Annotated in this window: 62 protein-coding genes (1 of these 62 only partly in view); 43 read left to right on the top strand and 19 right to left on the bottom strand. The window is 44.8% G+C overall.

Going from position 1 to position 56,286, the window contains the following annotated elements; translation table 11 throughout:
- The 8 genes from Q0852_RS20120 to Q0852_RS20085 all read left to right on the top strand — a co-directional run.
- Positions 1–393 carry the 3' end of an ATP-dependent helicase gene (locus tag Q0852_RS20120; RefSeq protein ID WP_299021304.1) on the top strand. Its footprint begins 1,455 nt before the window's first position, so only the last 393 of its 1,848 coding nucleotides appear in the window; its start codon lies off the left edge, out of view; its stop codon occupies positions 391–393.
- A 320-nt stretch (positions 394–713) separates the two neighbouring features.
- A complete protein-coding gene (locus tag Q0852_RS20115; RefSeq protein WP_299021302.1) occupies positions 714–1,679 on the top strand; it encodes a single-stranded DNA-binding protein in 966 nt (321 codons plus the stop codon).
- Between the two features lie 17 nt (positions 1,680–1,696).
- On the top strand, positions 1,697–1,837 hold the full coding sequence (locus Q0852_RS20110; RefSeq protein WP_299021300.1) for a hypothetical protein: 141 nt from the start codon (positions 1,697–1,699) through the stop codon (positions 1,835–1,837).
- Between the two features lie 48 nt (positions 1,838–1,885).
- The gene (locus Q0852_RS20105; RefSeq protein WP_299021298.1) at positions 1,886–2,962 is read left to right on the top strand and encodes an AAA family ATPase; all 1,077 of its coding nucleotides are present in this window, start codon (positions 1,886–1,888) and stop codon (positions 2,960–2,962) included.
- 5 nt (positions 2,963–2,967) lie between these two features.
- Positions 2,968–3,270, top strand: a complete 303-nt coding sequence (locus Q0852_RS20100) for a WGR domain-containing protein (protein WP_299021294.1) — start codon at positions 2,968–2,970, stop codon at positions 3,268–3,270.
- An 86-nt stretch (positions 3,271–3,356) separates the two neighbouring features.
- Positions 3,357–4,358, top strand: coding sequence for a DUF3150 domain-containing protein (locus tag Q0852_RS20095; RefSeq protein WP_299021292.1), 1,002 nt, complete (start codon positions 3,357–3,359; stop codon positions 4,356–4,358).
- Positions 4,359–4,410: 52 nt separating this feature from the next.
- On the top strand, positions 4,411–6,330 hold the full coding sequence (locus Q0852_RS20090; RefSeq protein WP_299021290.1) for a VWA domain-containing protein: 1,920 nt from the start codon (positions 4,411–4,413) through the stop codon (positions 6,328–6,330).
- A 48-nt stretch (positions 6,331–6,378) separates the two neighbouring features.
- The gene (locus tag Q0852_RS20085) at positions 6,379–7,548 is read left to right on the top strand and encodes a toprim domain-containing protein (RefSeq protein WP_299021288.1); all 1,170 of its coding nucleotides are present in this window, start codon (positions 6,379–6,381) and stop codon (positions 7,546–7,548) included.
- Between the two features lie 49 nt (positions 7,549–7,597).
- Here Q0852_RS20085 and Q0852_RS20080 read toward each other — a convergent pair whose 3' ends face one another.
- Entirely contained in the window at positions 7,598–8,029 is a 432-nt protein-coding gene (locus Q0852_RS20080; RefSeq protein ID WP_299021286.1) for a hypothetical protein, read from the bottom strand.
- 355 nt (positions 8,030–8,384) lie between these two features.
- Between Q0852_RS20080 and Q0852_RS20075 the strand changes: the two genes are divergently transcribed.
- The 11 genes from Q0852_RS20075 (at position 8,385) to Q0852_RS20025 (ending at position 13,038) form a co-directional block, all read left to right on the top strand.
- On the top strand, positions 8,385–8,873 hold the full coding sequence (locus Q0852_RS20075; RefSeq protein WP_299021283.1) for a DUF4314 domain-containing protein: 489 nt from the start codon (positions 8,385–8,387) through the stop codon (positions 8,871–8,873).
- Complete coding sequence (locus Q0852_RS20070; RefSeq protein ID WP_299021281.1) at positions 8,863–9,093, top strand: 2Fe-2S iron-sulfur cluster-binding protein; 231 nt, start codon at positions 8,863–8,865, stop codon at positions 9,091–9,093. The genes Q0852_RS20075 and Q0852_RS20070 overlap by 11 nt, the downstream gene beginning before the upstream one ends.
- Positions 9,094–9,104: 11 nt before the next feature.
- A complete protein-coding gene (locus tag Q0852_RS20065) occupies positions 9,105–9,287 on the top strand; it encodes a hypothetical protein (RefSeq protein ID WP_299021279.1) in 183 nt (60 codons plus the stop codon).
- 73 nt (positions 9,288–9,360) lie between these two features.
- The gene (locus Q0852_RS20060) at positions 9,361–9,789 is read left to right on the top strand and encodes a hypothetical protein (RefSeq protein ID WP_299021277.1); all 429 of its coding nucleotides are present in this window, start codon (positions 9,361–9,363) and stop codon (positions 9,787–9,789) included.
- Positions 9,790–10,062: 273 nt separating this feature from the next.
- Positions 10,063–10,296 (top strand): hypothetical protein, encoded by a 234-nt coding sequence (locus tag Q0852_RS20055; RefSeq protein WP_299021275.1) that lies wholly within the window; start codon positions 10,063–10,065, stop codon positions 10,294–10,296.
- A gap of 15 nt (positions 10,297–10,311) precedes the next feature.
- A complete protein-coding gene (locus Q0852_RS20050) occupies positions 10,312–10,959 on the top strand; it encodes a hypothetical protein (RefSeq protein ID WP_299021272.1) in 648 nt (215 codons plus the stop codon).
- 2 nt (positions 10,960–10,961) lie between these two features.
- A complete protein-coding gene (locus tag Q0852_RS20045; protein ID WP_299021270.1) occupies positions 10,962–11,147 on the top strand; it encodes a hypothetical protein in 186 nt (61 codons plus the stop codon).
- Positions 11,104–11,331 carry a hypothetical protein gene (locus Q0852_RS20040; protein ID WP_299021267.1) on the top strand — a complete coding sequence of 76 codons (228 nt, stop codon included), beginning with the start codon at positions 11,104–11,106 and terminating at the stop codon, positions 11,329–11,331. Before Q0852_RS20045 ends, Q0852_RS20040 begins: the two co-directional genes overlap by 44 nt.
- On the top strand, positions 11,328–11,945 hold the full coding sequence (locus Q0852_RS20035; RefSeq protein WP_299021263.1) for a hypothetical protein: 618 nt from the start codon (positions 11,328–11,330) through the stop codon (positions 11,943–11,945). The genes Q0852_RS20040 and Q0852_RS20035 overlap by 4 nt, the downstream gene beginning before the upstream one ends.
- A gap of 152 nt (positions 11,946–12,097) precedes the next feature.
- Positions 12,098–12,616 carry a hypothetical protein gene (locus Q0852_RS20030; RefSeq protein ID WP_299021261.1) on the top strand — a complete coding sequence of 173 codons (519 nt, stop codon included), beginning with the start codon at positions 12,098–12,100 and terminating at the stop codon, positions 12,614–12,616.
- A complete protein-coding gene (locus Q0852_RS20025) occupies positions 12,616–13,038 on the top strand; it encodes a hypothetical protein (RefSeq protein ID WP_299021258.1) in 423 nt (140 codons plus the stop codon). The genes Q0852_RS20030 and Q0852_RS20025 overlap by 1 nt, the downstream gene beginning before the upstream one ends.
- Before the next feature lie 46 nt (positions 13,039–13,084).
- On the opposite strand, the gene Q0852_RS20020 is transcribed toward Q0852_RS20025, so the two are convergent.
- Positions 13,085–13,861 carry a hypothetical protein gene (locus Q0852_RS20020; RefSeq protein ID WP_299021256.1) on the bottom strand — a complete coding sequence of 259 codons (777 nt, stop codon included), beginning with the start codon at positions 13,859–13,861 and terminating at the stop codon, positions 13,085–13,087.
- A 329-nt stretch (positions 13,862–14,190) separates the two neighbouring features.
- The gene (locus Q0852_RS20015) at positions 14,191–14,466 is read right to left on the bottom strand and encodes a hypothetical protein (protein WP_299021254.1); all 276 of its coding nucleotides are present in this window, start codon (positions 14,464–14,466) and stop codon (positions 14,191–14,193) included.
- 206 nt (positions 14,467–14,672) lie between these two features.
- On the opposite strand from Q0852_RS20015, the gene Q0852_RS20010 reads away from it, so the two are divergent.
- From Q0852_RS20010 to Q0852_RS19980, 7 genes are all read left to right on the top strand, one after another.
- Positions 14,673–15,320, top strand: coding sequence for a hypothetical protein (locus Q0852_RS20010; protein WP_299021252.1), 648 nt, complete (start codon positions 14,673–14,675; stop codon positions 15,318–15,320).
- Positions 15,321–15,533: 213 nt separating this feature from the next.
- A complete protein-coding gene (locus tag Q0852_RS20005) occupies positions 15,534–16,481 on the top strand; it encodes a DUF1281 domain-containing protein (protein WP_299021251.1) in 948 nt (315 codons plus the stop codon).
- A gap of 2 nt (positions 16,482–16,483) precedes the next feature.
- On the top strand, positions 16,484–16,882 hold the full coding sequence (locus tag Q0852_RS20000; protein ID WP_299021249.1) for a hypothetical protein: 399 nt from the start codon (positions 16,484–16,486) through the stop codon (positions 16,880–16,882).
- Positions 16,883–16,968: 86 nt separating this feature from the next.
- Positions 16,969–17,250 (top strand): hypothetical protein, encoded by a 282-nt coding sequence (locus Q0852_RS19995; protein ID WP_299021247.1) that lies wholly within the window; start codon positions 16,969–16,971, stop codon positions 17,248–17,250.
- Positions 17,251–17,310: 60 nt separating this feature from the next.
- The gene (locus Q0852_RS19990) at positions 17,311–17,658 is read left to right on the top strand and encodes a hypothetical protein (protein ID WP_299021245.1); all 348 of its coding nucleotides are present in this window, start codon (positions 17,311–17,313) and stop codon (positions 17,656–17,658) included.
- Between the two features lie 132 nt (positions 17,659–17,790).
- The gene (locus Q0852_RS19985; protein WP_299021242.1) at positions 17,791–19,359 is read left to right on the top strand and encodes a hypothetical protein; all 1,569 of its coding nucleotides are present in this window, start codon (positions 17,791–17,793) and stop codon (positions 19,357–19,359) included.
- 53 nt (positions 19,360–19,412) lie between these two features.
- Complete coding sequence (locus Q0852_RS19980; protein WP_299021239.1) at positions 19,413–19,643, top strand: hypothetical protein; 231 nt, start codon at positions 19,413–19,415, stop codon at positions 19,641–19,643.
- Positions 19,644–19,685: 42 nt separating this feature from the next.
- On the opposite strand, the gene Q0852_RS19975 is transcribed toward Q0852_RS19980, so the two are convergent.
- The 3 genes from Q0852_RS19975 to Q0852_RS19965 form a co-directional block, all read right to left on the bottom strand.
- The gene (locus Q0852_RS19975) at positions 19,686–21,065 is read right to left on the bottom strand and encodes an IS4 family transposase (RefSeq protein WP_299021237.1); all 1,380 of its coding nucleotides are present in this window, start codon (positions 21,063–21,065) and stop codon (positions 19,686–19,688) included.
- A 254-nt stretch (positions 21,066–21,319) separates the two neighbouring features.
- A complete protein-coding gene (locus tag Q0852_RS19970) occupies positions 21,320–21,589 on the bottom strand; it encodes a hypothetical protein (protein ID WP_299021235.1) in 270 nt (89 codons plus the stop codon).
- Positions 21,590–21,734: 145 nt separating this feature from the next.
- Positions 21,735–22,082 (bottom strand): hypothetical protein, encoded by a 348-nt coding sequence (locus Q0852_RS19965; protein WP_299021233.1) that lies wholly within the window; start codon positions 22,080–22,082, stop codon positions 21,735–21,737.
- Between the two features lie 282 nt (positions 22,083–22,364).
- Between Q0852_RS19965 and Q0852_RS19960 the strand changes: the two genes are divergently transcribed.
- From Q0852_RS19960 to Q0852_RS19910, 11 genes are all read left to right on the top strand, one after another.
- Entirely contained in the window at positions 22,365–22,784 is a 420-nt protein-coding gene (locus Q0852_RS19960) for a hypothetical protein (protein ID WP_299021231.1), read from the top strand.
- Between the two features lie 31 nt (positions 22,785–22,815).
- Complete coding sequence (locus Q0852_RS19955) at positions 22,816–23,181, top strand: hypothetical protein (RefSeq protein ID WP_299021229.1); 366 nt, start codon at positions 22,816–22,818, stop codon at positions 23,179–23,181.
- Between the two features lie 229 nt (positions 23,182–23,410).
- The gene (locus Q0852_RS19950; RefSeq protein WP_299021226.1) at positions 23,411–23,647 is read left to right on the top strand and encodes a hypothetical protein; all 237 of its coding nucleotides are present in this window, start codon (positions 23,411–23,413) and stop codon (positions 23,645–23,647) included.
- 23 nt (positions 23,648–23,670) lie between these two features.
- On the top strand, positions 23,671–23,817 hold the full coding sequence (locus Q0852_RS19945) for a hypothetical protein (protein WP_299021224.1): 147 nt from the start codon (positions 23,671–23,673) through the stop codon (positions 23,815–23,817).
- A 157-nt stretch (positions 23,818–23,974) separates the two neighbouring features.
- Positions 23,975–24,646 (top strand): hypothetical protein, encoded by a 672-nt coding sequence (locus Q0852_RS19940; RefSeq protein WP_299021223.1) that lies wholly within the window; start codon positions 23,975–23,977, stop codon positions 24,644–24,646.
- A gap of 513 nt (positions 24,647–25,159) precedes the next feature.
- Positions 25,160–26,338, top strand: coding sequence for a DNA-binding protein (locus Q0852_RS19935; RefSeq protein WP_299021221.1), 1,179 nt, complete (start codon positions 25,160–25,162; stop codon positions 26,336–26,338).
- Between the two features lie 134 nt (positions 26,339–26,472).
- Positions 26,473–27,090, top strand: coding sequence for a GNAT family N-acetyltransferase (locus Q0852_RS19930; RefSeq protein ID WP_299021218.1), 618 nt, complete (start codon positions 26,473–26,475; stop codon positions 27,088–27,090).
- Positions 27,091–27,499: 409 nt separating this feature from the next.
- Positions 27,500–28,192, top strand: a complete 693-nt coding sequence (locus Q0852_RS19925; protein ID WP_299021215.1) for a hypothetical protein — start codon at positions 27,500–27,502, stop codon at positions 28,190–28,192.
- A 1,255-nt stretch (positions 28,193–29,447) separates the two neighbouring features.
- Positions 29,448–29,837 (top strand): hypothetical protein, encoded by a 390-nt coding sequence (locus Q0852_RS19920; protein ID WP_299021212.1) that lies wholly within the window; start codon positions 29,448–29,450, stop codon positions 29,835–29,837.
- A 10-nt stretch (positions 29,838–29,847) separates the two neighbouring features.
- Positions 29,848–30,105 (top strand): hypothetical protein, encoded by a 258-nt coding sequence (locus tag Q0852_RS19915; protein WP_299021210.1) that lies wholly within the window; start codon positions 29,848–29,850, stop codon positions 30,103–30,105.
- Between the two features lie 79 nt (positions 30,106–30,184).
- Positions 30,185–31,813 carry a DNA cytosine methyltransferase gene (locus Q0852_RS19910; RefSeq protein ID WP_299021208.1) on the top strand — a complete coding sequence of 543 codons (1,629 nt, stop codon included), beginning with the start codon at positions 30,185–30,187 and terminating at the stop codon, positions 31,811–31,813.
- 340 nt (positions 31,814–32,153) lie between these two features.
- On the opposite strand, the gene Q0852_RS19905 is transcribed toward Q0852_RS19910, so the two are convergent.
- Entirely contained in the window at positions 32,154–33,599 is a 1,446-nt protein-coding gene (locus tag Q0852_RS19905; RefSeq protein WP_299021205.1) for a tyrosine-type recombinase/integrase, read from the bottom strand.
- A gap of 172 nt (positions 33,600–33,771) precedes the next feature.
- The gene (locus Q0852_RS19900) at positions 33,772–34,140 is read right to left on the bottom strand and encodes a hypothetical protein (RefSeq protein WP_299021203.1); all 369 of its coding nucleotides are present in this window, start codon (positions 34,138–34,140) and stop codon (positions 33,772–33,774) included.
- A gap of 473 nt (positions 34,141–34,613) precedes the next feature.
- Between Q0852_RS19900 and Q0852_RS19895 the strand changes: the two genes are divergently transcribed.
- The gene (locus tag Q0852_RS19895; protein ID WP_299021200.1) at positions 34,614–35,627 is read left to right on the top strand and encodes a hypothetical protein; all 1,014 of its coding nucleotides are present in this window, start codon (positions 34,614–34,616) and stop codon (positions 35,625–35,627) included.
- Between the two features lie 142 nt (positions 35,628–35,769).
- Here the strand turns inward: Q0852_RS19895 and Q0852_RS19890 are convergent, their stop codons facing one another.
- On the bottom strand, positions 35,770–36,714 hold the full coding sequence (locus Q0852_RS19890; protein WP_299021198.1) for an IS1595 family transposase: 945 nt from the start codon (positions 36,712–36,714) through the stop codon (positions 35,770–35,772).
- An 88-nt stretch (positions 36,715–36,802) separates the two neighbouring features.
- Between Q0852_RS19890 and Q0852_RS19885 the strand changes: the two genes are divergently transcribed.
- Positions 36,803–37,933 (top strand): GIY-YIG nuclease family protein, encoded by a 1,131-nt coding sequence (locus tag Q0852_RS19885; RefSeq protein ID WP_299021196.1) that lies wholly within the window; start codon positions 36,803–36,805, stop codon positions 37,931–37,933.
- Positions 37,934–37,978: 45 nt separating this feature from the next.
- On the opposite strand, the gene Q0852_RS19880 is transcribed toward Q0852_RS19885, so the two are convergent.
- From Q0852_RS19880 to Q0852_RS19865, 4 genes are all read right to left on the bottom strand, one after another.
- A complete protein-coding gene (locus tag Q0852_RS19880) occupies positions 37,979–41,032 on the bottom strand; it encodes a Tn3 family transposase (RefSeq protein WP_299021193.1) in 3,054 nt (1,017 codons plus the stop codon).
- A gap of 220 nt (positions 41,033–41,252) precedes the next feature.
- Positions 41,253–42,755: an IS66 family transposase gene (locus Q0852_RS19875; RefSeq protein ID WP_299021190.1), complete on the bottom strand. Its 1,503-nt coding sequence runs from the start codon at positions 42,753–42,755 to the stop codon at positions 41,253–41,255.
- A gap of 84 nt (positions 42,756–42,839) precedes the next feature.
- The gene (tnpB, locus tag Q0852_RS19870) at positions 42,840–43,187 is read right to left on the bottom strand and encodes an IS66 family insertion sequence element accessory protein TnpB (protein ID WP_299021188.1); all 348 of its coding nucleotides are present in this window, start codon (positions 43,185–43,187) and stop codon (positions 42,840–42,842) included.
- Entirely contained in the window at positions 43,184–43,480 is a 297-nt protein-coding gene (locus Q0852_RS19865; protein WP_299021186.1) for an IS66 family insertion sequence element accessory protein TnpB, read from the bottom strand. The genes tnpB and Q0852_RS19865 overlap by 4 nt, the downstream gene beginning before the upstream one ends.
- Positions 43,481–43,601: 121 nt before the next feature.
- Between Q0852_RS19865 and Q0852_RS19860 the strand changes: the two genes are divergently transcribed.
- Positions 43,602–44,279, top strand: a complete 678-nt coding sequence (locus Q0852_RS19860; RefSeq protein WP_367278173.1) for a recombinase family protein — start codon at positions 43,602–43,604, stop codon at positions 44,277–44,279.
- 191 nt (positions 44,280–44,470) lie between these two features.
- On the opposite strand, the gene avs2 is transcribed toward Q0852_RS19860, so the two are convergent.
- Complete coding sequence (avs2, locus tag Q0852_RS19855) at positions 44,471–48,952, bottom strand: AVAST type 2 anti-phage system protein Avs2 (protein WP_299021183.1); 4,482 nt, start codon at positions 48,950–48,952, stop codon at positions 44,471–44,473.
- Between the two features lie 572 nt (positions 48,953–49,524).
- Between avs2 and Q0852_RS19850 the strand changes: the two genes are divergently transcribed.
- Positions 49,525–49,830 (top strand): hypothetical protein, encoded by a 306-nt coding sequence (locus Q0852_RS19850; protein ID WP_299021179.1) that lies wholly within the window; start codon positions 49,525–49,527, stop codon positions 49,828–49,830.
- A gap of 41 nt (positions 49,831–49,871) precedes the next feature.
- Here the strand turns inward: Q0852_RS19850 and Q0852_RS19845 are convergent, their stop codons facing one another.
- Entirely contained in the window at positions 49,872–50,648 is a 777-nt protein-coding gene (locus tag Q0852_RS19845) for a hypothetical protein (protein ID WP_299021176.1), read from the bottom strand.
- A 305-nt stretch (positions 50,649–50,953) separates the two neighbouring features.
- Here Q0852_RS19845 and Q0852_RS19840 point away from each other — a divergent pair, with 305 nt between their 5' ends.
- Together Q0852_RS19840 and Q0852_RS19835 are read left to right on the top strand one after the other, a co-directional pair.
- The gene (locus Q0852_RS19840; RefSeq protein WP_299021173.1) at positions 50,954–51,598 is read left to right on the top strand and encodes a S24 family peptidase; all 645 of its coding nucleotides are present in this window, start codon (positions 50,954–50,956) and stop codon (positions 51,596–51,598) included.
- Complete coding sequence (locus Q0852_RS19835; protein ID WP_299021170.1) at positions 51,595–52,848, top strand: Y-family DNA polymerase; 1,254 nt, start codon at positions 51,595–51,597, stop codon at positions 52,846–52,848. The genes Q0852_RS19840 and Q0852_RS19835 overlap by 4 nt, the downstream gene beginning before the upstream one ends.
- Here Q0852_RS19835 and Q0852_RS19830 read toward each other — a convergent pair.
- The 4 genes from Q0852_RS19830 to Q0852_RS19815 form a co-directional block, all read right to left on the bottom strand.
- Complete coding sequence (locus Q0852_RS19830; RefSeq protein ID WP_299021167.1) at positions 52,845–53,285, bottom strand: hypothetical protein; 441 nt, start codon at positions 53,283–53,285, stop codon at positions 52,845–52,847. The genes Q0852_RS19835 and Q0852_RS19830 overlap by 4 nt on opposite strands.
- Positions 53,282–54,184: a hypothetical protein gene (locus tag Q0852_RS19825; protein WP_299021164.1), complete on the bottom strand. Its 903-nt coding sequence runs from the start codon at positions 54,182–54,184 to the stop codon at positions 53,282–53,284. Before Q0852_RS19825 ends, Q0852_RS19830 begins: the two co-directional genes overlap by 4 nt.
- 60 nt (positions 54,185–54,244) lie before the next feature.
- Positions 54,245–55,657: a hypothetical protein gene (locus tag Q0852_RS19820; protein WP_299021161.1), complete on the bottom strand. Its 1,413-nt coding sequence runs from the start codon at positions 55,655–55,657 to the stop codon at positions 54,245–54,247.
- A 108-nt stretch (positions 55,658–55,765) separates the two neighbouring features.
- On the bottom strand, positions 55,766–56,286 hold a 521-nt coding region (locus tag Q0852_RS19815), incomplete at its 5' end, for a hypothetical protein (RefSeq protein WP_299021158.1).

Here is a 56,286-nt window from a genome sequence, read left to right as displayed (position 1 = left end):
GCCGTTAACGATATGGCCAACAATGTGCTGTTTTACCCCACAAAGAAAAATACCGTGATCAGCCCCGATGATATTGTGATTTCAACCCTACATGGCTCGAAGGGGCTGGAGTTTGGCCGGGTTTACATCATCAATATCCACGAAAACAAAATACCTGCCGAAGACAAGGATGGCTTAGGCCTTGAGCATATCGAGGAGGAGCGTCGGCTGTTCTTTGTTGGTATCACCCGCGCCGAAAAAGAGCTCAACATGTCGTTTGTCAAAGAGCCGTCCTTTTTCCTGAAAGAGTGTGAATTGGAACTGACCAAGCAAGCCATTCGTGAGCTGAACCTTAAAAGCCAGCGCCCTGACATGCATCTGAGTCATGCTCGGGAAATGCTCGTCAATGGTTAGAGAACAACATGCCGGTTGTTGACGCTAACTTCTTAACTGGCTGCGAAAAAGTACTTAATCATCGAATTTGCTTTCACTAATTGGGTTAATTGGCAAGCAGCCCCTCCATACTCAACATGCTTATCGTTAAAACTACTCAATCATCGATTGTGTGACCTTAGGGTCTTGGTTTTAACCCCCCTGCCGTGACACAGCCTTTGTCACCATCTCCTGGAGATGTCATGCCTGACCGCATACCTCGGTCAACATATACCCGTCAGGGAGCAATCCCTCACCGGGATTCCTCTGGCGTTTTTTTATTGAAACTGGAGGAAACACCCATGAAAGCATTTCGATCTAATACTGGCTTCGTTGCTGGCACCGTTACACAGTCAAATAAGGCCAACGGTCAAACCACTTTTTGGGTTGATCAGGTAACGTCTTGGAACGATTCACAAGGTGCACCGAAATCACGTACTGCTCAGATACAGTGCACGGTTGCTAACGAGCTTGATCTCCAGCCTGGGAACCAGCTCTTGATGAAGGTGTGTGTACAGACTTTTGAAGCTCAAGGTAACAACGGCTCAAAGGTCACATCTACCTATTACAAGGTGCTCGACTTCTTTGGCTTTGCTCCAACACCTGATAATGCCCTCAATCTTAACCAGTTTACCCTGGGCGGAAATGTCGGCATGGTGGAGCATAAGAGTGGCAACAACGGCTCTTGGTACAACGTCTCGGTTGCTTTGACCCGTTCGTATCAGGTCAATAACAACTGGCAGGACGAAACCCACTGGGTGCGCGTAGTCATCAGCGATAAGCTTTTTAATCAGAACTTTAAAAATGGTCTGAATAAAGGTGATTCGCTGATAGTCGATGCTGAACTGACTACCAATGCCTATACCGATAAACATGGTAACCAGGTATTGGGCAATGAGTTCCGCGTCAACCGTGTACTTGGACAGGTGACCAAAGCTGAGTTGAATTTGTTAAAAACTCAGCAACCGTCCCAGCACATGCCGCAAGGTAATGCTCCGCAACAGAATTTTGCACCGCAGGGCCAGCCGCAAGGTAACGCTCCGCAGCAGAATTTTGCACCGCAGGGCCAGCCGCAAGGTAACGCTCCGCAGCAGAATTTTGTACCGCAGGGCCAGCCGCAAGGTAACGCTCCGCAACAAAATTATGCGCCGCAGAACAATGCCTCGCAGCAACCGCAGAACAATACCCCTCAAGGTAATGTTCCGCAGCAACCACAACAGCACTTTGCTCCCCAAGGTGGGCAGCAGGGTTTTGTTCCACAGTCCTAACTTCAAAGGTGATCACTATGTCTAAAGACGTAGCGGCCGCTAAAAAAAGGCGCGCCCAGCGCCTTTTGAAGAAGGCCGTTTTATCCCAAAACGCAGAGCTAGAAATAGTTGCCCAGCGACTGCTAGCCGATGCCAATAAGACTTACCACGCCCGGTAAGTCTTCTACCCACTTTTTCATTAAAAATCCTTAACTGGAGGAATTTCTATGTCTATGTCTAACGTACAACCACTGGATACGCACGAAGCAAACGATGTTGTAATCGACTATAGCGAGATGGAGCAGGTATATCTTCGTGATGTATTTAAGCCCTTCATTCCGCCTCAGGTCGATCTCATCATCGAAAGGCCAAAGCATGTCCATCCCGATGTACCCAAAGAAGTAAAAGGGTATATCCCGGATACTGCGGTGTTGAAACAGGTCTTGGCCTGGTTCCTTTCACCGTCGCGGCCGAACTTCCTGCACATGTGCGGGCCGACAGGTTCAGGTAAAACCGACTTCATCTTTTGGTTCGCCCACAGGATGAACTGGCCATGCAAACTGGTCACGGTTAACCCGTCTTTGCGACCTGAGAAAATGCAGGGACGCTGGATGCTATCTGGTGGTGAGACTAGTTACGTGCTGGGAGCTGTTGCTGATTCCATGAAGTACGGGAAAATTGCACTGTTGGATGAAGCCGATAAAGGGTCGCTTGATTTTATCGCCAAGATGCACCTTCCGGCCGAAATGTCGAAACCGTGGACTATAGATGATACAGGAGAGACTATCTATCCTGCTGAAAACTATAGATTTATTACGACAGGGAACACAAATGGACAGGGTGATTTTAATGGCCTGTACCCTTCGAGTCGCCGCTGGGATACCGCATTCCGTAACCGTTCGTATGTGATTCACTTGAACTATGTTGAACCCAATCTGGAGTTCGACATCATCATGGGAAAACACCCTGAACTCAAGGCGTACAAGAAGACGGTACGTATGATGATCAAGTTTTCCAACGCGATGCGTGATGCAATGCTGGGACCTAAGCGTGATGGAGATATCCAGGACGGGATCACCACAGCGTTTTCAACGCGGGTGCTGTTGTCGTGGTGCCACTACATCATTGCTAACGGGTTTAAAGTGCCGCTGCGCAATGCGTTTGACAGTGTTTTCATGAATGGTGTGGACAATGACGATCGCGAGGATATTACTCGTATTGTCGATCAGGTTTTTCACACCAAGGCAGGCCATGTACTCGATGAGGGCATGGGTTGGCTGGAGGAAAGCACAAAAAAGGCTTAATCCCCGTGGATCCGGTTGACTTTCCGAAGTCGTCAGCCGATGGCATCGACTTAGATAGCTTAAGTTTTGATGTTTATCACTGTCCAACGGGGGCCGGTGGCAAGGAGTGGGGATGCGTACTTGACGGTAACGCTGTACATATTGTGTATGGCGCGGTCGGTGCAAAACCCAACTACTACCGCAAAGACTTTAGTAATAGCCACGAAGCGCTGGCTTACAGCGCTAAGAAGCTCAAGGAAAAAGCCCGTAAGGGTTATACCTTCAACCGTAAACAAGCGTTTAAGCGCAGTGAGTTAGTCACCGCGTAACACCTACCCAAACCGTACCAGAGGGGTCACATCAATCCCCTTCTGGGGCGTGATCCCTCCGTTAGCTCTTAACTGGAGGAACACCTATGAAAGATCTACATGATAACCAAACCATCGATATCGAAGATGTGGTTCAGTCGCAAACCGAACAGGTGGGTGACAAAGCTAATTCGCTGGAAGATGGATTGGTCATTGTTGACTTCATCTCTCGCGGACGGGACGGCGAGCGAACCTTACAGGAAGTCAAAATGCTGGTCGATGATATTGAGGTTACTGGCTCGGTTGTCCGTAAAGGGCGGATCGAGTGGTTTCCGAAAGATGCATTGAAATTCAAGGGGACACTGGAACGCCGTGCCCAGCGCCTTATTGGCTCTAGCGGAATTCCTTATGGTCGCCTAACCGCAATTCCGGTCTGCGACCTGGATAAGTTGTTGGATGGTCTAAGTAAGATCAAAGCGGAGTTCGCGGAAAAGGTGAATGACCTCGACCTGAACTTTGACACTCTTATAGAAGATCACAAAAAGGCCAACCCTGAGAACGCCAGCCTAATTGATAAGCTGAAATCGTCGAAAGATGAGTTTATCAGCCGGTTTTCGTTTGAAGTCTGTCCCCCAATGGCATTTAAGCCTTACCTGGCAGATGACAGCGAGAAAACATCGGAGTCGCTCTCTGACAGCTTGTATGACGAAATCGTCAAGGATGCCGAATACATCCATAACAAACTGTTAAGCGGACACACCGAAAAAGGTCAAAAGGCGATTAACGTCGTACGTCGCCTGCGTGACAAGGTTAATAAGCTGTCGTTTATCGACGAACGCTTTGCCGACCTCGTGGATGAAATGGATGACATTCTTAAAGATGTCCCCAAATCAGGCAATGTAGGCGGTTTACCGCTAAAAGCTTGTGTTGGCATGGTTTCGGCCATGACCTCTCGCGAACGGCTTGAATCGTGTATTTCACCGAGTCTGGATATAGAAGATCCGGATGAGTTGAACACCACGTCTGTTACCGACGAAGTAACGTCCTCGTCAGTGACCGACACCCCTGCCAATCAGCCAATATCCAAAACCGGATTTGGCGAATGGTAATGACCAAAGTGGCCCCTCCCAGGGCCACTTTTTTTATAACTGGAGGAACACCATGCAACTGAGCAAATTGAAAAAAACAGTAGCAACAATATCCCGGATCCACACCTCGCTGTCTAATGTAAAGGTTACCTTTTACCCTGGGCCGACGTGTACTAACGGGACGATGATTAATATCAACCCGGGTGACCCTGATGATGCGGTATGGCTGGGGCTGGTTGAGGCAAAGGCAACACACGAGAGTGGGCACATTGCTCATACCGACTTTAAAGTGCTTAGCGTCAACGAAGACAAGTTGAAGGCTTCTGAGATGCTCCGGTCGATCAACAACATCATCGAGGACGTGCGGATGGAGATGTGCTGTATACGGCACCTTTCCGGCGCTTACTGGGTATTGCGCAGAATGAGCCATCTTCTTTTTGATGAAGGTTACTGGGCATATCCGGCACAAAGCGACAGTCTTGGTAAACATCTGTTCGATTTTCTGCTCTTTACTGGGCGGGGGATCGGCGTCGATGGGCAGGAGCATTTGGAAGGTATTGGTTTGAATGCCAAGCAAATGCTCATTGACAAAGGTGTGCCTTGCCAAGAACTGAATCAGATTGAGGGGCGCATGTCTGGATGGGCGAGCCTTTCAAGCAGCTTTGAATCGTTTGCTGAAGCCGAAGTCATTTATGGCTTGGTTAAGCAACTGTTCAACTCGATGCCGCAAATGCCGCAGTCTGGTCAAGGTGCTAGTGGTGAGTCCGGTGATAGCCAGGATGGGCAATCAGGCCAAGGTGCTGGTGGCGAGTCCGGTGATAACCAGGATGGGCAGTCAGGCCAAGGTGCTGATAGCGAGTCCGGTGATAGCCAGGATGGGCAGCCAGGCCAAGGTGCTGGTGGTGAGTCCGGTGATAGCCAGGATGGGCAATCAAGCCAAGGTGCTGGTGGTGAGTCCGGTGATAGCCAGGATGGACAATCAAGCCAAGGTGCTGGTGGTGAGTCCGGTGATAGCCAGGATGGACAATCAAGCCAAGGCGCTGGTAGTGAGTCCGATGAAAACCCGGGGGAACAATCCGGTAGTCCTTCATCGCAACAGTCTGGCGGTCAAGGTGCAGGTCAGTCAAATCCGTTGTTGTTTGAGGATGAGGCTAGCGTCGCGGATGGTTACCAGGATGTCCATGATGCACTGGACAAAGCCATCGACACGCGAGCCGAGGCGAACCCTGCCAGCTGCGATGTGCAACGAGCCTATGCAAAAATCAATGAGTCACCCCGTGATGATAGGTGGATGCAGGAGCCTGTGATCACACGCTCTTCTCGAGGCCTGTCTCGGTCGCTTCAGTCGGCCATGTGGTCAAAGTCTGAAGCACCTGTGTCTTATGACGATAGCGGTGCTGATTTTGACGAGACGCTCCTGGCGGGTGTACCGGCTGGCAACAACAAGATCTTTTATGTCGAAGATCAAGTTGAATCGGTGAAATCAGCAATGGTGATCTGTGTTGACCGCTCTGGCTCCATGAATGTCCATGACCGTCAGATGGTAGCTAACAATGCTGCAGCGGCATGCGCCAAAGCATTGGAGGATATCGGAGTCGCTGTGGCCGTTCTGCACTTTGATAATGATGTAATCCTGACCAAGAGCTTTGAGGATACTCAGCGAGCTTCGTTAGGAAAATTTGGCCAGTGTCCGATGGGGGGAACAGCAACCAACTGGGCATTACTGGCTGCGCAGAAACTGCTAGTCACACGGGATGAACCACGCAAGCAAGTACTGGTGATTACCGATGGCGAACCCAACAATGTCGCGCAAGTCGAGGAAATGGTTGATGACCTGAACAAAGACCGAATTGATGTTGCATCAATACAGGTTGAGTTCGATAAGTACGGTGGCATTAAGCATTACCAGACTATCAGTGATATTGGTGAGTTACCCAAAACAATGAGCAAACTTGTACGTGAAAAGGCGCTGGCGTCTATCACGGTTTACTGATCAATCGCCCTCGGACTCCGAGGGCATGACTTTATCGGAGGCATTATTATGTTGAGAAGTAAAATCGATGACACCCACGCGCTTGTTCGCCGCTGTGGTGGATGGGAAACGGTACTGCGTGCCTATCCCCAACTGCAGGAAGCAATGCAGGCTTCACCGGCTGGTATGTCGCGTGCAGTACGCTGTCCGCTTCGCCAAGAAGGTAAAACGGTATTCCGTTTATACAAAGATTGGCGTGAAAAAGGCGGCGGTTACCATAACGACTTCGGTCGCTTTGGTGATGGTATTGACTTAATTGCATGGCTTGAAGGGTGTTCAAAAACACAAGCAATGGATCGAATCATTGAAATCTGTGGTGGTGATCTTTCTTCGGTATCGGTGCAGGAAGCGCAGGCGGTGAAAACCGACCGTGATAATTCGGCCCAGCTCGATGAAGATACCAAGGCAAAGAACCAATGGGTACTACAAAAGGTCGAGCGTGAAGCAATCCATGCGTCACAGGCACAACTTGCACTTAATTACCTCCATAGTAGAGGTTTGGGGGCATTTCAGCTGCCAAGTAACGTCGGGTTTAGCTATCGCTTGAAGACTTTCGGTATCAATGGTGAAACCTTGTTTTTGCCAGGTCTGCTGTTCTACATCCAGAAATTAGACGGTACTCCCGTGTCGTTTCATCGTATTTTTTTGAGCGAGGATGGGTATAGCAAATCACCGCTGGTCGAGAATGCGAAGATGCAGCTGTCCGGCCTCGACGATGTCCGAGGTAGCAGCATTCAGCTTGGTAATCCATTGATGTGCCAGGATCAGCAAGGCCGAACTCGCTGCGTACTGGCGGTATGCGAAGGACCAGAAACCGGTATGGCTATCATGCTGGCGGAGGGGATACCAGTTTGGTGCGGTATTGCCTCGACGCTGATGGAGCTGATGGATATTCCTGAGTGTGTGACCGACCTGCTGATATTTGAAGATCGTGACCGCATCCTGGATGGCAAAACCATCGGTGAAGGTGAACGGGCAGGGGAGTCTCTGATGTGCAGTATTCATCAGGAACTACCGCATATAACCGTACATCGCTTTTTGCCACCTAACCCAATTCGCCAAGGCGAAAAATCACAAGACTGGCTGGATGAGTGGAATGCAACATGCACCCGCAGCTTCCCGTCATTTCTTGAGCGCGAAGGTCTTACTGTGATTGGACAGTATGCCCGTACAGCGTGAAGTAATCATTATCCAAAAAACCGCCTTCGGGCGGTTTTTTTATGGGATATTACTTAAAGATGTTAATGGGCAGAGTCAGCGAAGCCGGATCGTTTTTTGATCCATGTTCTGGTTTTACTGTAGATTCAATATCATCAAACAGTATAAATAGATCGACAGTTGGACCCAGATTACTGAATACGAATCTATCTATCTGCTTGTAAACGACCCCCCTTTCAGATAGCAAGCCCAGTTTTTGTAGGTCTTCGATATCCTTCTTCTCGAACTGTGGCAGTTGTTGAAGAAATAACCGCTCGGCGACACCTCCCCCCCACTGCTTTATATATCGCACATTGTCGTGATGATAATCAGGCACTAAGAAATACACGTTGAACATTTCCACAAAGCCGGCATTGTGGTGATCAGCAAGGTGTAGTTTTGCGAGGCTGTATAACGCGAGCTTTTGGCTCTCGTTAAGTCGATTAATAACATCTTTATCCATAGGGCGAAGAAATCCGACGATAAATATGAAATTTTACAGGAAGGTACTTATCGACTCTATACGCCCTAATGAATATATTTTGTTCATATTAACTTTAATAAGAAATCGAACGAATCACGAAAAATTCCCCCACTAATCCGATATAGCACCATCGATCCTCCGCCATAGTTTCATACGTTACTTCTCAATCTTTGATTGAAACCCTGGTGCAACCCAGACCTGTTGCCGTCTATTGATGTCCGTGCCTGACCACACACACTTGGTCAACATCCCAACCTGCCCACGCAGAGAGAGCCAATCCCTGCCTGGGTGCCGTTCCTCTGCGTTTTTTGTACTAAAAACTGGAGGAAGCACTATGTTGTTACTTAACGAAAACCTTGCGCACAGCGCTATGGCCACATACCAAAGCGCCATCACCCGCTTTACATTCGCTCGCCGTAAACGAGACCTGCTTGTTGCCAAATCCGCAGCAAAGTGGTTCAACTCTGCCCGAGAACTGGATGGACTGAATGGCTTTCTTCTGTCGAAGCAAGGCCTGTTCGTACAGCCGGTTGAAGCGGACAGAAAAGTCCTTCGGCGTTATGGCTACCAGAACCTCTGGATAAAAGGGACGTCGATTTGCCCACAGTTGTCGAGCCACGACATCAAGCGCATGTACCAAAAGGGCACCGTCATCAAATTGCTAAAAATGGATGATGAATACCCGGTCCCGCTTGGCGAAATCGGCAAGGTGACTTACGTCGATGACCTGGGAACTATCCATACCAATTGGGCCGATGGGCGCCAGCTGGGTGTTTGTCTCAATGATGGTGACAAAGTAGAGGTAGTCCATTATGCGCATTAACGGTCAGCTAGTTATCTCGCCGTACGAGTCTGCATTGCAGTTACTGGAGAGTCGTGGAATTGCAGTCAATGCCAATTGCAGAGAGGGGTATTGTGGTAGCTGTCGTGTCAAAGCCAACGGCGAAGCAAAATACTTCCGAGAACCGATTGGCTTTCTGGCCCGAGATGAAGTCCTGCCATGCTGCCTTTCAACATCCAGTGACATTAATCTGCTCGTTTAGAGGAATTTGCTATGGATACACCATTGAGTCCTTTTGAGAGTGAAATGAAGGTAGAGCACACCGCATTAGCACCTGTCATCGACTCGGTTATCGAGTGCCCGACATGCTTCAATGACCATTGTATTGATGATGGTTGTGGTGAATTCCACTGCGATTGCTGCAACACCCTAATCACTATCGTCGAAGACGAATAATTTACCCCCTGACGGGAGAGCCTTTCTCCCGTCAGGGGAGAGGGCTGCCCAAAATGACTGGAGAATAATCCCCATGAGTAAGTTAGCCTTAGCCTGTGCGATGTTCCGCCTGGATCCGAAAACGGTCTATAGAACAGCCATAACCCCAATGCCTGGCAGTATCCGTCGTTATGCAGAGCAGATTGTCGAGCCGAAACAATGTTATGACAATTGCCGGCGGTTAATGGAGCAGCTGGTACATAAAAATATGAAGTATGTGGTCGGTGTTGGTTTTCACCACATTCCATTTGAGCATGCGATCTTGCAGTTGGAAGACGGAACATTTGTCGATCCGACGCTAGAAATTATTAACCCCAGTGCCGCAACAGACTTTGTGGTCGGCTACTCGCTTGATTTTGGCCAGCTGGTGGATGTGATGATAAAGCTCGGCCGTGCCCCGTCGCTGGTGGACATGGTAAACCTTAAAAATGATGTCATATTACCTGATGTTGTTTTTGACTAATGCATTATGCCCTGGCTTCAGCCGGGGCATTTTCATTTTTAGTTAATCACGCAAAATACCTCGCTTAATTGCCTAAGCCTCCAACCAGGTATCTGATAATTAAGTTTCCAATCGTCAAATTATTTTGACCCCCTGCCGTGACACAGTCCTTGTCACCGTCGGTTACCGACGTTCATGCCTGGTCGCATCCATTCGACCAATTACTTATCCACCCTGCCGGGAGCTAATCTACCCGAAAGGGAATTGGCTCTTATTCTTATCGGAGAGAGAGCCATGGAAAACCTATCAACATTGCACGCTGTTGCGCACTGCAGTAACCCGGAAAAGGTCATCATGTCGTGGCCCGACAATACCCAGCTAGAGATCAGTAGTACAGATGCCCGTCTGTTACTCAACCTCATTCCTGTGCTGGAACCTGATAACCAACAAATCGCGATCAAGTGGATCAACCACAGTGCTCGCCGTTTTCAATCCGTGCTGGCAATAGCCAAGCGCTACTCAAATTAAAGAGGAACTCAATCTATGTCTTACGAAATTGTCTATCGTACCCGTTCGGGCGTCGTTGAAGGACACCGGATCATGGACCAAGCCACCACTTTTATGGGCGTTGAGAAGCACAACGTGCAATCGGCGTTTTACCAGAAATATGGTTTTTGCCTGCCCAATTGTGACCTTCACCTTCTGTATGCCGAAATCGGGAGCTCCAATGTCTATGACAGCGATAACAAGCGCGCCAGAGACTGGGTGTTTCTTGGTGTAGGTACATTTGATGAGCTGGTCAGGCGAGTTGGTATTGACTGGGCGGTTGATATCGAAGGAGGAAATATCCAACCCCGAGGTCGTTACTCGACGGCTGAAGGATGGATTAAGAAGATTAAATCATTGCTTAGGGATAGCGATAAGGCACCGTTCCCGCCGATCGTCAGCCGAAAAGAAAATCAACCGGCTAGCTGGCTTGATAAGTATCATCTCGAGAAAGGGTTATCCCTTCTGGCTGCGTTAGACATCCAGACTAGCCCTGCAAAGGATTGGTATCGCGATCGACCGCTGCTTGATATCGAGTGCCGGCCAAAGAACGCCTTTGAACTGTGGCTGTTTCATGCCGTATTTAACCGGGCTTTTGGTTTTAAAAACCTTCAAGCATCAATAATTCCGTATCTAGGAGAGTGAAGATGGAAATTTCACAGGCCGCTCTGAAAGCATTTATTGAAGAGCTTAAAGAAGAAGAGCGTTATTCAAATCGAGAAGGCGATAAGTCTATCGGTAGTGGAATAACATTTGCTCGTGTTCGCCTAGAGGTGTTTTTGGAAAGTCATGGATTTCAGCGTAGCTGTACCATCGATGTTGACGCTTATTAGCAAATATGTGACTGCACCATTTATTTACCCCACTGGTATTAACGCGACGTTATATCACCAGAAACACAAAGTAAAAGAAGGCATTTCATCACTGCTATGGACTGCTGCGCCGGTACTTCCCAATACCGGGCATTCTTTAACTTTCCTCCCCAATGCCTATGTAAAAACTGGAGAACCATTATGAATAATCTAAGCAATATTGCCGAGCTAGCAGCCTTTTGTGTCGATAGCGGCCAGTTTGTAATCACTGGATCTCAAGGTCTGGCGAAACTGGTTAGTGATACTGGCGAGTTCAAGGATAAGCGAAAGCCCATGCATGTGGACGGTCGCGAGATTGATAAGAAGTACCTGCGTAATTGGCAAGCGCCAGCGATAGATGAGTTGTCGCTTAACGAGCTGGAGGACCAAGGCTTATTGGACATGCAGCTTCTTCCACTGTGCGAAGAACTGTCACTTCAAGGAGCCTGTGATACCACGCTTTATAAACCTAATGGGGCAGGCATTATCGAGAACTCGGTGGCCAGCTGTACCCATTATGGTGATGGACGATTCACGGTGCTTGGCAATGAGAACTCGCTCATGGTCTACACCGGCTTTGTTCAGGATTTCAATCTGAACGGTAAGTTGGAGCAGATCGGTGTGATGGATGTAGATGGTCCCGTCTACGTAATAGATCCTTGCTACAGGAACGCTCAGTTTGGTGCTGAGATTAAGTCCCTGGAACATGGTGTTTATGGCGTTTACCTCTACACCTGTGGTGATGTGCAAACACACAATGGCATCGTATTAACCAAGTAATTAACGTCTTACGTTATTAAGTAATTGGCTGGCCGGGACATCTTGCAGTAGCAATAACCTGGCGCAGCTTTATTTCTTGGGAGTTTTCGACTCCCAAGTTACCCCTACCTTTGATGCACCCACATCAAAGAGAATCAACTGGAGGAATCCCCATGAATCTACAAGATTTGAAAAACATCTCGACCCTTGTTGGCCTGCCAAAGGTATTCAAGGATGACCTGGACCTTGATCACCTGCTTATGAACAAATACCCGAAGCGCACCTGGCTGTGGGTATTGAAAGAAGCTGGTAGTCAGTTGTTCCCGATTAAGTCTGGTGTTGATCCTCGACTGGTAACCCATTGGTTAAGTCAGAGCAATATTGCCATTTTTCTTGTCACTGACACTTCGATTACCAGCATTGGCCGAAGTGAGTGCGAGAAGTTGGCAAATGAAATGCCATTTGACGTGAAGCGCTTTGCTTCTGCTAGGGCACTGATTGACGCAGTATCAGCACTGCTCGGTGACAGTAATGTAACGACACTTGGCTTGGTGCCTGCACCACACTGCCCGACCACCACAAGCTGGACGGTATGGTACAAGTGGTTTAAAGGCAAGCAGCCGGTGATGGAAATCATTATGAAGCAGGCTATCGAGCAGCTTATTGCCATCAATAACAAGGAGGTCGCGTGATGATGGAAATGACTAATCTCATCCGGCTCCCCGATCATGATGCCGGGGCAATGATTGTCAGGGTAGAGAACAGCAATATCGACAGTCAGCGCAAGGATGAAACCAAGTTCTTTCGCCGCGAGCCTGTGGTGATTGAAAATCTGGAAAATGGCCGTTGGGTGGTCCGTTATGTAATGGGGAACCCTGGGACTGTTAAAGGATTACAGAGGCACACGTTGGCTCTCGACTATGACGCTATCGATGGGCTCTTTGCCAAGTACGGTGAAGGTCGCTTTGTCGTAAGGCGAGCAAATATGGTCGAGATCGGACGCTGGTTGTGGTTTGAGTCGGAGCTGAACAACAAGCTGGCATTTCGTCTAGCGACGATTGGCGGCGTGTTGGGAGTTATCGGCTTTATTATCAGCATTGTGACACTGTTTTAAATCTAATTTCATGCTGCCCGATTGGGCAGCATGACTAACCATTAACTTAAATCTGGTGATCCTCGGTCAGTCGAAGAAGATCACTAAGCACTACATTGACCTCAATACCTTCAATTGGCTTACGAAATTCGACGACCTTCTTCTTTTCATGGTTATTGGTGTTCACTATAAAGGAATCAGAGAACTGTTTTCCGTTAATTATTACATGGTGGCCATAAACACCGCAGTGCTCCTCGTTAACGTGAGGAAAGGGCACGAATGCGATATTCCCCTCCGTTAGCTGTAAGCAGGCCGCTTTTCTCTTAATTTCGGGAGTAACAGTCAGGCCTAATCCCGTATAGTATTCAAACAGTTCATCGGTACTCTTTATACCGTAGGGTTTGCTAGACTCGTAAGACCTTAGTTCGGCCATTACATCGCTGCTTTCCTTATCTTCTGGCTTTGTGTTTAACCACCATAAGACCTCACCAAGAATTGAAGCATCCTCACGCGATAGGCTGTGATAATTCATGCCTCCGAGAAAATCATTTTCACCGTATATGTGAATATCAACAACGACGTTTGCAATATTACGTTCGGTTGTAAAGCCAGAAGCACACATCAATGTGATAAGGCGGTCTTTGTATTTAAGAAGAGGGTTGGCTGTCTTGTCTGATAACATCCCGACAGCAGTGTTCCAGTCCTTATAGCCAAGAAAATGTGCGCATTTTTCATTTAGCTTACGCTCACCCAGATCGAGGCTTAACTCTTTGGACAGGAATTCTTTGAAATATTGACGGAAGGCGAAAAGCTCTGCTTTATTGGTAACTTGAATTTGCTGCATTTTTAATTACTCGTGTGCCGTCGTGTTCCGCTCGTTACACCTGCACATAACAAAAATGCGAATGTCGAATGCAGTGATTGCGTACTGACCGAAAGTGAGCGGGGCAGTATCTCGCCAGATACCCTTTGTCCATAGTTTTCGTATGTCCTCAGGCGTCACGAATAATAATCAGTATTCGATAACTTGCAATACCTAATTCACTGATTGATCAGAAATTGTACGTTGGTGGTATCGTATAGGGCGTGGATTAAGCCGATACAATACTCAGGTGCCACAGCATATGCCCGGGTTCAGTTATCTTCAGTGAGAGCAGAAGTGTCTATGGTGTTTTAGCCACCCCATTCAATCCCGCCTTCATCAATTTCCTCTTCCGGATCCCCGCCCCGTGACTCGATTAGCGTCGCTGTACTCCAATCAAGCCGACTAAGCCACTTTTTATTGCTACAGTCTTCAGGTTTGGCTGGCCGAGCCTGGTATTCAACCGAATCATCAACAATCACATAGACGGTATTACCGTTTGAGCTGATCGTAATTAAATCACTATCTCTTATTTGCTTGCCGTCACTGTCCGTATCGGGTCTTTTATTTCCAATAGCAACCATCATTCATTCTCTCCAAAATCGAGCTTACCGATTATTTATTCGTTATCACCGCCACCTATTTTATTAATGCGCTCAACGTAACTCTAGCGAATAAGAGCCTTTTTAGATTACGTATTCTGCTAGTGAATGTCCTGTGATTATAAGCGCCGGTATATCTATTTCGTTTGTCTGGTGTATCTCCAGACCAGGACAGACAGGGAGATATACACATGACATTACCGATCACCCAGACCAAGCCATCTTTATCGTCAGCCCTTAATATTATCGAGAAGTGGCGTTACAGATTTTCAATGGATAGTGCTTTTTCGCACTTCATCCTTGAGTGGGCGTTCAGACACAGCGAGTTATATCCAGTATCAAGGCCTGAGTTTGAAAATGACGCCTTTAACAGCGTAGCTATTGAACTCAGCCATGAGCTCTCACGCCTGATGGCCACCGGGTATCACGATCCTATTGGCGACCTGCTTGGCGAGATGGGGATATATAAGCACCAGCAGTTTTTCCCCACACCGGCAGAGGTCAGCCGCTTACTATCATCGCTCGCTGGTGGCCGGGTATATGATTTTTACGAGCCATGCCTGGGCACGGGCAGCATTACAATGGCCAGGATCGAGGATACTTACCTGTCGCGCATTGACGATGACAACCCTTTAAAAGGGTGCCGGTATATCTGCGAGGAACTTAACCCTGTGAATTGTGCGGCAGCCTATATTCAAATTCTTCACAAGCTTGATTATCTGGAAAGAATATACGGTAAGCCGGCAGTACCGGATGAAATTATGATTGCCAACATTGACGTACTGAGTCGCAAGCCCGGGCGTCAGCACTACCTCCTCCAGTCTCCCGAGATTGCCTAAGATACCCCTTAATCACGAAATATCCCCTGACTAATGAGTACCGGTATCTTGCCGGTGCTCAATAATTACTACTCCAACCGTCAATATCACTTTGACACCCTGCCGTGACCCAGCTCTGGTCACCGTCGCCCAGCGACGTTCATGCCTGACCGCATACCTCGGTCAATAACCCCTGTATATCCCTATACAACTCTTTAACTGGAGGATTCCCTTATGCCTAATTGGTGTAATAACAAACTCATCATTACTGGTGACGAAAAGCATCTTGATTACATTGAAAATGTTATCAATGGAACTATTCAGTCCTATCAGAAAGCTGCCCGTGACATGTCTATCAAGATATTCATAGCTGGCGTGATAGGTATTTTAAAGCCAACCAAGGTCTGTAAGTTCGATCCCTACCCAGCGTTAGTCAGCAACGGTGGCGGTGAGGACAATACAGCCAATCAGGCTTTCCAGCAGTGGATTGACATGCTCAATGCCAACGCTGAACTGAATACAGATAACGTGTTTACGATCTACCAACTCTACCTGCAGACCGGCATATCGTCTTTGAAATACGACGACCTGACGGATAATCAAAAGCAACGTTGCGAAGCAATTTTTGCCGAGAAGAAGTTTGATTGGACGGGATCGTTCGGCAGTGCTGATTGTAGCAACTGGTTCGACACGGAAATTGAATGGAAAGGTGAGGGATGTGATGGCCACTTGGACATCGATCTCATTGTGCCACCGTCTGTTTTGGTCGAACTCAACGGATTTAACGGCAAATTTCTCAAGGGCGTTAGCTCCGGGTATGACGATGCTGTTAACCGTTGCGGTACAAAGTGGTCGATTGTGGAAGTTCACAATGTAGAACGTGAGGGCCGTGAGCTGTCTTTCTATTTCGAGTCAGCCTGGTCACCGGCTTTACCGCTAGGACAAAGGCTATCTGAGGAGTTCAGTCTTACCGTCAATCATTACTTCGTTGAGCAGGGCTGTGATTTCACGGGATTCTATATCTATGAAGACGGCAACGCTATCAGCGGAGCATCTGATTCTCTTGAGTGGGCGCCTGTGGCGTCTGAAGAGGATGACGATGATGATGACTGTGAGGACCATGAAGTTGTTGGCCCTGACTATACCGTTCAGCATTTTGAAGGTTGCGGTTACGGAGGCTGATTATGGATATGGTCAAGATTCGCCACCTACAGTGTGAAGGCAGGACAGTGGAAGAGATTGCCGAAAGGTTAGGACTCAACCCTTTTGAGCTTGCCATTACATTGACCCCGATGCCATTCACTTTAACCGAAAGGTTATTCGAAATGCGCCGGAAGAAGAACCTGATGCGATTTGGAGAAGATTGCCTGGAGCGTTATTGCCAGCGCTGCGATGACTTTCTTCCTTACACGCGTGAGTTTTTCAACTGCAACAAAGCCGCCTGCGATGGATGTTATAGCCATTGCCGGGCGTGTGAACGTGAGCGAGCTCGCGGTAAACGTGAAGAGAGAAAAACGGCAGTGTCACCCAAGCTGTTCGATTTCGATTCACTCTGCCGTTCGCGTAACGTCTTAACCCACTAAACCTGTTTTGGTTTTCTACCCTACCGGGAAACATTATTCCCGAGAGGGGTGATGTGTTTCCCGGTAACTTTCTGGAGGAACACAACATGAAATCACTTAACCATATGGCTTTAAATTCAGTCCGGCTTGCCCCTGGTATGTTGCTTGAAGCAATTGATCTGGGCGCAGTTACTGCCCGACGGTATGTGGTAGATGGTCAAACCCTGTTCAGCTGGCATTTTTTCAACGCTGAGGGCTTGGAAATCGCTTACTACATCGTAGATATGTTGCCACTGGTGGGTCTCACCAAAGTGGAGCGGAAATGGTCAGAGAGCTTTCTCTGCCACCCTGACTATCAGGAATACCGGCTCGAATCCTTTAGCTGCTGATTAATGGCTGAGGATGATTCCGTTCGTTCCAATTCCCTTTACTAACCTGGAGATACCACTATGTGCTTATATCAATCCTGGCTTGTTGAACCACAAGAAGAACCCAGAAGAAATCTGAAGGTGATAGCTAGTCATATTGAAATACCTGTATTACAGGGCTTTATGGCAAGGCAGTGGCAGAGAAGTGGCAAGAAGTACCCTTTGAACCAAAGGTGTCTGCAAATCACATCAGAGCTACTCGATGAGCTTGAATCGACTATTAAGAATGGAGCGATTAACAAGGAAGCATGCAATCCCCGCTGGGGAACTCACCATGATGCAGATATACCCAAAGTTCTGCATGCGGTTCGGTTGGTACGTAACGTACTAAGTAATGACCGCAAGGTTTATTACTCATGCTTTTATTAACTCAAATTTAGTAAAACTCGTTTTAAGGGGTTAATCCTTAGCAAACGAATTTATCAGAACCCAGAGGGCCACCGATTGATCCCTCTGGGAATGGTGTGTCCTCGATATTTTAATCAATGAGAGGTAACACTAATGAAAACTGTATCACTTTCAGTTAATACCAATAATTTCCTCGCCAAGCTGGAAAATATCTTTACTGATCGCCGCAAGGTTTTTGGGGAGCTGATCCAGAATGCCAGGCGTGCGGGTTCGAACAAGATTGAGTTTAGCGTGATGTTAAATGATCTCGTGGTTCGTGACTATGGCTGCGGGATCAATGATTTGTCATCGGTGTTGACTGTAGCGCAGAGCGGCTGGGATAAAGAGACCATTGACGCAGAAGACGCGTTTGGTTTCGGCTTTATTATCACGCTGTATTGCTGTGAAGCGATTGAAATCCGTAGCAAGGGGAAGTCTATCAAAGCTTCCACAGCATCAATACTAGCCGGCGAACCGATTGAGATTGTCGAGGCTGAACAATGTGAAGGTACTGAGATCATCTTGATGGGCCTGAAAGGGCTTGAGCAGATTAAGTATGACCTCAATTGCATTGCAACCGCGCAGGAGATTGAAGTCTGGTTCAACGGTGAAGAGTTGGAGAGACCACTGAGCAATACCTCTCTTCTGGAAAAAGGCTACCGTGAGTGCCAGTTTGAGTTGGGTGCGGTTTATATCAATCCCAAACTGACGTTGTCTACTGCGGCCTATCTACAGGCGCACGAAATGACTTGTGTGTCCAATATGGGCTTTATTCGCCACTATGACCGCGTCAATATCGTTAAGCTGGACTCGACAAAAGTGAAGGCGAGAATGCCTGACCGTGACGCCATTCTTGATAGGGAAGTAGTTCGTAATAAGGTCAATACAGCAGTCAAGAAGCTGGTGGAAAATGAAGTCATGGTACAGCGAGCCGAGATGGCGGATGACAAGGCTTTTGTACATAAGTACGAAGAACTATTGTCTGTTTATCTACCCGACATGTTGGTAAATTTCGATTATTTGCCACCGCGGTTTTTCTTCGACACTGAAGAGTATCCGTCCCCAGTGACACAGCATACTGGCCGTAGCTGGGTCGGTGAAGTCCTTCACCGTGACGAGATTTTGTCGAAAAAAGTGTTTGAGGACCAGTGTTGGGATGTTGAAGAACCATTCACGGTGCCAATGTATATCCGCGAGGTTGGCGCGCTGGAACTATGCCGTAATTTGCCAGAAAACCATTGGCTGAATGAGCATGTGCAGTCCCTGAGCGACCATGATATTGAAGTGGTGCTCAACAGCCCGCAGCCAGTGCAGACAATCAACTATACACGTCTGCAGCTGTGTGAGAGCTATACACTATCGGGGCCTTTCGGCGAGTTTGTTATCGACGGTGATGCGTTCTTCGATGGGGACCGGCATATCGTTCCTGCAAATGAGCGTACTGGGCTAGTTATACAGCATTCCGAGTATTTCGTTGATGATGATACGTTAAATGATCATCTTCTCGAAACACGAGAGGAGTGGCTGGAGAATGTTTTGGTACAGCTTCGCTGCAAGACAAAAGCCGATCTTCTTTGCGAGGTGCTGAAGTGTGCAATGAATGACGATATTCGCATTAAACTTGAAGGCCACCAGATAACGGTGTCTATTATCGATGGTGAAATTGTCTGTAAGGATAGTTGATACCAGGTACACGTAATCGGCCTTCGGGCCGGTTTTTCTTTGAGGGGGGAATCATGGATAACAAGCGTCAGGAGATCACTCGCAATGAGAAATACTTAACAAAGGACAAATTGGTAGTTGGTAAAACTTATATTTGTGAAGCAAGAAATTTCGATGAGGCCGTTTGGAACGGAGAGGCCTTTGTCGGAAGACGTGTTAAGTTCGGGAGTGTTTGCGAGGATACCGAATATCATTGGGATGACGGCGAGCCTTATGGCACAGTCAAACCGCTCTATGAAAAATAGAGAAACCTAGTATACAAAAGGGAGCCTTAGGCTGTCTCTTGATCACATCTCACCAGAGATAAAAGATTGGGCCATAAGGTATCCTTCTTGAATGGCTGCTAATTTATACCAGCCTCGCCACAGGGCGGTCCAACCAGGCCGTCCTGTTCGTTTGCTGTCATACCACCCGCCGAGCTTAGCTAGTGTTATTCGAGCCCACTTTAGGTCTGGGGCTGTCGATGGTAAGGGCTTATTTTCTTGTTTGACCCACAATAATTTCCAGCATATTCCGGGCAAGACAGACTCACAGCTACTGTTTTCTTGCTTTCGACTATCAGCTCTAAGTTGTAATAAGCGGATAGCGATAAACGCTTGAATGACTGCGACCCTTTCCAGATTATCCTTTGACTGAAGTTGTAGTGCTTCAACGTCGGTTCCATCGCTTTTCCACGCCTTGTGGAACTCTTCAACCAACCAGCGCTGTTCGTAGTAACTGATTATCTCTTGGGCTTGCGCTGTCGTTGTCACAGGCTCTGAGGTCAGTAAGTGCCACTCCAATTTCTCGTTGCTATCACCTTGCTCTTTACAACCAACATAATACAGAGAAAGTGACTTACCACATTTATTAGCCGGAACCTTAATCGTAATCGGGGCAAAGCGTACATCTAATGTTGCTTTACGCGCTTTACGGCCACCTCGTTGAGCAATTTGGATAATTCGCTGCCCTGCTGAGGATAGTTCCTTTGCATAGTCATGGAGCTTATAGCCACTCTCTTCAATACAGCGACTATAGGTCGAGCGCACAACAAAACGCTGCTGACTGGTAAGCTTGTACTGCAAGTATTCGTAGATGTCTGACTCCCTATCGCACACAGAGATGACCCGGACTTGGAGCTTACCTAAACGTTCAGACATTGTGGTTGATGCCTGTTGCCACTTGAAGGTCTCTTTCTCTTCATACGGTCGCTTAACGAACTTATGCCCCCGGCCTCGAGTCGCAATATCCCTCGTCCACCGCTGTTGTTCGATTAGTCCCACAACCTTTTGCTCTCGTGGTGCGAACAGCAAAACAGAGTGAGCTAGCATCCCTCGAGTTCGATTTCCCGAGTTCACGTGACCAAGTTCATTAGAGAGGCTTTTATGCGTGTAGGTTAGAGCGGTGGAGTCTTCAAGGGCAAGTAATAAGTCATGCGCTTCAGCCTCGTTAGTTGTTGCCGCAAAACCGGCTTCAGCTATCGCATTGGCTTCAACATCAGGGTTACGAATGAGGCGATAAGCCCCTTCAACAGAAGCAGGATTAGGGCAGGATTGCACAATAGACGCTCCAACATTAGATGCCATATCACTGGCTAATTGGACTAGTCGTTGTGTACGTCTAGAATCGCCAAGCTTGGCATGCGAAAAGGTTTGTTGAGCCCATTCTAAAGTAGAATTCTCTATCATGATGATGACCTTTACTCATATTGTGTAAGATCGGATCGCAATAAAGAAAAAGAGTTCAAAAAAAAAGTCCCCCGCCATGAGGCGGGGGACTTGTGTATAAGAGACAGGCCTTAGGCTCCCTTTTATCTTTAATAGTTATTTCAGTTACTCACAGCCTGTGTCAGATATCGACACACATGTGCCACGGGTAATTTCCTATCAATGTCTCAATAGTGCAATCTGACAGACTACAGTACTGTGCCTTCCTGCTTGAGCTAACCATCAAGTGGGTAGTTCACCGCCTCCATTGAATTGAGTGCTGCTTTTAATGCTGTACTTGTTTCTTTTATCTCTTTTGTGTCGTTACGACTTTCAACAGCCAAGCTAACCTCAGCTGCAATCGCAGTTAGAATTTTGATTGCTTCAGGCCCTGTTAGTGAAGCTGTAGCCATCTGAATTTCCTTTATCGCTTTCTGAAGCTTTGGGTTTTGAGAATTTAGAATGTTTAGTTGATCGATGTCAGGATGAGGGTTTTCCCAGTTCATATGCATAAATCACCTTCCAAAAGAGACACTTTGATTAAATTCCCAGCTCTAACACAACCGAAGTTATAGTTAGCGCCATGTTAAAGAGCCCGACTGTCACCACGTAACGATGACAGCCGGATCGGTATACAACATCACTTGATGTTTAACTATTAGAATGGATCAGTTTTAGGTTTCGCTCGTAAGGATACCCCTTAGTAATTGGGATACTCTTATCAGCTTCGATCATTAAGCGAATTCTGCTTTTCTTGGAAATGTCAGTGAACGTAATGAATACGTTTTTAAAAATTTCGACCCTATCGCCGGAACGCGCTAAGTGCGGTTTTAACCACACGGGGCCTTTAGGGTTGTTAGTGCGGGGCGTGACAATCAATACTTCACGTTGACCATCATCTACATAGTTATCTTCGTAGCGGAACCAGGAATCACCTACTGAAATGACATCTCTGCATTTCAGTGTCTGACGCATTGTAGAATGGTTATGATTACTCATAATATCCATCTCCTATAAAAATAAAGTTTAGAGATGGTGCTTAACGGCCCATTCATAGGCCAAGCGTCTAAAACTATAGCTACGAGATTTGTACAGTGCAAGTGCTATGACAAACTTCCTGTAAGCCAAATGCCACCTGCTTAGGCGGTTACCTGGGTGATGACATCTGAAAGGTCTCTATATTCTATGCAGTGGCACAGCAAGACAATAGCAACCAAAAGAAGGGCTTAACTCGGTCTGAATCTGATGAATAACCCCACAAAGAAAGTGAGGGTGCACGTTATGATCGGGACTTCTGTGGATGTATATTTGAACCTGCACAAAAGCCAGAATGGTAAGCGAGTCTATTCAATCCGTAGTAGGGAAAAAGGCGACAACTATGGTCGGGTAGTGGGGCATTCTTCCGAACTCACCTTAGCAAACTGTGTCTTCGTCGTTGGGAAAAAGGGGCGGGAGAGAGTCAGGGAGCGACATTGCAAAAATGTTCATGCTGTTATCCGTGGCACCCTTGTCAGCCTGTCTGCAGCTTCACCTGGAACTGATGATGATTATATTGGCTATTGTCCCTATCAGAGTCTGGCCCCTACATTTTATCAAATAAACCAACCAACGTTTTCCGCGGCTACAGAGTTCAGCCAGGCTACGTCAGCCCACACCGTGGTATTGAGCGAGAATGCGGTCTATGCCAAAGGTGTGGCCTGAGGCTTTAACCGTAACAATACAAGAGTGGGATATGAACAAGGCATTCAAAGGGCTGGAAGTCATTAGCGGAGATCAAAAAGTGCTGGTGGACATTAAGCTCGAACAATTAGGCGACTTTAGGGTTTTGCAGATCCGGGATCGTTCAGACCCGACAGTGACTGAGCACTGCAGTGTCAGCGATGCCATTGATTGGTTCTTGCCGGCACTAAGCCGACTCATTCACGGCCTCCCGAGGCTGGTGGTTTATAAAGATCAGAATAATATCTGGGAGCGCGTGCTATGCCAGGCGAATGGCGAGTTCCTTGGTTTTGCATGTCTGGAGTCGTATGAAGAAATCCTGGATAGTAACGTTTCAAATATTGCCGTTTTGTCCCTCACAAGCCCACGCCTGCATTAGGAAAATACCTTCCCATTTACGTTAATTTGGGCAAACAAGCAATTTGTTCTGACTAATAGCCCTTCTACCATCCAATAAAGCCCAAACTAATATCACACCAATCAAAACCAACCATTCTTGGCTAACTCAACCATTGAGGGTTTTGGACCTGTCGTTGCTCAGGCACTAGCAACCGCTATAAGCGCCCGCCCTGAAACGCGTCAGTTTCAACAACCCTCAAGGAGGCTATATGCATCCTTTCCAATCTCAAATAGAGCAATTCATTTCAACTCTCAGCGACGAACAGAAGATGTCATTCAACGACATTCTGAAATTTTTCAATGAAGAGCTTAAAAAAACCAATGAGTTCAATGCTGAACTAGCCGGTTACTACAAGGAAACATCGAAGAAGTACATCGATATGGCTAACCGGTACAGCGAACTAAAACTGATGACTAGCCGGCCGTATTCAAGCGCTATTCATTAACCCCAAAAAACTGGAGAAATCTCATGGCTATGAAAAATCGTAAATTTGGCGATTTCCGCCTAAGTTATGGAAAATATTCAAAGGATTATCGCGACACCACTTTTGAGCAAGTAAAGCGAGTCGCATTGTCAGCACCGCGTTTCACATCATGGATAATCACACCACTTTAACCCCAACCACGGCCTGTTCTGCAGGTCGTGGTTGTTTTTTTATTGTTTCCTTCACCGGTTTGTTTACCTAGTCATTACCTAAGCATTCTGCCTATTTGATGTATCCCTTCTTTACAGAGGAGCCAAACTACCCAACACCCAAAAGGAGAGGTGAGTCATGTGGAAATCTCATAATGTGTGTGACCACGAGCAACCCCTTGATCCATTCACGGCTCGTACAAAGTCGCAACGGGGTAAGCCGTCATTAGGTTATCCCAGCAAACTGGAACTGCTCCAACAAGCTGCGGAAAATGCAAAATCAAGGCTCCGGCATATTGATGGCTTGATAAAGTACGACAACGAAGGCTTTGAGGCTCCGTTTTTATCGAGAGCACAAGCAATGCGCAGCAAACTATACAGAGATGCCAAACAGACAGGTCTTTTCGCTTACCCGGCCAAAATCATGAGCCAGTCTTTACCGTTTCTTGAAGAAGACATGCTGGAGCGCCAGCCAAATGATTTCGGTAATTATGACAACCTGAACCCTGATGATCATCCTCAACTCTGGTCCGTTGGCATATCCGAAGCCCCGTTGAGCAAATTACAGAAGAAAGGCTACGGTCCGGTTGTCGCCAATTACCTAGAAAAACAACTGCTTTCCGTTTTCAATGAGTTATTGCGCTTAAATAGCCCTGAATCCGTGCTCATGAAAAATATGACAACTGACTTTCAGATACATATAGTCACGGCGCACAACCTGGCTAAAGTTCTACACATGGTCGATCATGACTGCTCATTAACAGAATTTCCATACCGGATGAAAGCACTGATAGAAGCACAAAAAATATAATAATCCATCTGTAGGGGAATAAACGGTCCAGTTAACCATCACGAACGCTTTACTGGGCCGTTTAAGAAACATTCCGTTTCAGAGCCCTATGAAAGCCTATCCAAGATCTATCCATCCTACTTTCTATTGCCCCCTGTATTGCTTCGCTATTCGCTGTTTGAAATCCGGAGTTGAGGATTTGTTAACTTTGCATCGAAAAAATGACCATGTGCGTTACCGTGTCACGGTGGCTGGGGAAGGTAGATATGATAGTAAAATAGTCTTCGATCAACCACTCAAGATGCTGTTTGTCTGTTTTACATCTGTCTCATTTTCTCTTTTAATATCAGTAGATTATTATAGCTGGCTGCAATATTCCTGTTTATGGTTTTGGATGAGTAAATGTGTCGGTATTGTAATTATCTGGTGTAATTACAGTAATTACAGTAATTACTGTAAATTCTTCCAATTTCCTGACTATCAATATATACTTATTGCCTACTAACCCTTTATGTAAAATAGGATTTTAGGAAAATGGTCGCGCCCAAAGTCAGTGAAGAGATAATATTCGAACTCTGTAATAACATCGTGTCACAAGGTGAGAAACCGACCACGATCCGTTTGCATAAATTGTTAGGGGCAGGTTCATTCTCGACGATTCAGAAACACCTTCGAGCATGGGAAGAATCTGAAGCCGGACAAGAAGCAAAACAAGCTCAATTACCCGATGAAGTTACACTTCCTCAAGCGGGTAAAGATGCCCTAGAAGGCGCCATGAAAATCCTGTGGGCTGCTGCAAAGGAGTCTACTGAAGCCACGATGAAAGTGCACCAGCAGACGGTAGAGCTAAAATGGGCAGAGCTTGAACAGCTGGCAGAAGAAGTATTGACGGCTAATGAGCAGCAAGCCGAGAAACTGCTGGATCTTGGCAACACGATTAATAACCTGAATAAAGAACTGGAAAGTCGTGCCGTAACAATCTCCAAACTAGAAGCAAAGAATGAAGGCTTGGAAGAAAAGCTCAAGGGAATTAATGAAGCGCACCAAGGCGATCTGGATACTAAAGACGAAGAAATAGAAGGCCTTAACAAGCAATTGGAATCAGCTGGAAATACTGAATCTCAGTTGCGTGATGAAATTGATCAGCTACGAGATGATTTGAAACAGGCCAATAAAAATCATAACGATGAAATTACCGAGCATGGTAAGACTGCTAAGTCGCTTAGCCAGAGCCAGATAGACCTGACTGCAGAGAAAGAGAAACTCGAGTCAGCCAAGAAAGAAAATGGCAATCTTCAGCAACTGCTTGATGCTGAAAAAGATCAAAACAGCCAGCTGCAGAAGAAACTTGTCAAGCTACAAAGTGTTGAGCGCGACTTGGCTGAAGCGCAAGGTAAACTGGCTGTACAGGATGTCATGGCAAACAACCTTGAAGATACTAAGCAGACAGTCAGCGACTTACGTTATGAGTTAAATATGACTCGTGAACGTGAGACAAACCTGTCTTCGACCCTAAAAATGTATACTGATGATCTGGCCAAAAGCCGTGATGATCTAGCAAAAAGCCATGATGATCTGGCTAAAAGCCGTGATGATCTGGCCAAAAGCCATGATGAACTCGGGAAAGCAGGCTCGACAATTGAGCAGCTAACATCTCAAGTTGAAGAACTTAATACGGAACTCACTACGTTGAGAAATACTGACGATAAGTAAACACGGTTATCCCCAAAAACAGTGGATATGTGTTATTTATTCTGTGATTTAAAGTGGTTATAAAAAATCAGCCTGACTATAAACGCTCAGTATTTTAATCGCAGACGTCTCTGGAAGATCAAAGGATGACAGCCGTGAAAAGGAATATGACTGCAGCAGAAGCTTTGACTAAGGTATTTGGTCAAAGGGCACAGAGGGACTGTACTGAATGTGGTTATGTTTATGTTAAAGGTAATCTAGAAGACGAACAGGTACATGACAAGCATCATAAAAAGCGGTTAGCTATTGTTGATGCCCAACCGAGCCCCCTGTTAGCCACGATGGCTTCAAAAGAAGGGGTTATCGAGGTTCCCGGGTGTGACTCTGCGACTCCTGAGTGGCTGAATGACAGGGTGTATGGTTGTGCCTGGGCCCTTGCAAAAGAGAGGCGGTACGACTCAGCGCCATGGTCTTCAGTTCCTGGGACAATGCCTCGTGGAAGTGAAGCTTTAGCTTTTCTGATTGTTGATTCTGACGGCAGGCAATTGGGGGCAGTCGCTTTTGCAAGGGCTGAATACAAAGATGCTGAATTTGATTGGCAGTTAGCTTGGATTTGGCTATCACCGCTATACCGTAGGCAGGGTATAACTTCGCAATTATGGCCATATCTGACAAATCGATTTGGTGAGTTTTATGTTCAACCACCGGCATCAGAAGAATTTGACTCCTTTTTGCGAGCACACAAAGCCTGGCCATACAATGGATCTATTTAGTTGTTCAGGGAGCCTAGCCAAGAAGCAACCATCTTATGAAGCTGTCCTCTCCAGGCTCTCTGTATACTGGACCGACAATATGAACAAGCTGATCTTCATTTAACTCAACAATAATAGGTAATCCACTTTCATTGTCTATCGCCTGCCGGCCGTCGAAGTGAAACTTTTGGAATGTCGTCATTGGTCAGCCTCCTTATGGATACTGAAGTAATACATCTTTTATGGATGTACGATAGGGTTTAAGCACGCGAAAGTTTATGATTGTATGTGTTTTTTTGATTTTTATGACCATAAAAACCCTAATACATATATTGACTAAGGTAGTTAAATTTTGAAATGGTATTTTTTTATCAATCTAATGTGGCTATAGTATGGTGTTCTATCTATATGATTAGTCAAGGAAAAGACAATGCGTGACAATCTACCGGTTATTGAAGCTAGCTGCCCTATGCCGGATGATGGCCTAATCCCGCGGGAGTTCCTTGATGAGTACAACTCGCGTGTCTGCGACGCTTACAACCGGTTACTTCAAGATCTGATTGATCAAATTCAGAGCGAAAGTGTGGAATTTGATTACAAGCTCGATGAGGGCAAGATCAAGCTGGATATCTCTAATGAAGATGAGATTGATGAAGATGAGCAAAAGCGGGTAAAAAACCAGTTTAAAGTGATCACCGGTCGCTGTGGGGCACGCTGCTCAGCGGCATCAAAAACATTGCAGGCCAAAGTTCATGTTTGGCACCTACAGTCCCGTGTAGATAGGTATGGTGACGACATTACACCTGCAGTGGCAAACCAACTTGCCAAGCATGTCATCGGGCGTGGAATCGCTCTTGCTCAGCGCCTTGTATTCAATAAGCCTGGACGTTCGGCAGCTAACAAGTCGCGGCTTAACATCCACGGAATGGAACCTGATGCATTTCCGCCTGTGATCAATGAGATTATCAATGAGCTGTACGAATATCAGGGAATGACTAGGGGACACATTATTGCTACCCAGCTATTCTACCGCGATCAGTGGAATAACGCGTGGCAACAGACGAAAGAAATTCTTTCAGAAGATATATCTAATGACGATTGTGATTCATGCAGTAATAGTTAGCATAAAATGCAGGCTAAGTTAGCATAAGCGCCATATATAGATATATCGTTACCTATGTGCCCACAGATGGTAATTATTAACCTTTTTTTGCTAGCTTTTATTGCAATTTATTTAGGTTAGAGCGTTGCACATAAATGGCTAACTTATTGTTTTGTGTTAAACATGTATGCTGACTTTTCTTGCACATATCAGATTGTACATAGAAAGTTGGCAGAAATTTACTGCGAATACTCCCAACTTTGCCTTATCGTCGCTCTTCAACGTTGGTAATCACTTGAATCTCAGGCTCCTGGGAGTTTAATAATATCCAGAGTATTGACGATCGACCAATTTCCGGAATTCTCGTAATATCGATTTCAAGCATTAGCTGGTAAAGCCGGTTACTGTTTTTCAGACATAAAAAAGCCGCTATTCAGCGGCAGTTTTATCAGAATGGTTACTAAGATAAGCGGTCTTAGGCCTTTCTGGAAGGTTTGAATATGAAGTAATCAGCTTCATTTCAAATAACCTTGAGGCTGAACCCCAAAGAACACATTTAAATAGTATTCGATTTGGTTCGCTTTTGCCAATTAAATGAGTTCCATATGTGAGGGGGTCGATTGTTTTGTGTTCGATGTTTTGTCTATAATTCTTGAACCAACAGTGTGATTTAGTAGGCAAAACCCTTCGGCAACCTTAAACATGAGAGCTGATCAAACTCATATGCTTTAAGACCTATCATGGAGCCTAATCAACTCCTAGTCCTTAACCGAAGAGGAGGCTGAATCCCAAAGAACACGTTGGAAACCCTTGCTAGGTATAGGCAATTCTAAGGAGCCGCGAGGTGGTTACAGCCTTCCGTGAAAGCTCAAAGAGCTGGGAGGCGCGTATGTTATTGGCATTTCTTAAAATGTTAGCGGTAGTTATACCGGTGGTGATTTTCATCCTTGAAAGTCAGCAGTAATGTACCATGGAAAAGAGGTGGGACCATGATGGTCCTGCCTCTGGACCAAAACGCTCCCCTTCCTATTCAGATATAACAGATTTATCAGATTAGTAATCAAACAGGCAATATCACCTGCTTAACGGATAATGACGCCCCGTTCTCTACCTACAATCAACACCGAATAACACGATAATCCATCAAATTCACATCGATGGTAATCGGCCCCTGCCGTTGCACAGTTAATTGCAGCCGCCTTAAAAGCGTTCGCCCTGAGAAGCATATTCTCAATTATCCCACCTTTTATACCCCAACTAATCTGGAGAAATCATTATGATCGTTATAGACAGCAACCTGCCTACATCTATTAGGCAAATGTTTGGTGAAGATGTTAAGACAATTGCGACCTCGGTAGCTTTTTGTATGAGCCTACCTGAGCATGAATTATCTTTGATTGACGCACCAACCATGGACGAAGGCCATACGAAAAATATATATGACCTTAAATCTCCAAAGTTTTACCGCTCTGTCAGTACCAACCATAACCTATGGGAGACGGTGCCTGATGATTTTGTGATTGATGCTGTTGAAGCAGACAAAATCCGAGCGCGATGCCCCCATACCGGCTATTGGATTGATGCCGCAGTAATTTTAGGCAGGCTTGGAAAGTCCTCAATCAGCTGCAAGGAAGTCGTCAATATACTGAAAGCAGCCTGGCACTGAGGAGGGAAATATGAGTGTATCAATAGCCGAAAAGCTAATGAGTAAGTCAGAGCAGATGATCGAAACAAACACAAACGGCTTACTGCTAAAAGCGAAACTCATTGCGGAAAGTGGTGGGCAAACATTGATGGTCAGTGCACACAAATGTGGTGTGTTATTGGCAGAATATTACTGTGAGTCGGTGAACGACATTGATAAGGCATACAAGTTAGCCTGTCAAAATGTCATTGGCGAAGCACAGGAAGTTATTGCCTCGCTCAACAGCTAATTTAATTATTTTACCCCCGGGGGAAATGACATTTCCCTCCTGGGGAATGTTGTTTCTCCAACCTAATTGGAGAAACCTTATGGCTACATTAATTAATACAAAGCTTGGTGAGAACCGCGGTAAAAGGCGTGTTTGGCTCGAAGGCGGATGCTTGTCGAAAGAAGGTATTGAGCCAGGTATGGCTTATGAAGTCATCTTCAGTGATAGCGATGTTCGTGTAAAGATCACTGAAAATGGTAGCTTTCGGGTGTCCAAGCGTTCAATGAACAATCGGACCAAGCCACTGATCGAACTTCGCTTTGACGAGCTCGCCGACATCTTTGCTGGTGTAGAAACGCTCAGGGTCGCAATTCGTGGACATGAATTGGTTGTCACAGCCCACGAGCAGGAATGCAGACGCATCGAGCGGGAACGGCGCCTCAAGGAGAAGTTACAGAAGGGTGAAGCCCTTTCCGTAATGTCACTTTTTACCGGCGGTGCTGTTCTTGATACGGCTGTTCACGATGGCCTGGCATTATCTGGGGTATCCTCTTATTGTTCTGTGGCTATCGAAACAGAGCAAAAGTACCTTGATAGTGCCTATTACAATAGCAAGATCTTTACTGAAGATTCGGTATTGATTAACAGTCCGATCGAGCAGGTCTATGTCGGCGATAAGACGCCGTATGTTGAGATCGCCGTGGCCGGAATTCCCTGTACTGGAGCAAGCCGTTCAGGGAAAGCCAAGAACAAATTGAAGTTCGCCGAGGAGCATACTGCTGCAGGTGCTATGTTCTTCAATTTTCTACAGTTTATGAAAGCAACAAATGCTGCTGTGATCGTAGTAGAAAACGTCCCCGATTACCGTAATACTTCTAGTTACGCCGTAATTCAGTCAGTATTGAATCAACTTGGGTATGTTATTCAGGACCGGGTACTTAATGGCAACGACTATGGGTGCCTTGAGAGAAGGGAGCGAATGGCAATGGTTGCTGTATCTAAAGGCCTGGCTGGTTCTATGGATATGGACAATATTCTACCTTTACGCCAGAAAGAACCACAGCTATCCGATATCTTGGAGTCCATCCCGGATAATGATCCTCGTTGGAAAACGTATGATTATTTGGCAGACAAAGCCATTAAGGATAAGGCGGCTGGTAAGGGATTTGCCCGTCAGCTTCTAAAAGGTTCTGAAGGTCATTGCGGTACAATCGGACGCGACTATATGAAAGCTCGCAGCACTGAGCCCTTTATTGTTCATCCGACAGATCCTTCGTTGAGCCGGCTGCTGACCGTGAAGGAGCACTGTGCCGTTAAAGGTGTGCCAGGTTATCTTGTTAAGAATCTGAGCGACACCGTTGCACATCAGATTCTTGGTCAAGGTGTTTGCTATCCGGTTTTTAAGGCTGTTGGGAAGTCTATGGGTGAAGCGCTGTTAGCGTGCTGTGATTTACAGACAGTAACAGTATCTGCAGTGAAACATCCCGCTCCAGATTGGATAGGTGGTGATGATGTTGAACCTGCGCTGGCAGTTTATCAGCCTGAAACCGGTGAGGTGCGACTGGTGGATGAACGATACCAGTTGCTGGTACTTCACGACGAACAGGAACAGACCAACGGTAATGGCGTTATCATGTTGCATGATAAAGATAACGTTGATGATGTCAGTTATATGCCAATTTCTCAGGTTATTGATGAGTATAGAGTGATAGGAGCTGTAGCTGCCTAGATATGTAATATGCCGGCCATAGGTCGGCATTATTTTTGTGCTGTAATGCACTATAACTTTAAATATGCCAACTAAATAATTAATTAACTATTCATACTAAATAACTGCTAATCAGCGTGTAATTACCCTATTCAATATATGAATTAGGGTTTAGATGTGTTCATTTTTTATAAATATACAAGACAATAAAACACAATCATTAAATCTTACTGGGATACGACGAACAAAAAAACACAGCGTGAAATTGCTGCTGTTGAACGTCGTTTCCACCACGAAAGCAGCATTATGTAATAACTGCTAACTGAAATTATTAAACCTGCCGCTGGCAGGTTTTTTTTTGCTAATTTCTTTTCACGATCGTCTGTCGTAATGCCTCTTCGCCTCGCTGGTCATAGCGCTGCGTGGTAGATAAGGAGCTGTGGCCCAACACTTGACTGACCGAAAGCAAATCGTAACCCTGGCTAAGCAGGTTGGTCGCCAGCGAATGTCGGAAGTCATGGGGGGAAATTTGTCGATGAAAACCCTTTTGCGTCACCCACTTACATATATCATTAATCGTCTGAGTACTGATTGCTTTACCAGTCGGCACTTTTGATTTCGAAATCCCACAAAAAACCGGTTCTTTTGCCAGGTTTGCCCCTTCAGATACGATACTGTCTCGCACCGACAGCCAAGCCTTTAGCTTGTCAATCATCTCACCTTCCGGGTCAAAATATACGTTACGTTCCTTGTTACCTTTACCGATGATAGTAAAACAATTTTCTTCCCAGTTGATGTTAGCCAGCGACAACGAGACAGCTTCAGAGCGGCGCAGGCCGGAGTCGTACAGCATAGTAAAAATAGCCTGGTCCCGAATTCCGCGAAGTGGATTAAGGTGGGTGCTGGCAATGTCTAAAATGTTATCGAGTTCTTGGTAACTGATATACCGGCCCGATGATTTACGGGAGCCCCGAGGGAGCTTGATCGCTTTAATCCGCTGCAGGCGCTCGACACTGATGTTCTCTGCCAGCCAATGGTGTTCGGCGACTCCTCTGAGCATTCTAAACAAATTATCTGCAGTGGCAGGACTGTAATCCCTCTCTTTTTCACCTTTTAAAACAACACCTTGAGCAAGGTATTCACTCATGGTCGCTTTCACAACAGGCGCTGTCAGCAGGCCATCCCAATCAAAGCGGTGGATACAAGAGGTGATACAAAAAGCACTGAATCCTTCCAGGGCCTGGTGGGCAGTAAGGCTGATTTCATCGTCGGTGATTGACGGTATAAAAGAAGGAATTGACTCCGAAAGCCAGCCATATTCCAGTGGATCTACTTCACTCAGATCTGATTTTGACAGGCGGCTAAGCCATAGTTCTTGCTGCAACTCAGTCAGTTGTCCGGCATCAACAGCTGACCGGGCTACTGCAGAAATTCCCTCTATGACCGGCGTCAGGTGCATATTGATATAGGGTTGGTCGGCGTCAACTTTGGCGCCAGTATAGCAGGCTTTTTGCTGGGCTTTGTAATGAAGGAAGCCCGCAATGGCGCGTTCGGTCAGTTCTGGGTTTGTCAGCAATAACAACCAATCCATTTTGGCCAGCGAATTACCGATCAGGAACCGGCAGAATCTTTCGAGCATAAACCGAGCATTGGCACGGCCACCTGTGGTATTTGTCGCAGCCAGCGAGTTGATGTAACTAAGCGCCGGATTAGTGACATTGTCACGGATTCGACTAACGCGGTGACTGATTGCTGTCCCTGATTTTAGTAATGCAGGAAGATGAGAATCGTTATCAATATCTGACATAAAGCGCTGAAAATACGGTTTTATCTGTTATAACGGGTATTATATAAGATAATAATTACCAGTGGCAAATGTGAGCGTGTGACGCTGTAACACTTTTAATTCTTGCTCTTTTGAGGGTGATTGGGCGTGGTTAATAGGAAAAGCCTGGTGCCAGAGACACCAGGCAGATTGGTTAGCTTTGGCTATGTAGTTTGCCATGAGTCAGCTCTTCCAGGCTTGGTAGAGGCTTAAAACCTCTAATTTTTCGATCAAATTGAATGTCGTTGTACAACTTAATGAATTGTTCATTCGTTACTTTAATATGAGAGAGTGGATTTTCTTTATTACTATCGAAGGCCTTAGGTACTGACTGCGTCATAAATTCCACGCAACTATCCATCTGGGATGGTGTTTGTTTAGTTTCTAGACATAAGCCATATTTCTTTATGTCATCTAAAGCACCATGCTTATAGTCCATAAAAAACAAACTTATTATGAAAGATAATATTGTGGCTGCTACAATTAAAATTAGAACGGGTATAGGAACTTTTTTGTTTAACATTTAGTTGTCTCCAATAATTGTTGTTTAAATGAAATAAAGCCGCAATTATAAAAGCTATGCTTTCAAAATAGGCGGCTTGCTAATTAAGATATAAATTAGATTCATATAAGTCAACAATTATTTTCTTCATTTAAAAATTAAAAAATACCGTCTTTTCAAAATAAACCTATTTCTTATTGCTCAGTTCTTTAGAATGCTGTTATAAAGCGCATGAAAAATAGCATTAATTAAAGGGAAAGATTGGAAATTAAAATAATCAAATGCTAGGCATTTTATTTAAACCGTGTGAATAATTAATGCTTGTGAGCTGCATAATTTAAAGGTTATATTTGGCAAACCCTGAAATATGAAGCAACCTATTTGATTATATTTGTTTTGTGAGTTTTAAATAATTCGATCTTGATAAGTTTATTTATGTTTAAGAAGTGCCATTATGTAGTTTATGTTATTCGTTACTACTTAAATGGAATTATATGGTCACTATCTTTCGTACGATTAATGGGAAAGTTATTCCGATAAATGTTTCAGAAGCCTATGATTATCAGCCTGTAAGGTCTCTTCGTAAGTACGATTCAAGCCGACTCCTCGACAAAAAGCATTATTGCACTTTCGAAGCATTTACTATTCCTAATGTGCGTTGTCCAGTTTGTGGTCAATTTGTTTTTTACTATGAACACCCAAATGGTGGGAGAGTGTATTTCGAAGAACTAGGGCCTCCCTGGCTTAAGCACCCTTGTACTTCTCATGAACAACCGAAAAAGCTCAAACCTGGGGAAAGGGAATCTCTAAGAGAACTACAAAAAGTTCCTCGATGGAAACTTGAAAATTGGCAGCCCTTCAAAATACAAAAGGTAAAAAAGGTGAGCGTTGGCACCGGATTACCAAAGGGAATTGAGGTGACTGTCTATTCTGGCGATATTACAGCACAGTTCTCGCTGTCTTCAGTGAAAATGAGAACAATGAGGGTTAATTATCACTCAGTGAAAGGTCTTTTAGTTCAAGGGCGACTTGATGACTTGGGGATTTCCTTTGAATTACATGATGGTTCAAAGTCTCATGTTGTTAAAGGTAAGGTAATTCATCGAAAGACACCTGGAATGAAACTGAAGTCTATAGAAATTGAGTTACCCAACCATGACGGTCACTATGCGTTCTTGAAAGGTAGAGTAGGTCGAAAAGAAATTTTCACAATATTTGATTTAAGTGAAATGGTTTATCAAAAAGCATTAGATCATTTATTGCTTAATAAGCTGAATGTATATATTTCACAAAAGGAGACTCAAAGCTCAAAGTGGTTCGATATAGATTTTGACTTATTTAACTATAACGATCACCTATGCACATTTAAAAACCTAAAAGCATATCAGCGCGAAAACTATTTAAGCCCTTCACAAAAAGCCAAATCTATCGCTCAGACGAAGCAAAAGCGGGGTGGTAACTCTTGTATTGCAGATGCTTTTCAAAAAGCGTTTCAGAACCAAAGTTAACTAGCAATATGAGCGCTGTAACATATAAATTTCACCTTTGGCACTCATTGGCACTGTATATGGGGTTTGGTGACCATACTTATTTGAACCCTATTTGAGGTCTGTTTATACTGATGGTTAGTGGGTTCAAAAAAGTATCTGATTACCATCGAGCCTCAGCTAGTTTAAGTAACCGTTGGGGCATCGGTGCCGCTTGAATACTAGCGAAAACCAATTGTTCCAGCAGTGTTTCAAGATTAAATCGCCGATTGAACTTAAAGCAAAACTCACCAAGGTATCGAGGCAGATGTTTTTTACCAATAGCATGATAAGTACCATGCATTGAGTTTTTTACATTACTGATCATGATATTAACCCACTGAAAGTACGGAAGTTCCACACTTGATGCTCCTCCGCCAGTGACGATAGCGTGATGAAAAGAATCTGCTTGCTCAACGCCCTTAAAGCAAGGTAAACCATCAGAAATCACCAACGATTTAGGCCGTAAATGGGACTTAGCCCAAGCTGTTAGTTCTTTGATTTTAAAGCCTTCAACAGCACTGAAGCGCATTTTTATTGGATGTCCCTTCTCATTCATAGAAACGGCAGCAACAAAAGGCCGCTTACCTTTCGCGCCACGTCCTCTTGTACCGCGTTTAACGCCGCCCCAGTAAACATCATCCAATTGAATGTAACCATCAAGAGGCGTCTTATCGTCAAATTCTTTCATCGCCTGCATGAGCTTGTGCTTAATGCGCCAAGCCGCATTATAGGAAGTACCCAGTTGACGTGATAGCTCCAATGCAGAAATACCATTCTTCTCCTGTGTTAAAAGGTAAATAGCTAAAAACCAAATTTTTAATGGCAATTTTGAGGCCGAAAACAAAGTGCCAGCTGTTAGCGAAGCTTGGTGATGGCAACGGTTGCATTGATATAGAGGGCGTGATTTTAACTGGCAATACTTATCGTGGCTGCACTGAGGACATTGATATCCATTAGGCCATCGCATCGCAAATAATCGTTGTTGGCATTGTTCTTCAGTTCCGTACATAGATATAAACTTATGTATTGAAATGCCTTTTTGGAATTGCACCTTATTCTTTGCCATTACGAGCACCTCTCAACACACTATCAATTAAGTGTAGCTAATAGGGGCTGAGACTCAGTGGTAATCAAAAAAAAGTATGTATTGAATCATGAGTGTTTATCTGGCTTTTGGGCGTGAAATTGTTAATGAAGAGCTACAGCATATAAGCTCAGTGCCATCAGGTAAGACTAAGCTACAGTGCCCTTTTTGCAGCTGCCCGCTCATAGCCGTACGAGGCCAGAAAATGGCGCATCACTTCCGGCACGATGGTCAAACTTGTCATGAATCGATGATCCAGGTTCCTGAGATCCAAGGTTGGCACCACTTTCATCTAGACTACCCGCTAGAGCTTGTTGAGCTGCTACGCGAAAACTACCGGCCGGATAGCAAATATCCGCAGGTCTACAGGGGTAAGCGTACTATATCGCTAGCTGAACACGGCCTTGTTAAATATAACCATTACGCGCTGAATCACGAATATAGTGAGACTGGCAAGATTGTAGTTGGCGCCCTGCCCTTGGCCGCATTTTCTGCATGGATGCGAAATCAGCTGCAAAGCAGAGTGGAAACTTTGCAGCATGAGGTTTCTGATGGCTTGAAACATCGCGCCTGGTATGAGATTGAATTCAATCGGCAACAAGGACTTCTCAATGCGAGTCTGTACTTATTTGAATTCAACACTTCTTGTGGGCAACAGATTTTCAAGATCGGAAGGACATCCCGGGATGTTTTGGAGCGTTTGGCTGAAACCCAAGGCGATGTCGAGCAAGCACTATCACAGTCAGTATCTGCCCAGGTCGTTCGTGTTGTGCCGATGGCGGGTTTTGTCGAGAAGTATGCTCTGCACCGATATGCCAGCCACCGTTTTGATCTCGCAAGCCATACCGAGTATCTACAACTTACCCCTGCCGTCTTACGAAAACTAAAGTCAGATCTGACTAAACTGGCTAAACAGTCACCCCCCTTTAATAAAGCAGAGAATTTTATCGCTTCCGGACGCTGGCGATACGAGGATAAACGTAAGGCTGCAAGCAAAGAAGGAATCGCCCGTCGATTACGATCAGGTGCGACATTTGGCCGGCCGAGAGGGACGGTCCTAACTCAATCTGAATTCCATCAAAAGCATCAGGATGTCGTTGATTTACTTCTGAATGGAAATTTCTCAATCTCAGAGATCGTTAAAGTGACGGTTAAAAGCCGTTCTACTGTTAAGCGTATCAAATCGTCTCTCAAGAACTGATTTCTATATAGGGGTTTTGCGCACATTTCCCCGAAAAGTTCATTCTCATTTTATGATTGAATAGGCTACAGAAGAAATAGCGTTTACCTCTGTGTCTGAGGTCAGGGGATTAACACTTTCGAGCATATTTTCCAGATTCAGCATGTCTTCTTTTTCCTCGAATACATAATGCCCCGTCAATTGAATATGGCCCCAGGCGACCGGCGAAATATTCGATAATAACTCGATTGCGCTGTCATTTTTCTGCTTCTCGAAACGCTCTACAAGACCCGACAACAGTGCCGAATTATAGTAGATAATGCAGTTGGCAATCAGGCGGGCACAATCATTCCATTGCTCAATCTGGTAATCACTTCCACCTCGTAACTGATCCCCGTTGAGGTTGCCTATTGCACGGCGGAGTTGATGGTAGGCTTCGCCACGGTTCAGCGCCTGCTGAACAAACTGCCTTAAATCTTTTCTGTCAATATAGTCAAGCATGTAGAGGCACTTTATCAAGCGGTCATATTCACGCAGTGCAGCGAGAGTCCGGCTACCCCGCTTACTGTTTGACAGCTTGCGTATGATGACGTGCTGTTCCGTTGATTTACGGCTCAGAGAGCAGGCAATATGTTGGATCCGGCTCCATTCTTCTTTGATTAGCTTTATTCGGATTGGCTTTTTAAGCCTGATATCAAGCTCTCCATCTATGTTTACCTCAAACAGGTTTTCAAAGGCATGCTTGAACTTGGCGTATCTGGGTGAAAACTGGTATCCAAAAATATCCAGGATGGCGAAATTCACATTATTGGTGCCGTGGTTGTCTGTAGCCAGTGACTTGGGCTGAATGTCACTGCTGTTGTTGTACAGTAAGTCAAACGCGTAGTGTCCTTCGTATTCATTAGCCGATATCACAGTTGTATTCAAAGGCACATGATTTGACACCAGCGTCATAGCAGAAACCCCTTTGCCTTTCCGGAAATACTTTGCGGAGTACCTTGCTTTGAACGTATTAATACGACACGCATGTTTCTGTCCATCGATACTGCCAAACGGTGCCGATTCATTGATGGTGTAGTAGCGGAAAATGGGGAGTCTGGCGAGAGCATTTGAGATCAGATCATTGGCTGCCCCGGTTGTTTCCGGTCTGATGTAGCTGTCATTGACAGTCCGTAGAACACCGATACTTCTGTCTGACGAAGAGGCAAGGCGATGCAAGCCGTAGTTTGCACCATTTCCAAAGATGCAGGCAATAAGATCGTGACTTCTCGCTTCCATGTTTCTTTTTCTTGATGAGAGACTCTCGAATGCATCAAGATACCCAGTTTTTTTGCTGACGTAGTTCATGATATCAATGATCCCCATATGCTGAACTTGGCTGTATACGGGGTTGTCCAATGGCGTTTTCCAACGTCGGTTTGCTAAACTCCAGGCAAGACGGCTGGAACGGGGCTTAACACGGACAAAATCATTAGCATCCGCGTTTATGTTGGCGGCTACCTTGCCCAGCTTTTCAACAAAGCTACTCTCAAGCTCTGCCAGGGTGTCTCCAATAGAATTGGAGAGCCGTTCAAGCCCCGTGTTCTCTATCAAAGACAATTTATCCTTCTCCCATACGTCTATAGGGATAAGATCATCTTCAAGTCGTCTATTACGTTCACTTTCACTAACATACACGTTACCACTGTCTATCATTCCTGCGATTTTACGGTAAAGGTAATATTCAAACCTGATGGGATTGGTCTTCCCGTCAGCAACGATGTGTTCCAAATCCTTATGCGTCACCAGCCTAAGATCCATCGACGTCAGTTTCCTGTCGGCACTCAGCTCTGCCCTTGCATTTAAAATTTGTGCACTGAGAGCAGGCTGGCCAGTCTCACATTCAATGTCGATAGCCAGAAACAATTTCCTCAGGCTGCCTGCTGTCTTGCGTGACTGGCTGTCAGTATACTGCCACTGGTAATCCGCCCGGTTAAAGCGGCCATCAACCAGATGGGAACTAACCAGAAACATTTCTTCCTGGCTCATCGTGGAGAAGGCAATTTTTCGGATCTCGCCGAAAGTCATGTCGTCACTGAGACAGTCGTCGATAAAATACCTGAGGACATTGCCAGCAGATTTAAGCGTATCCTGAATAACGTCCAGCTCTTTGGCAACACGCGACTTGGCGGATTCTATCCGGGACTCGTGATGTTTTCTGACTAGGTAGTTAAAACTCGATACCAGCCGATCATTGGCTTCCCGGTAACGGTAGAATATATAGCAGGAAAAGTAGAGCAGCCCCTGCCACTTGGGATACCGTCGTAGCTGGAAGGTTGAGCCCGTCCGGACAAGAGAAGAGTAATAAATCATATTTCCACGAGACAGACCGAGTTCAGCCAACAACTGTTTCACCTCCGGATAGACTTTACGAAGGAGTTGCATTGTGTTCAGTTCACTTTCCAATTCTGATGCACTGAAATCTCGGGCTGTTCCTCTTAATCCTGACAGACCGCTTAATAACCCCTTGCCATTCAATATATGGCTGAGTTTTTCCTGGGTTATCGCAGACATTCTTTCTGACAATATCTGGGAGGTACGGTTTCTTTCTGTCGTCAAGGCCGATGTCACAAGATCCTGCAGAGTACTGTAGCCTGGCAGAGTGATGCGATTCTGACCGAGAAATGCTAGGCATTCATCAAGGATGTATTTCGGCTCCGTGCTAATAGTGGCCACATCGGCTAGCCGAAGGGACAGCCGACGGGTTTGTTCATGTTTCAGCGGGCTAAACCCTAGAACAGAGAGCATTTTTGACACCATACCTGCCCTTGATCCCTTGGAGACTGTCCAATCCCACCTCGGTATGTCGAGTTTGAAGGTGTCGCAGATATATCGTGTATCTTCTTCTGCATCACACAACCGAAACCGAGGTACCACAGGTTTAGCCCTGAAATACCCTATAAGGAGGATCATATATATTTTGGTTTCTGTTTTTTGTAGCCCATCGACAATGGTCAGCAGACTGTCATCTAAAGAGAAGTACTCCTCCCGCTCGAGCTGGCTGAATACAGGTAACCGGTATAGTTCATCGATCTCTTCTTCCGTCAGGAGTTGTATCCGCTTACCCATACCGTTTGTCATGTATGCCTGCTGTCCTTAATTTCTTAGTGCTTTCTAAATGTCTGGAGTAAAAATACTTTGCCTATTGAACATCTGCCAAGTAAATAAAACGAGGGTTTTATTTACTTGGCGAAGCGTAGGTCAATAATGACCATACTTCGGGAATAAGGCAGTAAACATACTCAGTAAAGAAAACAATGTTAAAATACTCCTGGTAAACGCGCAGTTAACCAGTGAGGTCTTATTCGGCCTCGCTAAAGTCAACATTCCACGGCAGTAGATCTGATAGGTCAGCGCCAGGTACTCTCGTTGGCAGCTCTCGGAACAGGTGCAAGAAGTAGTAGTAAGGATTGATGTCGTTTGCTCTGCATGTCATTACGACGCTATATAAGTTCGCGCTCGCCTTTGCGCCAGCAACTGATTTTGAGAACAACCAGTTTTTCCGACCGGTGGTGAACGGTCTGATATCACGCTCTGTCACATTGTTGTCGATGCTAATATTGCCATCTTCAAGGTAAGTGGTCAGCTTATCCCACTGGTTAAGCGTGTAGTTGATGGCTTTGCCTATCAGACTTTTTGGTAGCACTTTTTCTTGGCTCTCTTTCAGCCAAGTATGGAACTCAGCCAGTATCGGTTTGGCCTTTTCTTGTCTATGTCGATGGCGATTATCTGCACCCAGTGATTTGCTCTGACTCTCCACGCCGTACAGTTTGCCGATGTACCCCAAGGCTTTTTCGGCCCGCCCTGATTTCGATTTTGGTTGTGCCTTCTGGGCATCTGTGAACTTGCGTCTGGCGTGGGCCATGCAGCCGGCCAAGGTGACTTGCTTTAGCCCTTCGTAAGCTTTATAGCCATCACATAATAAGTAGCCAGAGTAATCACCAAGAAAGTCTTTGGGACAAATTTGCGCTCGACTCGGTTGGTAATCATAGATAACCACTGGACTTGATGCGAACTCGCCACTGCGATAGACCCACATATACGACTTGCTTGTTGCTGCTCGATCTGGCTCATCAAGTACCTGTACGGTGGTTTCGTCGGCGCAGACAAGTGATTCATTCAGGAGATGCTGTTTCATCGCATCGACCAGCACATTCACTTTGACACCGAGCTGTACGCACCAGTTAGCGAGTGTGCCTCGGCTAATATCGATATCGGCACGTTTAAGAATATCGACCTGACGATAGAGTGGCAGTGCATCCACATATTTGGCAGTTGCCACTGCGGCCAGGGTTTCCGGGCTAGCGATACTTCTCGGTATCATACTGGCGGGTTTAGGCGCGGTGATTATCTGGCTTTGCAGCGCTGTTTTCTCACAGATTCGACAGGCATATTTTGTCCGCTGATGGCGGATCACACTGACTTTCTGTGGAATGATTTTCAGCTCTTCTGACGTATCACTACCACACTCATGCATAGCACCACCGCAACAGTCACAGTACGGTGCATTTAAGGTATGAACACGCGTTTCTCGCTCTAGCGTATCTGGCAGTGGTTTTCTGCCCTTTTTGTGGTGTTTGGGAGCGGGTTTGTTTTGTTGCTCCGCCTCATTGAAGGTGCCTTTGTTGGGGTGCTTCTCACTTTGAGATGCAAAGCGTTTGGATTTGCTAAGGTTGAGTTGTTCCGTGAGCAGTTGAACGGTGCTTTTCAGCTCAATGATTTCTTCAGCCTGCGCTTGTTTTTCTTGCTGAAGCTGTAGCAACATGGCTTTCAGTTGTTCTACATCATCAGGAAGTTCAGTCATTTTTCGTCACACTTATTTCAGTTGGTGACGATAGAATGCCAGCTTTAAAAGATCACTCAACAGCAATGAGGCGATCAGTGACGATCACCTCACTTGTTTGCCGATTATCGGTTGGTGTGCCTTGGGGTTTTCAATGGTTAAGCCTGATAACAACCAGTTAAGTTGCTGTCGGGAGAGTTGAATATGGCCAGCGTAATTCGGTTTTGGCCACTTAAATCGCCCCTTTTCCAAGCGACGATAGTAGAGCCAGAACCCGTTGGTATCCCAGAATAAGATTTTGAGTTTGTCACGACCACGATTACAGAAAATGAACCAGGCTTCACTGAGCGGATCCATTTCCAGTACATCAGCGACAATGATTGAGAGGCCATCGATAGACTTGCGCATATCTGTAACGCCCGAGACGAGATAAATAGCGCCGCAGGGGATCATTGCAGTACCTGCAACCAGGTTTTGATTTGTGTCTGGGTTAGGTTCGCAGGCAGCTCCGCCTTAATACCATTAGGGAAATGTAAAGCGACAGTATCAGTGCCTATATCATCATTAATCACAATGGTATGCGCGTGTTGCGATTCGTCGTTTTGCTCTGTCAGTTTCTTCAGCCAATAATGAAAGGTCGGATAGCTAAGGTCGTTCGCCTTACAAAAAGCAGGAATAGAGAGCCCGCTTACTGTTTGTTTTTCAATGACGCTCGTCCAATATTGCCGTTTTTCAGGTTGGTTCATAGTTCCTCCTTTATTGTTGAGAAAACTATGAACGAGATCTAGTGATATGGGTATGTGGGTTTAATTCGACGCTTACTACTCCTGAGTATAACGACTAAATTAACCTTTTCTAAGGAAAGCCATGCTGATCGGTTATGCACGCGTCTCAACAGACGATCAAAATCTAGCTTTGCAAAAGGATGCCCTCAATCAGATCGGATGTGAGAAACTATTTGAAGATCACATCAGTGGTGCAAAATCGGAGCGTCCGGGTCTGGAACAGGCGCTGCAGTATGTGCGGAAAGGTGACATCATCGTCGTGTGGCGATTGGATCGTCTCAGCCGATCTTTGAAAGATCTCATCGAAATGGTGACGAGCCTAGAATCCCGAGGCATTGGTTTGAAAAGCCTTCAGGAGTCTATCGATACCTCGACAAGTTCCGGCAAGTTGATATTTCATCTATTTGGGGCTCTGGCAGAATTCGAGCGCAACCTTATTAGGGAAAGAACTCAGGCAGGGCTTCAAGCAGCAAGAGTTAGGGGGCGTAAAGGTGGCCGTCCCAAAGCACTCACCACAGACAAGCAGGCTTTGGCTGTAAAACTCTATGGCGAGAAAGAACACACAGTGGGGCAGATTTGCGAAATGATGGGGATCTCAAAACCGACACTCTACAAATATATCGAGTCGGCCAAAGGCAAATGTTCGAAGCTGGCATCTTGCCCCAAATATCACACCCCAAATATCACACACAGAGCAAACTGTTTGTCGGCCTACTGGTATCGTAACTCACAATTGGACAGAAACAACTTAGAGTATTGAGCCTAAAAATGGGGCGCTGGATTTGGTAATGTATGGCAATACAATAAAGTTTACTCTGCCCCCCCCCACACATATCCAGGGCCTCATCAATATAATGGCGGTCTGACACCAAATGAATTTGAACGAAGATACTGTGAAAATTCTAAAGCAGTGGCCAGTTTTACTTGACCACTTCATTTTATAATATAGGTTTATCTAGTAGTGAAAATCTTATGCTTTCCTTCGATTTGATCTTCATCAATGTAAAAAGCACCACTAAACTCTACACGGCCATAATTATGACTCGAAGAAAGAGAGCCACCAATCACGCCTTTTTCACCTAACAAGGTCCAAACAACCTCTAAGCCATTATCATTTAGCATCTTTAAAAATGGTTCTTTTTTAACCAATAAGTGTGCTTTTGTATCGTTTAAAGCTTCAGCAGCAAAACAAACAATATTATTAGCTTCATCGATATAACTACCTTCTTGAGAACCATGTTTTAATTTCATATTGTCAAAAATTAGAGAGCTTGGCTTAAGAAAACTTAAAGTTTCAGCCTTTGATTGATCGAACTCTTCTTCCCAACGATAACCGATAGCAGTAACACCAACATCAGCAATCTCAGTCCTTGTATTTTTGTCAGTAACTGTTACCCAGTCCGAGCCACTATAGTAATCAGATTTAAAGAATTTAAAAGCCTCTGACCAGTAATACTCCCTATTAAACAACTGATATCTATCAGTGCTTTCAGGCATCCATCGCCCCATATAATGTTGGCTTTCAGCCCAGTTTTTAAAATGTTCATATTCGGATGACTTAACTAAGTAACTTCTAAGATGGCACCAAACTTCTTTCCGTGGATGCCCCCAGTCTTCCTTACCTACTTCTTTAGGCTCTTTCCAAGACGGATAACTTTCAAGAACAAGCCAGTCACCACCATTATTATCTTTTACTTCAATCAACCCCTGCGGATTATCCAACGTAGAGGTATCTTTTACCCAATCTTCAAAAGTACAATTCCACTCAAAAGATTCTTTACTAATCCACCACTTATCTTCAATAGGTATGCATTTATCTCCTGTATTTTTAAGCAAAATTGTTGGATCTATATCCCTTTCATAGGGTTCCCAAGGGCCTAGGTAAGGAGACTCTTCTCGTTCATCACCGTATCCCTCATAGCGGATGTAATTATCAGAAAGCCTTGCCATGAATTCATGAAATGCGATCCATTGATACTTTTTTCCTATTCGTTCTTGGCATGGTTCGTGCCGCCCTCGACCTGTTCCAATGCTTCTATCAAAACTTCCATGCAAATCTGGAGACCAACCTAACTCAATTACGCGATTAAAAATAAGGCGTTCAGCCAACCTAAGGTCAAAATGAGCATCTGTATCTAATAAGTTATTATTGTGATCAAAGTAGGGCTCAATATCGCCTTCATAAAGAGCTAGCAATTCTGCGGATAAAGCTTCTTTAAAAGCCAATATATTTGCCGATAGTACTTCATCTGTCTTCCTAGCTGTGGGGCTTCTGAAAGTAAAGTATCCATCTATATCTAAATCATTTGAAGCATTTTCATAAATAAAAGGGTCTATTGAATCAAATAATTCAAGTTGCTCTTCTGATAAGCGGTTCTTAAAATTATTAACGATCTCTTCTCTATTTACAGGGGGTTGGCCGAACCTACATCCTGACCAATCTGAATGGTTAGAGTTAGTGCCAATGGTGTACCTAGAGAAGTCACCGCCCCCCATAACTGAACTCCACAAGTCCCAGTAGTCTTTCTTATCATAAAGACCTTTCAGCTCATCTTTAGTTGGTATGTCATCAGGCCATTCACTTTTGTATGGGGGCTTAGTTTTGGAAAATTCAATATTTTCTGTTATCAATCCAAGGTATGAAACATACTCTATAATCTCTCTTGCGTAGTCTCTTAAGAGGATATTTGGATATACATCTTCTGTATCAAAGACCTTTGTATAAACTATTTCAGCTACAGGGCCTAGCTCATGATGATCCTTTGTTCGCAATACACAACCTAAGGCAACAGCTAACACTCTCTCCCAAACATAAGGATCATCTACGGCATCAAATTTATTGATTATCCTAACCAATACTGGAATTCTATTTTCTAGCAAGTTAACTAAAGCTTTTGTTGAACAATCCCTCAGCTCTCGATTGCTTGAAGTTAAAAACCAACAAAGCGCAGTAGCAACTAACTCGATTGAATCATCAGATATGTAACTCTTATCAAAGCCATCCCAAGCCCAATCTATTAAATGTCTGAATGTAGAATCTTCACTGTACTTATATTTTAATTGAGTAGTCCAAAATGCATCTCTGTTTGGTAAGGAGTGTTTAGATAACCAATCATGTAAGAAATTCGCATTAAATGGATGCTCTTCAATACCAGAAATTGAAATCAATATTTCTAAAAAGTGGCTAAAAGTACCCCTAAACTGAAGTACGTTGTCATTTATAAATGGTTTGAGTTTGTCGAAGTCTATCGCAGAAGTTTCTCTCCAAACTAAACTATCAATAAAAGAATTTATTAAGTAATCATGCGCACTGAACTCTGGCAGTAATTCGTAGAGTTCTTTTCCATATTTTTCGGGTAATTGAATCGAAAGAGCCTCAACAATTCCTTGGTTGTAGTAAAAATCATGCTCTTCTTTAAAGTAATTTTTTAGACGGCCTCCCGTCTTAAACTCATCTTCAATAATTTCAATGCCGTCAAGTAAGTAGTTTACTGTTAAATGGTCATCAAACCTTTCAAAAGATATATATACTACCTCTTCAGCAACGTTATCGTCGTTTCGAGTAATTCCTTTTGTTAACACCCCTTCATCTATCAATGCATTAAGAAAAGTTTTATCGTTAACATAGTCTTGAACAATGGACTGGACGGCAACATGCGCATCTTTAAGAGGTATACTCTTAGCCCCCGAGCCCACCTTAAGCTTGATTAGTTCATTTAATGCATCATTAACCAATGGAAAGCTGGCATCGAAACTGTACTTTTTAGGTGAGGCAAGCGACTTGTTGACACCCGCAATGAAAAAACTGAGAATTTTAGAAATCCCATGAAAACCCACTGGAACTTTACTTAATCCACTTTTCTTAACTCCTTCGCATAGTAACTTCAAAAATAACGGGTTTTTGAATTCTGGGTTTAAGTTAGGTGAAGAGGGCCTCTCTATGTTGTAATTGTCATAGAATAAATTAACAGCTTCCAGTTCAACGTTCTTGAAACCAATATGCTCATGAGTTTCAAAATTATTGCGTGATACATTCTCATCAGAAATAGTAATATTTTTATACGTTGACCTAACTGACATTATTAAACCAAGCCAATCAAATCGTTTAATTTCTTCAACAAAACTATTTATATTGTCATCCCAAAACTTATTGCCGTTCCCTTCATTGATTGCATCAATAAATATCAAAATCCTTTTGTTGTTTTTTTGAGCATACAAATTAAGCTTTTCTAGAAAATCATTGGATGTGGTATCGACCTGTAACCTTTTAAAAATTTGTACCCAAGGAGACTCATCAGAAGTGAGCTGTTGCCCCAATAAGAAAAGAGATGGAGAACCAGATTTAATTCTTGTTTCAACGACATCGGCAAGTAAGTGAGACTTTCCAATGCCAGCTTCCCCTTCAAGAAGCAAGAATGGGTTGTTCGATAAGTTTACTGTTATGGAGTTTATGAAAGTACTTAACTTGTTACACTCATAATCAAAATCCCTAAGTTCCCTTAAAGTTGATGAGTATTTGTCACTGTAATCATTAGTCTCTCCGGCTGCTTTTGCTTCTTCACGCAGTTTCCACAACACCGATTCAGATTCTGCTACTGCATTGTTGCAGGAGGTAATACTCTTACAAAATTCATCTGTTGGTATTTTAGTTAATTTAGAAAAATCAATTTCTTGGTATGAGTTTATAATGTCAGTTAAAGATTTAGATATTACAGATAACTGTGAAGATATCTCATCACACGTACTGAGTTTGTTTCCTTTAATTAGAAAACTATCTATATGTGAATAAAAGAGTTCTGAAAAATTACTAGTCCTACCTAGGCCCTCAAATATCTTTGCTATTTCTAGTTTTACGTTTAGTTCAGGTGTGTAGCGCCCACCCAAATCAGCTATTGCCTGTCTGTTTTTTTCATTTAGCCAATCATCGTTTAGGTGAAAAGTGAGCTTCTCGTCTATAGAGCGCAACAAAAGTTTTATTTGAGTAAGTTCTTCACTGATATCGAATATCTTTTCCTTATAAGTCTCTTCGATATGAAGTTTCTTTAATGTTTCACACTTGTTTATTTTTAGCGCAAGAATCGTATAAAAACGTTCAAGTTGCTTTTGAGTTGGCGGTAGCACAGTTGGATAATCGCTAAACTTATTCACTACCTCAGCTTTATCTGGTAACTGTTTAAACAGAATATATTGGTTTAATACGTCAAATAGCGCCTGGGATTGATAGAACGGAACCTTTTCTGAATCTGCTGGGTATTCAACTTCAAACTCTGAAGCTGTTTCCTCAATAAGTTGATAGAGCCTGTCTACATACCTTTTCTTAGGGAAAAGCTTCTTGCGAATCAGTCCATATCCCTCCTGAGATATAAATTGGTCTACAAACTTGGCAGCAACGTAGTATGACGCCCCACCAATTGCCAATGTAATTGGTTCCATTTTTATCTACCCTTAAATATTAACAAATTATGCCCCCCATCATAAAAACGGACTATTTCACAACATGTCCATTCTGACGTTACAAAAGGATAATTAGCAGTAGGTGACTGTTTATTAACGATATAGGCTATCAACACGCTGATATTTATACAACTAGAATAAGTGGACAACCATAGAATTTTGGCACTTTCATTCAATCGACACTTATTCCTGATATCTAGCAATCCATGCTAGAGGTGATGCTTAAACCGAAAAAACAAATAAAGATAAATACGTGTTAATTGATGCTTTTATCCATAGATTTTTTATGCCAAATTGTGATGGCATAACAATGACGGTGTAATTGTTCTAACACGTTCTGGGGCATAAGTTTGTTAGATCGACCCTATATGCAAGAATGAACTTTTCGGGGAAATGTGCGCAAAACCCCATATAGTTATAGTTATTTTTTGGTTTTCATATTTAAAGTTATAGTGCGTTAGCTTTGTTGTTGATCACAGACAATATAGTCTTAATTTCCATACCTAACGGTGTATAGCTATTATTAAGTCACATTGTTCAGGAGCGAAATCATGCGCTTTATTGTCGCTGCATTACTACTAAGTTCTCAACTGGCATCGGCCACCAGCACAAATACTGCCTGTGTGCCTTCAGCGTTAGGTCCCAACGCTGTTAGAGCGGCGACTATTGCTGCGATGGGTGAATTGGCCAGGGAAGGACGTGTGTTTACCACTGGAGCGGAGTCGCTGAATGACAGTGAAGCCCGGAGCCACTATTCGTCAACGGTTTCGACCATCTCTTATGACCAGGGAATGTATGAGAGTAAAAAGGTTGATGGCAATGACCACGAAGTCTGTGTTCAGGTATGGAAAAAGTAATCCAGTTAGCAAGGTGACAGTGTCACCCTGCTGTGCAGCCATTATTCCAGCGTATCTCGTAGGTCGCTCAGATAACCTAAAACTTCATAGGGGTCACAGATAAACATATCGGTATTTAGTTTTTCGATCTCAATCTCGCGCTCAACCTCTGTAGTGTGTTTTAACACCTCAACAGAGGGAAGATTTACTGATTTACCCATAAACCTGGCAACAAGCTGCTTGAGACTATTATCGGTCATATCTGCTGTAACCAGCCCAAAATCAAATCCGTAATGATGTAGATATTCAGGCGCTATCAGGTACGTTGGTACGTTCCCGGCGTCTGAATTTTCCCATAGGCTATTAAGATCTAGGCTATCCACATCACACTGCTCATCAAGCTCGGCTTGGGTACGGCTGACAAACCGGCGCCACTGTGAATTATCGAAGACTAGTGCATCATTGTACTGGATTAGCACACGGACCGCATTCGCACTTGGTTGATAGCCGGTAGGGTGTATCTCTGGATACGTACCTACATACCCATCTGGTTCGATATCTACGTATAGGGTCTCCCCCACATACACCACGTAAAAAGGAAAAAACTGACCGATGGCTGCCTTGATACTGACCTGCTCTGGTAGTGCGTGACGCAACTCAAGGCAATCTAAGTATATGAATTCGGTATGCTGTATCTCCTGCAGTGAGCTGAACCCTAACCTCCTGGCCAGAGACTGACGGTATGCAGAGAGAGATAATGACGATTCGTTAATTTTACGAAACGTATTAGAGATGGATAGAAACTGCTGGTAGTCAACAATTAACGCATTAGTGTTCATATCGCCTCACTGTATAGAGCATATGCCAAACTGTATTCTGAAATGCTCTATGAGCTCAGTAATACAAACAAATAGTTGGATTTGGTTAATGAGTCGTTTACGCGTTTGGCTTGCGTATGCACTCCTGCACATACACAACATTAATTGCTGATATTGCTGATGTCAACCTGACTCAATCACAGGAATATACGCTCGATACATGTGACAGCGTAACTACATCAAAGAGTTATTGGGGTATCTATGTTGTCAGTCCCCGACAATAGCGTTATCATTATACTGTGTTTATATACAGTATAATGATTGCTATGAGCGGTTTCACCGGCTTCGAGAATCCAACAAAGCCATATCTCGAAAACAATTTGGATCTGGGTGAATTAATTCATCACCCGGCCGCGACTTTTGTTTACATCAAAAGCGACACTGACAACTGTGGTCTGATAGGTAGCTCTGACTGGGTTATTATCGATGCCGCTCTCACACCCGAAGCAAAAGACCTTGTTTTGGTCGAGCAATTTGGTGAGCAAGCTGTTATCCCCCTGTCGCGTATTAACGCGCTAGATTCAGAACTGCAGGTCATTGGCGTTGCTGTAGCTATCATCCGCTTTCACCAAAATCCACTGCCAGTCCCAACCGGCAACCTTCAAGCATCCCTGCACCGCCTATTGTTGCCGAGTTCAGAAACAAGCTTTATTGCCGTCGCCCAGGGTAACCGGATGATGCCGTTTGGTATCCATAACGGCAGTCTCACCGTCGTTGAGCGACATGTAGATTATAAAGATGGCGACATCGCAATAGTTTACCACCAAAACCAATTTGCTTGCCGCCAATTAAACCTGAGCGCAGGCACACTTGATGATGGAGTAGGCAAACAGGTTCCGATCACCCGACCTTTTGCTGTTGAAGGTGTGGTGACTAAGACCATTTTACAATTAAGACATCTTGTATCATGAGCCTCTATGCACTTTTCGATGGGACTCGTTTTTATGCCTCAGCGGCTGAGGTATACCAACCTGAGCTACGAGGCCGACCGATTGTGGTCACAGGTGGCAAGGACGGAATGATAATTGCCGCCAATAGAAAAGCCACCGATCTTGGTATCAAGAAATTCAGCCCTGTTTTCGAATTTCGGGGCATTATCGAACTGAAGCAAGTTGCCGTCGTCGAGGCGAACTTCAACTTATTCGGTGCTTTGTCCAACTCGATGCATTCAGTGATAGAAGCTGAGCTACCCAAATCCTACCGTTACAGCGTTGATGAAATTTTTGCTGATATTACAGGCATTTGCGACCCCCTCCAGTTCATGGCCGATCTAAGAAAGAAGGTTTTCAAAGAGACGCGGTTACCTATAGGTGCCGCGGCTTCTCACAATTGTACGTTGGCCAAAGCAGCAAGCTGGTGTGCTAAAAAGGTGCCTGGCTACAATGGCCTCTGCCTACTGGAGTCCGACAGAGACATCGATAAGATCTTAACCATGATGCCCGCATCCGAACTTTGGGGAGTCGGATCTAGGATAGCGGCACGGCTCAACTACATGGGGATCAATACCGCGATACAGCTTAAACATGCTGATCATAAAAAAATGAAACACGAATTTGGTAAACCGATTGTAAGCCTTATTCGTGAACTGCATGGTGAGAGGGTACTTTCTTGGAGAGAGGGGCCAGAACCCAAACGGCAAATTTATTCGACCAGATCAATCCGTGAACGACTTCATTCACCTGCAGACCTTCAGCAAGCGTTGGCATACCACGTACACGAGGTATGTGAGAAAGCCCGGAAACAGAAATCAAAAGTTAAAAAGATCCAGTTTTTCTGTAGTTCCAGCCCGTATGATTCGGAACAACACCGAGCCAGTGTATGCGCCAGCCTGGATTATGCCAGTAACCATACTGCTGTGTTTCTAGAGTTATTAACCTCTGCTATGCCCCGCCTGGTGCCGAACGGTAAATTTATTCCTTTGTATAAGATTGGAGTGGGCGCGATAGATCTGAGCGATTGTCGGTTTGACCAGGGTGACCTGTTTGCGCCGGCAGAAGATAACCGGTTAATGTCGGCGCTCGACAACCTGAACCAGCGTTTTGGCCGACATACACTGTACTTGGCCAGCCAGGGTAACAACATGCTAGGTGAAAGGGTCGAGTCTGCACAACTCAAAAACCCTTTATCGAGATGGAGTGAGATCCCTATAATTCATTGCTAGCGCTTGATTAAGCGGCGGCGGAGTTGGTTATATTTATGCTCATAGAGGAAGGATTTATCAACTGGCTGCGCAAAAATACCCAGCGCCTTTGCCTCGTTGTTTTTATCTACTATATACCATGTGCCACCATTGGCGATTTGCAGTGATCTCATACAATAGATATCAACAACGTTGGTTGATGTTAGCTTCCGAACAAGAAATGGCACAGGGAGAAGGTAATGGCTCAGTCGATAAGATACCTTACAACCATCAATCACCAGCTCTGCTTTAAACATCAGCGCGCACAACACAATAACAGCAATAAGTGTTTCGTTATATGGCCCTACAAATCCATTACCGATATTTACGACACAGGACCACATGAGCATCAGCGTAATGATTGCAGCCAGTAAACGGAACAACTGAATAAAAGGCATTTGCAGCTGGATTCTCATCATAAGAATTTCTCCTTCAATGTCTTGTACGTGCCATTTACCATTTCCCGGTGCCAGTCAAATACCCAATGTTCGGTCTCATGCGGGGTAACCCTGATCACCTCATGATCGTCGTCAATGGTTCTCCAGATACCAACCAATTGTGTGTACTTCAGTTTGCTCATTACATTTGTCATAAAGAAATTAAGGCTTCGATTTGGGTCGAATAGATAGGCCCTTTTTTTATTTAGCCAGCACAGTTGGGCAAAGTAAGGATCATCGGTAAGAAATACTTTTGCCGACTTAGCCAGATAAAATGGCCTGGTCACTCCGTCGATGAACTCCGGCGATGCTAGCTTCAGTTTACCGTATGAATTTAATGCCAAGGTGGGCTTGTCATTCGGCATCATCTGAAGCTTGTTCCGGACTGTAGATGGTATATAACCCGATATAGAGACTAAATCATCAATGACTGACTGTGTATCAGGCAATAGGACAAGGGTTTTAGATTTAACTAACTCAGCCTCGGTGTAACCAAGGTTGATGAGATACCCGTAATCTGCAGGTACTTGATATCTCTTTTGCAGAGTATCAATTAAGGGAGGGCACGATTTCCTGATTTCCCTTTTCACGTCATCTTTTATCTCTAGCTTTAGCGAATTTGCGATAAACCTGACAAACAGAGAACGCTTTATGTTTTTATGCTTTGCTATTGCGTAGAGCAAGTCGATATGTCCACATTGCTTACATTCAATCACACCAGTGAAAAGGTAGTGGCTGGCCGCGTTAAAGCAGTTCGGACAGTGTAGCGTTATTAGCTCACCGTCTCTCATGGGTGAAAGGTGCTTACATTCTTCAGAGATTATCTGCCAATTAAAATTAGGGTAAATGGAACCCTGCACAAAGTTCTCGATAACAGACATGGGCTCGCTCCAATGAGGTCATAACCTTAAAGTAGCGAGCCAGTACCGTAGGGGACCTAATTAGCCAGATAAATTTGCAGACTTAATGTAGTTTGTAAGAGGCTCGTGTATAATTTCAACGCTAATCCCTTGATTCGCCTTCTGCAGCTGCGAGCGGATCTGTTCATCAGAAAAGCTGCTGGATGTTTCAAGTTTTACGCCTTTCATCACACAGAGCCTTGAGTCCATCGAGAGCAGCTCTTTCCGTTTAGTCAGCCGAATACGTTTACTTTCGTAATCTTCGAAAAGCTCGGGATCGAATCGGTGTTCGCCGTAAGGGGTTCGAACTATTAACTCAGTTCTGAGTTTAAATAGAGCTTTATAGACTTCAGCTCCAACGTTCGGGCCAGCCCAAGGACGATAACAAATACGTCCAATTTCAAAACGGACAAAAGGCTCTCCATCCAGCGTACCATCAACTATATCGGTATCATTCACAATCAAACCAAGATCATGATTATTGATATTATTGTCACCTTGCTTTGGTGCCTGCCCTTCAATCAGTGTATGTACATCCTCAAAAAGCGCAGCTGTCTTCATAAGATGCATAGGCTCTTTTGTGTCGGAATAATAGTAATTAGACCGCAATAGATTGCCGTCTTTATCCTTAACCTTCTCAAGGGTGTATTCACTATTCAGCTGCCGAAAATCAGCTCGGACATTGGTGATCTTAAACGAGACATTATGAAGCCGCTCTCCTGTCTGATAGTGAGTCCCCTCTTCAACTGTGCTGAATGAGTAGAACTTCCAATCCTGATAATAGTCACGGATTAACTTATCTAGTTTAAGGGCTGTATATTTTACCCTTTCATCTTTCTGTTCACGTAACTCAAGCTCCAAGGCCTTAAAAGTCTCGACTTTTTCCATATGGGAATTGTCAGTACGACCTTGTTCCCTGGCCTGGTCAAGTTTCGAGATATAGCTGCTATAGACATCTCCACTTTTATCTAGCTGAATGGATTGCCATAGCCTTGCATTACTCTCATTTAACGCCTTTACTGCAGCTGCATGAGCTTGAACCAGACTTTCATAGTTATTTAAATCAATATTATCTAGTGCATTTCTCAGCGATTCATTGTCAAAATGATACTTAATCTGTTGCTCCATGACTGATTTATCAACCGTCAACTCCAGCTCCAGTAATACACACAACTTGGATCCACAAGGCAGCACATCTTTATAGGTGACATTTGTGTTTGTTACTGCCGGATGAAAGACTATAGAGCGCTGCCTGTACTGTTCATCATCAACAAGCTCGCTTTGCAAAAACGTACTGCCGGCTTTTGATAGTGCATCAATCCGTGCGTTATTGATCGCAACTGCCTCAGCAATTCCGAGATCATCGCTCTTAGCAATCTCAATAATGGCAGATCCGGTAAAAGTGTCTGCCATTACCGGGCCGCAGATAAGGAGGAGTACGCTTAAATACTTCATAGTCACCTTGTCATTGTTTAACCACCTGTATAGGTAAGTACACCGTCGAGCAAAGAAAAAAAGGCTCGACTACACAAAATAGTAGTCGAGCCTTAACAATATTGTTATCTAACTGATACTTACATCGCCGTCTGGATCTAACGGAGAACCTTGGCCATCTATCATTGTTGAAGCATAGCCCTGATCCGGATCTAGCATCGATTGAGAGCCGTCACCTACAAAACTAGGATTTAACACCTCTTCATAGTTTTCTTTAGCGCCTTCAGAGTCGCTGGTGGTCGTGCTTGCATATTGAAGTGCTTGTTCATCTGCACTGGCTAATAGTTGTTGCCCGGCATCAGCCATACCATCGTCTGGAGCAGAATTTTGCATAACTCTAGGTTCACTACCGGCATGTACTAATTGAACTGGTTCTGACTCACTGGTTTGCTCGTTACCAGGCCTTAACTGATCATCTGCTGTTGTCATTGGAGCAACATCGGCACTAGCAAGCTGAGTCTGGTCGGCACCAACAAAGCCAGCTTCCTGCTGCGGGCTTGTCGGTTCCGCTGACTGACTTCCTGAATCGGCTAAATGCATTGGCTGTGATTCACTGGCATGTTGACCATCGGCTACCGGTTGTTCGGTTG

The organism is uncultured Photobacterium sp., from assembly GCF_947502415.1.
In the GTDB taxonomy this organism is placed as follows: Bacteria; Pseudomonadota; Gammaproteobacteria; order Enterobacterales; family Vibrionaceae; genus Photobacterium.
This window is presented reverse-complemented; position numbering and strand designations above follow the sequence as displayed.

Excerpts from the sequence above, each read along its gene's own strand:
- Q0852_RS19820 (WP_299021161.1), bottom strand. The coding sequence starts at position 55,657 with ATGAAGTATTTAAGCGTACTCCTCCTTATCTGCGGCCCGGTAATGGCA.
- Q0852_RS19985 (WP_299021242.1), top strand. The coding sequence starts at position 17,791 with ATGAAAACTGTATCACTTTCAGTTAATACCAATAATTTCCTCGCCAAG.
- Q0852_RS19840 (WP_299021173.1), top strand. The coding sequence starts at position 50,954 with ATGAGCGGTTTCACCGGCTTCGAGAATCCAACAAAGCCATATCTCGAA.
- Q0852_RS19920 (WP_299021212.1), top strand. The coding sequence starts at position 29,448 with ATGATCGTTATAGACAGCAACCTGCCTACATCTATTAGGCAAATGTTT.
- Q0852_RS20040 (WP_299021267.1), top strand. The coding sequence starts at position 11,104 with ATGGATTTCAGCGTAGCTGTACCATCGATGTTGACGCTTATTAGCAAA.
- Q0852_RS19825 (WP_299021164.1), bottom strand. The coding sequence starts at position 54,184 with ATGTCTGTTATCGAGAACTTTGTGCAGGGTTCCATTTACCCTAATTTT.
- Q0852_RS19955 (WP_299021229.1), top strand. The coding sequence starts at position 22,816 with ATGAACAAGGCATTCAAAGGGCTGGAAGTCATTAGCGGAGATCAAAAA.
- Q0852_RS20105 (WP_299021298.1), top strand. The coding sequence starts at position 1,886 with ATGTCTATGTCTAACGTACAACCACTGGATACGCACGAAGCAAACGAT.
- tnpB (WP_299021188.1), bottom strand. The coding sequence starts at position 43,187 with ATGATCCCCTGCGGCGCTATTTATCTCGTCTCGGGCGTTACAGATATG.
- Q0852_RS20095 (WP_299021292.1), top strand. The coding sequence starts at position 3,357 with ATGAAAGATCTACATGATAACCAAACCATCGATATCGAAGATGTGGTT.
- Q0852_RS20080 (WP_299021286.1), bottom strand. The coding sequence starts at position 8,029 with ATGGATAAAGATGTTATTAATCGACTTAACGAGAGCCAAAAGCTCGCG.
- Q0852_RS19895 (WP_299021200.1), top strand. The coding sequence starts at position 34,614 with ATGGTCACTATCTTTCGTACGATTAATGGGAAAGTTATTCCGATAAAT.
- Q0852_RS19850 (WP_299021179.1), top strand. The coding sequence starts at position 49,525 with ATGCGCTTTATTGTCGCTGCATTACTACTAAGTTCTCAACTGGCATCG.
- Q0852_RS20085 (WP_299021288.1), top strand. The coding sequence starts at position 6,379 with ATGTTGAGAAGTAAAATCGATGACACCCACGCGCTTGTTCGCCGCTGT.
- avs2 (WP_299021183.1), bottom strand. The coding sequence starts at position 48,952 with ATGGAACCAATTACATTGGCAATTGGTGGGGCGTCATACTACGTTGCT.
- Q0852_RS20030 (WP_299021261.1), top strand. The coding sequence starts at position 12,098 with ATGAATCTACAAGATTTGAAAAACATCTCGACCCTTGTTGGCCTGCCA.
- Q0852_RS19890 (WP_299021198.1), bottom strand. The coding sequence starts at position 36,714 with ATGGCAAAGAATAAGGTGCAATTCCAAAAAGGCATTTCAATACATAAG.
- Q0852_RS20065 (WP_299021279.1), top strand. The coding sequence starts at position 9,105 with ATGGATACACCATTGAGTCCTTTTGAGAGTGAAATGAAGGTAGAGCAC.
- Q0852_RS19960 (WP_299021231.1), top strand. The coding sequence starts at position 22,365 with ATGATCGGGACTTCTGTGGATGTATATTTGAACCTGCACAAAAGCCAG.
- Q0852_RS19910 (WP_299021208.1), top strand. The coding sequence starts at position 30,185 with ATGGCTACATTAATTAATACAAAGCTTGGTGAGAACCGCGGTAAAAGG.
- Q0852_RS19875 (WP_299021190.1), bottom strand. The coding sequence starts at position 42,755 with ATGACTGAACTTCCTGATGATGTAGAACAACTGAAAGCCATGTTGCTA.
- Q0852_RS19945 (WP_299021224.1), top strand. The coding sequence starts at position 23,671 with ATGGCTATGAAAAATCGTAAATTTGGCGATTTCCGCCTAAGTTATGGA.
- Q0852_RS20055 (WP_299021275.1), top strand. The coding sequence starts at position 10,063 with ATGGAAAACCTATCAACATTGCACGCTGTTGCGCACTGCAGTAACCCG.
- Q0852_RS19830 (WP_299021167.1), bottom strand. The coding sequence starts at position 53,285 with ATGATGAGAATCCAGCTGCAAATGCCTTTTATTCAGTTGTTCCGTTTA.
- Q0852_RS19835 (WP_299021170.1), top strand. The coding sequence starts at position 51,595 with ATGAGCCTCTATGCACTTTTCGATGGGACTCGTTTTTATGCCTCAGCG.
- Q0852_RS20075 (WP_299021283.1), top strand. The coding sequence starts at position 8,385 with ATGTTGTTACTTAACGAAAACCTTGCGCACAGCGCTATGGCCACATAC.
- Q0852_RS19950 (WP_299021226.1), top strand. The coding sequence starts at position 23,411 with ATGCATCCTTTCCAATCTCAAATAGAGCAATTCATTTCAACTCTCAGC.
- Q0852_RS20010 (WP_299021252.1), top strand. The coding sequence starts at position 14,673 with ATGACATTACCGATCACCCAGACCAAGCCATCTTTATCGTCAGCCCTT.
- Q0852_RS19915 (WP_299021210.1), top strand. The coding sequence starts at position 29,848 with ATGAGTGTATCAATAGCCGAAAAGCTAATGAGTAAGTCAGAGCAGATG.
- Q0852_RS19905 (WP_299021205.1), bottom strand. The coding sequence starts at position 33,599 with ATGTCAGATATTGATAACGATTCTCATCTTCCTGCATTACTAAAATCA.
- Q0852_RS19900 (WP_299021203.1), bottom strand. The coding sequence starts at position 34,140 with ATGTTAAACAAAAAAGTTCCTATACCCGTTCTAATTTTAATTGTAGCA.
- Q0852_RS20020 (WP_299021256.1), bottom strand. The coding sequence starts at position 13,861 with ATGCAGCAAATTCAAGTTACCAATAAAGCAGAGCTTTTCGCCTTCCGT.
- Q0852_RS20045 (WP_299021270.1), top strand. The coding sequence starts at position 10,962 with ATGGAAATTTCACAGGCCGCTCTGAAAGCATTTATTGAAGAGCTTAAA.
- Q0852_RS20015 (WP_299021254.1), bottom strand. The coding sequence starts at position 14,466 with ATGATGGTTGCTATTGGAAATAAAAGACCCGATACGGACAGTGACGGC.
- Q0852_RS19970 (WP_299021235.1), bottom strand. The coding sequence starts at position 21,589 with ATGAACTGGGAAAACCCTCATCCTGACATCGATCAACTAAACATTCTA.
- Q0852_RS19880 (WP_299021193.1), bottom strand. The coding sequence starts at position 41,032 with ATGACAAACGGTATGGGTAAGCGGATACAACTCCTGACGGAAGAAGAG.
- Q0852_RS20035 (WP_299021263.1), top strand. The coding sequence starts at position 11,328 with ATGAATAATCTAAGCAATATTGCCGAGCTAGCAGCCTTTTGTGTCGAT.
- Q0852_RS20060 (WP_299021277.1), top strand. The coding sequence starts at position 9,361 with ATGAGTAAGTTAGCCTTAGCCTGTGCGATGTTCCGCCTGGATCCGAAA.
- Q0852_RS19925 (WP_299021215.1), top strand. The coding sequence starts at position 27,500 with ATGCGTGACAATCTACCGGTTATTGAAGCTAGCTGCCCTATGCCGGAT.
- Q0852_RS19885 (WP_299021196.1), top strand. The coding sequence starts at position 36,803 with ATGAGTGTTTATCTGGCTTTTGGGCGTGAAATTGTTAATGAAGAGCTA.
- Q0852_RS20025 (WP_299021258.1), top strand. The coding sequence starts at position 12,616 with ATGATGGAAATGACTAATCTCATCCGGCTCCCCGATCATGATGCCGGG.
- Q0852_RS19995 (WP_299021247.1), top strand. The coding sequence starts at position 16,969 with ATGAAATCACTTAACCATATGGCTTTAAATTCAGTCCGGCTTGCCCCT.
- Q0852_RS20090 (WP_299021290.1), top strand. The coding sequence starts at position 4,411 with ATGCAACTGAGCAAATTGAAAAAAACAGTAGCAACAATATCCCGGATC.
- Q0852_RS19940 (WP_299021223.1), top strand. The coding sequence starts at position 23,975 with ATGTGGAAATCTCATAATGTGTGTGACCACGAGCAACCCCTTGATCCA.
- Q0852_RS19975 (WP_299021237.1), bottom strand. The coding sequence starts at position 21,065 with ATGATAGAGAATTCTACTTTAGAATGGGCTCAACAAACCTTTTCGCAT.
- Q0852_RS20000 (WP_299021249.1), top strand. The coding sequence starts at position 16,484 with ATGGATATGGTCAAGATTCGCCACCTACAGTGTGAAGGCAGGACAGTG.
- Q0852_RS19965 (WP_299021233.1), bottom strand. The coding sequence starts at position 22,082 with ATGAGTAATCATAACCATTCTACAATGCGTCAGACACTGAAATGCAGA.
- Q0852_RS20005 (WP_299021251.1), top strand. The coding sequence starts at position 15,534 with ATGCCTAATTGGTGTAATAACAAACTCATCATTACTGGTGACGAAAAG.
- Q0852_RS19865 (WP_299021186.1), bottom strand. The coding sequence starts at position 43,480 with ATGAACCAACCTGAAAAACGGCAATATTGGACGAGCGTCATTGAAAAA.
- Q0852_RS20050 (WP_299021272.1), top strand. The coding sequence starts at position 10,312 with ATGTCTTACGAAATTGTCTATCGTACCCGTTCGGGCGTCGTTGAAGGA.
- Q0852_RS19845 (WP_299021176.1), bottom strand. The coding sequence starts at position 50,648 with ATGAACACTAATGCGTTAATTGTTGACTACCAGCAGTTTCTATCCATC.
- Q0852_RS19980 (WP_299021239.1), top strand. The coding sequence starts at position 19,413 with ATGGATAACAAGCGTCAGGAGATCACTCGCAATGAGAAATACTTAACA.
- Q0852_RS20070 (WP_299021281.1), top strand. The coding sequence starts at position 8,863 with ATGCGCATTAACGGTCAGCTAGTTATCTCGCCGTACGAGTCTGCATTG.
- Q0852_RS20110 (WP_299021300.1), top strand. The coding sequence starts at position 1,697 with ATGTCTAAAGACGTAGCGGCCGCTAAAAAAAGGCGCGCCCAGCGCCTT.
- Q0852_RS19860 (WP_367278173.1), top strand. The coding sequence starts at position 43,602 with ATGCTGATCGGTTATGCACGCGTCTCAACAGACGATCAAAATCTAGCT.
- Q0852_RS19990 (WP_299021245.1), top strand. The coding sequence starts at position 17,311 with ATGTGCTTATATCAATCCTGGCTTGTTGAACCACAAGAAGAACCCAGA.
- Q0852_RS19935 (WP_299021221.1), top strand. The coding sequence starts at position 25,160 with ATGGTCGCGCCCAAAGTCAGTGAAGAGATAATATTCGAACTCTGTAAT.
- Q0852_RS20115 (WP_299021302.1), top strand. The coding sequence starts at position 714 with ATGAAAGCATTTCGATCTAATACTGGCTTCGTTGCTGGCACCGTTACA.